The sequence below is a fragment of the Corynebacterium sp. ACRPQ genome (assembly GCF_022347225.1).
Lineage (GTDB): Bacteria > Actinomycetota > Actinomycetes > Mycobacteriales > Mycobacteriaceae > Corynebacterium > Corynebacterium tuberculostearicum_D.
This window is the reverse complement of the sequence record NZ_JAKRNF010000015.1, coordinates 1-55,851: the sequence shown is the minus strand read 5'-3', so window position 1 is coordinate 55,851 and position 55,851 is coordinate 1. Positions and strand designations below refer to the sequence as shown.

General features: G+C 59.4%; 52 protein-coding genes, 1 rRNA gene and 1 pseudogene (1 of these 54 only partly in view). 24 read left to right on the top strand and 30 right to left on the bottom strand.

Annotated features, from left to right (window positions below; all coding sequences use genetic code 11):
- The 4 genes from MHY24_RS09440 to MHY24_RS09425 all read right to left on the bottom strand — a co-directional run.
- Positions 1 to 429, bottom strand: partial view of a bile acid:sodium symporter family protein gene (locus tag MHY24_RS09440; protein WP_239230157.1) — the start only. 537 nt of this gene lie to the left of the window's left edge; only the first 429 of its 966 coding nucleotides appear in the window; its start codon is at positions 427 to 429; its stop codon lies beyond the left edge, outside the window.
- A 101-nt stretch (positions 430 to 530) separates the two neighbouring features.
- Positions 531 to 896, bottom strand: a complete 366-nt coding sequence (locus MHY24_RS09435; RefSeq protein ID WP_005326925.1) for a Rieske 2Fe-2S domain-containing protein — start codon at positions 894 to 896, stop codon at positions 531 to 533.
- An 85-nt stretch (positions 897 to 981) separates the two neighbouring features.
- Positions 982 to 1,203, bottom strand: a complete 222-nt coding sequence (locus MHY24_RS09430) for a hypothetical protein (RefSeq protein ID WP_239230155.1) — start codon at positions 1,201 to 1,203, stop codon at positions 982 to 984.
- A 337-nt stretch (positions 1,204 to 1,540) separates the two neighbouring features.
- On the bottom strand, positions 1,541 to 2,011 hold the full coding sequence (locus MHY24_RS09425) for an SdpI family protein (protein WP_239230153.1): 471 nt from the start codon (positions 2,009 to 2,011) through the stop codon (positions 1,541 to 1,543).
- Between the two features lie 192 nt (positions 2,012 to 2,203).
- Here MHY24_RS09425 and MHY24_RS09420 point away from each other — a divergent pair, with 192 nt between their 5' ends.
- Complete coding sequence (locus MHY24_RS09420) at positions 2,204 to 3,415, top strand: dicarboxylate/amino acid:cation symporter (RefSeq protein WP_005325887.1); 1,212 nt, start codon at positions 2,204 to 2,206, stop codon at positions 3,413 to 3,415.
- Positions 3,416 to 3,480: 65 nt separating this feature from the next.
- Here MHY24_RS09420 and trpA read toward each other — a convergent pair whose 3' ends face one another.
- Genes trpA through MHY24_RS09390 form a run of 6 tightly spaced genes read right to left on the bottom strand, consistent with a single transcriptional unit; the run spans position 3,481 to position 10,168 of the window.
- A complete protein-coding gene (gene trpA / locus MHY24_RS09415) occupies positions 3,481 to 4,347 on the bottom strand; it encodes a tryptophan synthase subunit alpha (RefSeq protein ID WP_239230151.1) in 867 nt (288 codons plus the stop codon).
- The gene (trpB, locus tag MHY24_RS09410) at positions 4,347 to 5,552 is read right to left on the bottom strand and encodes a tryptophan synthase subunit beta (RefSeq protein ID WP_239230149.1); all 1,206 of its coding nucleotides are present in this window, start codon (positions 5,550 to 5,552) and stop codon (positions 4,347 to 4,349) included. The genes trpA and trpB overlap by 1 nt, the downstream gene beginning before the upstream one ends.
- Positions 5,549 to 6,970 carry a bifunctional indole-3-glycerol-phosphate synthase TrpC/phosphoribosylanthranilate isomerase TrpF gene (gene trpCF, locus MHY24_RS09405; protein ID WP_239230147.1) on the bottom strand — a complete coding sequence of 474 codons (1,422 nt, stop codon included), beginning with the start codon at positions 6,968 to 6,970 and terminating at the stop codon, positions 5,549 to 5,551. The genes trpB and trpCF overlap by 4 nt, the downstream gene beginning before the upstream one ends.
- Positions 6,970 to 8,004 carry an anthranilate phosphoribosyltransferase gene (gene trpD, locus MHY24_RS09400; protein ID WP_204610684.1) on the bottom strand — a complete coding sequence of 345 codons (1,035 nt, stop codon included), beginning with the start codon at positions 8,002 to 8,004 and terminating at the stop codon, positions 6,970 to 6,972. Before trpD ends, trpCF begins: the two co-directional genes overlap by 1 nt.
- A gap of 2 nt (positions 8,005 to 8,006) precedes the next feature.
- Entirely contained in the window at positions 8,007 to 8,654 is a 648-nt protein-coding gene (locus MHY24_RS09395; RefSeq protein ID WP_204610685.1) for an anthranilate synthase component II, read from the bottom strand.
- Positions 8,651 to 10,168, bottom strand: coding sequence for an anthranilate synthase component 1 (locus MHY24_RS09390; protein WP_239230145.1), 1,518 nt, complete (start codon positions 10,166 to 10,168; stop codon positions 8,651 to 8,653). The genes MHY24_RS09395 and MHY24_RS09390 overlap by 4 nt, the downstream gene beginning before the upstream one ends.
- A gap of 328 nt (positions 10,169 to 10,496) precedes the next feature.
- Here MHY24_RS09390 and MHY24_RS09385 point away from each other — a divergent pair, with 328 nt between their 5' ends.
- Together MHY24_RS09385 and MHY24_RS09380 are read left to right on the top strand one after the other, a co-directional pair.
- A complete protein-coding gene (locus MHY24_RS09385) occupies positions 10,497 to 11,972 on the top strand; it encodes an NAD-dependent succinate-semialdehyde dehydrogenase (RefSeq protein WP_204610688.1) in 1,476 nt (491 codons plus the stop codon).
- Between the two features lie 263 nt (positions 11,973 to 12,235).
- Complete coding sequence (locus MHY24_RS09380; protein WP_204610690.1) at positions 12,236 to 13,447, top strand: MFS transporter; 1,212 nt, start codon at positions 12,236 to 12,238, stop codon at positions 13,445 to 13,447.
- A 283-nt stretch (positions 13,448 to 13,730) separates the two neighbouring features.
- On the opposite strand, the gene MHY24_RS09375 is transcribed toward MHY24_RS09380, so the two are convergent.
- Positions 13,731 to 14,363, bottom strand: a complete 633-nt coding sequence (locus MHY24_RS09375; RefSeq protein ID WP_204610692.1) for an MOSC domain-containing protein — start codon at positions 14,361 to 14,363, stop codon at positions 13,731 to 13,733.
- A gap of 10 nt (positions 14,364 to 14,373) precedes the next feature.
- Complete coding sequence (locus tag MHY24_RS09370) at positions 14,374 to 16,947, bottom strand: hypothetical protein (protein ID WP_204610694.1); 2,574 nt, start codon at positions 16,945 to 16,947, stop codon at positions 14,374 to 14,376.
- Positions 16,948 to 17,120: 173 nt separating this feature from the next.
- On the opposite strand from MHY24_RS09370, the gene leuS reads away from it, so the two are divergent.
- Complete coding sequence (leuS, locus tag MHY24_RS09365) at positions 17,121 to 19,967, top strand: leucine--tRNA ligase (protein WP_204610696.1); 2,847 nt, start codon at positions 17,121 to 17,123, stop codon at positions 19,965 to 19,967.
- Here leuS and MHY24_RS09360 read toward each other — a convergent pair whose 3' ends face one another.
- Positions 19,968 to 20,609, bottom strand: a complete 642-nt coding sequence (locus MHY24_RS09360) for a hypothetical protein (protein WP_239193660.1) — start codon at positions 20,607 to 20,609, stop codon at positions 19,968 to 19,970.
- Positions 20,610 to 20,944: 335 nt separating this feature from the next.
- On the opposite strand from MHY24_RS09360, the gene MHY24_RS09355 reads away from it, so the two are divergent.
- Positions 20,945 to 21,403: a MarR family winged helix-turn-helix transcriptional regulator gene (locus tag MHY24_RS09355; protein ID WP_204610700.1), complete on the top strand. Its 459-nt coding sequence runs from the start codon at positions 20,945 to 20,947 to the stop codon at positions 21,401 to 21,403.
- Between the two features lie 78 nt (positions 21,404 to 21,481).
- Here the strand turns inward: MHY24_RS09355 and MHY24_RS09350 are convergent, their stop codons facing one another.
- Positions 21,482 to 22,456, bottom strand: coding sequence for an MDR family oxidoreductase (locus tag MHY24_RS09350; RefSeq protein WP_179387129.1), 975 nt, complete (start codon positions 22,454 to 22,456; stop codon positions 21,482 to 21,484).
- Positions 22,457 to 22,534: 78 nt separating this feature from the next.
- Here MHY24_RS09350 and MHY24_RS09345 point away from each other — a divergent pair, with 78 nt between their 5' ends.
- On the top strand, positions 22,535 to 23,125 hold the full coding sequence (locus MHY24_RS09345; RefSeq protein ID WP_239230143.1) for a VanZ family protein: 591 nt from the start codon (positions 22,535 to 22,537) through the stop codon (positions 23,123 to 23,125).
- Positions 23,126 to 23,274: 149 nt separating this feature from the next.
- On the opposite strand, the gene MHY24_RS09340 is transcribed toward MHY24_RS09345, so the two are convergent.
- From MHY24_RS09340 to MHY24_RS09325, 4 genes and pseudogenes are all read right to left on the bottom strand, one after another.
- Positions 23,275 to 24,027, bottom strand: coding sequence for a DUF364 domain-containing protein (locus MHY24_RS09340; RefSeq protein WP_204610704.1), 753 nt, complete (start codon positions 24,025 to 24,027; stop codon positions 23,275 to 23,277).
- Between the two features lie 82 nt (positions 24,028 to 24,109).
- The gene (locus MHY24_RS09335) at positions 24,110 to 25,084 is read right to left on the bottom strand and encodes an NAD(P)-binding domain-containing protein (RefSeq protein ID WP_239230141.1); all 975 of its coding nucleotides are present in this window, start codon (positions 25,082 to 25,084) and stop codon (positions 24,110 to 24,112) included.
- Positions 25,084 to 25,701, bottom strand: a complete 618-nt coding sequence (locus tag MHY24_RS09330; protein WP_239230139.1) for a response regulator transcription factor — start codon at positions 25,699 to 25,701, stop codon at positions 25,084 to 25,086. Before MHY24_RS09330 ends, MHY24_RS09335 begins: the two co-directional genes overlap by 1 nt.
- A pseudogene (locus MHY24_RS09325) lies at positions 25,694 to 26,794 on the bottom strand (sensor histidine kinase). Before MHY24_RS09325 ends, MHY24_RS09330 begins: the two are co-directional and overlap by 8 nt.
- 153 nt (positions 26,795 to 26,947) lie before the next feature.
- Here MHY24_RS09325 and MHY24_RS09320 point away from each other — a divergent pair.
- Positions 26,948 to 27,931: an ABC transporter permease gene (locus MHY24_RS09320; RefSeq protein WP_239230137.1), complete on the top strand. Its 984-nt coding sequence runs from the start codon at positions 26,948 to 26,950 to the stop codon at positions 27,929 to 27,931.
- Position 27,932: 1 nt separating this feature from the next.
- Positions 27,933 to 28,574 (top strand): ABC transporter ATP-binding protein, encoded by a 642-nt coding sequence (locus MHY24_RS09315; protein WP_239230135.1) that lies wholly within the window; start codon positions 27,933 to 27,935, stop codon positions 28,572 to 28,574.
- Here MHY24_RS09315 and MHY24_RS09310 read toward each other — a convergent pair.
- Complete coding sequence (locus tag MHY24_RS09310) at positions 28,571 to 30,148, bottom strand: bifunctional ADP-dependent NAD(P)H-hydrate dehydratase/NAD(P)H-hydrate epimerase (RefSeq protein ID WP_239230133.1); 1,578 nt, start codon at positions 30,146 to 30,148, stop codon at positions 28,571 to 28,573. The genes MHY24_RS09315 and MHY24_RS09310 overlap by 4 nt on opposite strands.
- An 18-nt stretch (positions 30,149 to 30,166) precedes the next feature.
- Positions 30,167 to 30,982, bottom strand: a complete 816-nt coding sequence (locus MHY24_RS09305; RefSeq protein ID WP_239230131.1) for an Fpg/Nei family DNA glycosylase — start codon at positions 30,980 to 30,982, stop codon at positions 30,167 to 30,169.
- 127 nt (positions 30,983 to 31,109) lie between these two features.
- Between MHY24_RS09305 and MHY24_RS09300 the strand changes: the two genes are divergently transcribed.
- Positions 31,110 to 32,606: a DUF1846 domain-containing protein gene (locus MHY24_RS09300; protein ID WP_005326977.1), complete on the top strand. Its 1,497-nt coding sequence runs from the start codon at positions 31,110 to 31,112 to the stop codon at positions 32,604 to 32,606.
- Between the two features lie 191 nt (positions 32,607 to 32,797).
- On the top strand, positions 32,798 to 33,733 hold the full coding sequence (locus MHY24_RS09295) for a rhodanese-related sulfurtransferase (RefSeq protein WP_239230129.1): 936 nt from the start codon (positions 32,798 to 32,800) through the stop codon (positions 33,731 to 33,733).
- Here the strand turns inward: MHY24_RS09295 and MHY24_RS09290 are convergent.
- The 6 genes from MHY24_RS09290 to MHY24_RS09265 form a co-directional block, all read right to left on the bottom strand.
- Entirely contained in the window at positions 33,730 to 34,476 is a 747-nt protein-coding gene (locus MHY24_RS09290) for an aminotransferase class IV (RefSeq protein WP_239230127.1), read from the bottom strand. The genes MHY24_RS09295 and MHY24_RS09290 overlap by 4 nt on opposite strands.
- The gene (locus MHY24_RS09285) at positions 34,473 to 36,332 is read right to left on the bottom strand and encodes a chorismate-binding protein (protein ID WP_239230116.1); all 1,860 of its coding nucleotides are present in this window, start codon (positions 36,330 to 36,332) and stop codon (positions 34,473 to 34,475) included. The genes MHY24_RS09290 and MHY24_RS09285 overlap by 4 nt, the downstream gene beginning before the upstream one ends.
- Before the next feature lie 17 nt (positions 36,333 to 36,349).
- Positions 36,350 to 36,832 carry a hypothetical protein gene (locus MHY24_RS09280; protein ID WP_239230106.1) on the bottom strand — a complete coding sequence of 161 codons (483 nt, stop codon included), beginning with the start codon at positions 36,830 to 36,832 and terminating at the stop codon, positions 36,350 to 36,352.
- 9 nt (positions 36,833 to 36,841) lie between these two features.
- Positions 36,842 to 37,813, bottom strand: coding sequence for a universal stress protein (locus tag MHY24_RS09275; protein ID WP_239230104.1), 972 nt, complete (start codon positions 37,811 to 37,813; stop codon positions 36,842 to 36,844).
- An 86-nt stretch (positions 37,814 to 37,899) separates the two neighbouring features.
- Positions 37,900 to 38,400 carry a MarR family winged helix-turn-helix transcriptional regulator gene (locus MHY24_RS09270; RefSeq protein ID WP_239230102.1) on the bottom strand — a complete coding sequence of 167 codons (501 nt, stop codon included), beginning with the start codon at positions 38,398 to 38,400 and terminating at the stop codon, positions 37,900 to 37,902.
- A 54-nt stretch (positions 38,401 to 38,454) separates the two neighbouring features.
- Positions 38,455 to 39,543 carry an inositol-3-phosphate synthase gene (locus tag MHY24_RS09265; RefSeq protein ID WP_239230100.1) on the bottom strand — a complete coding sequence of 363 codons (1,089 nt, stop codon included), beginning with the start codon at positions 39,541 to 39,543 and terminating at the stop codon, positions 38,455 to 38,457.
- A 117-nt stretch (positions 39,544 to 39,660) separates the two neighbouring features.
- Here MHY24_RS09265 and MHY24_RS09260 point away from each other — a divergent pair, with 117 nt between their 5' ends.
- The 8 genes from MHY24_RS09260 (at position 39,661) to dnaB (ending at position 47,359) form a co-directional block, all read left to right on the top strand.
- On the top strand, positions 39,661 to 40,038 hold the full coding sequence (locus MHY24_RS09260) for a DUF5318 family protein (protein ID WP_034667960.1): 378 nt from the start codon (positions 39,661 to 39,663) through the stop codon (positions 40,036 to 40,038).
- Between the two features lie 75 nt (positions 40,039 to 40,113).
- Entirely contained in the window at positions 40,114 to 42,363 is a 2,250-nt protein-coding gene (locus MHY24_RS09255; protein ID WP_239230089.1) for a transglycosylase domain-containing protein, read from the top strand.
- A 6-nt stretch (positions 42,364 to 42,369) separates the two neighbouring features.
- A complete protein-coding gene (locus tag MHY24_RS09250) occupies positions 42,370 to 43,767 on the top strand; it encodes a glycosyltransferase 87 family protein (RefSeq protein WP_239230087.1) in 1,398 nt (465 codons plus the stop codon).
- Complete coding sequence (locus tag MHY24_RS09245; RefSeq protein ID WP_198492222.1) at positions 43,764 to 43,952, top strand: hypothetical protein; 189 nt, start codon at positions 43,764 to 43,766, stop codon at positions 43,950 to 43,952. The genes MHY24_RS09250 and MHY24_RS09245 overlap by 4 nt, the downstream gene beginning before the upstream one ends.
- A gap of 122 nt (positions 43,953 to 44,074) precedes the next feature.
- Entirely contained in the window at positions 44,075 to 44,365 is a 291-nt protein-coding gene (gene rpsF, locus MHY24_RS09240) for a 30S ribosomal protein S6 (RefSeq protein WP_005326996.1), read from the top strand.
- Positions 44,366 to 44,414: 49 nt separating this feature from the next.
- Positions 44,415 to 44,960: a single-stranded DNA-binding protein gene (locus tag MHY24_RS09235; RefSeq protein ID WP_005325943.1), complete on the top strand. Its 546-nt coding sequence runs from the start codon at positions 44,415 to 44,417 to the stop codon at positions 44,958 to 44,960.
- A gap of 48 nt (positions 44,961 to 45,008) precedes the next feature.
- Complete coding sequence (gene rplI / locus MHY24_RS09230) at positions 45,009 to 45,461, top strand: 50S ribosomal protein L9 (protein WP_005325949.1); 453 nt, start codon at positions 45,009 to 45,011, stop codon at positions 45,459 to 45,461.
- Between the two features lie 467 nt (positions 45,462 to 45,928).
- Entirely contained in the window at positions 45,929 to 47,359 is a 1,431-nt protein-coding gene (gene dnaB, locus MHY24_RS09225) for a replicative DNA helicase (RefSeq protein WP_239230085.1), read from the top strand.
- A gap of 1 nt (position 47,360) precedes the next feature.
- Here the strand turns inward: dnaB and MHY24_RS09220 are convergent, their stop codons facing one another.
- The 3 genes from MHY24_RS09220 to MHY24_RS09210 all read right to left on the bottom strand — a co-directional run bounded on the left by MHY24_RS09220 (position 47,361) and on the right by MHY24_RS09210 (position 50,308).
- A complete protein-coding gene (locus MHY24_RS09220) occupies positions 47,361 to 47,825 on the bottom strand; it encodes a VanZ family protein (RefSeq protein WP_239230174.1) in 465 nt (154 codons plus the stop codon).
- Between the two features lie 120 nt (positions 47,826 to 47,945).
- Complete coding sequence (locus tag MHY24_RS09215) at positions 47,946 to 50,099, bottom strand: cation-translocating P-type ATPase (RefSeq protein WP_239230083.1); 2,154 nt, start codon at positions 50,097 to 50,099, stop codon at positions 47,946 to 47,948.
- A gap of 8 nt (positions 50,100 to 50,107) precedes the next feature.
- Positions 50,108 to 50,308 (bottom strand): heavy-metal-associated domain-containing protein, encoded by a 201-nt coding sequence (locus MHY24_RS09210; RefSeq protein ID WP_005325954.1) that lies wholly within the window; start codon positions 50,306 to 50,308, stop codon positions 50,108 to 50,110.
- Positions 50,309 to 50,425: 117 nt separating this feature from the next.
- On the opposite strand from MHY24_RS09210, the gene trxA reads away from it, so the two are divergent.
- Both trxA and MHY24_RS09200 read left to right on the top strand, forming a co-directional pair.
- Positions 50,426 to 50,794 carry a thioredoxin gene (gene trxA, locus MHY24_RS09205; protein WP_005325956.1) on the top strand — a complete coding sequence of 123 codons (369 nt, stop codon included), beginning with the start codon at positions 50,426 to 50,428 and terminating at the stop codon, positions 50,792 to 50,794.
- 83 nt (positions 50,795 to 50,877) lie between these two features.
- Positions 50,878 to 51,615, top strand: coding sequence for a PspA/IM30 family protein (locus tag MHY24_RS09200; protein ID WP_005325958.1), 738 nt, complete (start codon positions 50,878 to 50,880; stop codon positions 51,613 to 51,615).
- On the opposite strand, the gene MHY24_RS09195 is transcribed toward MHY24_RS09200, so the two are convergent.
- The gene (locus MHY24_RS09195) at positions 51,612 to 52,709 is read right to left on the bottom strand and encodes an NYN domain-containing protein (RefSeq protein WP_204610736.1); all 1,098 of its coding nucleotides are present in this window, start codon (positions 52,707 to 52,709) and stop codon (positions 51,612 to 51,614) included. The two genes, MHY24_RS09200 and MHY24_RS09195, sit on opposite strands and share 4 nt — an antisense overlap.
- 203 nt (positions 52,710 to 52,912) lie before the next feature.
- Between MHY24_RS09195 and MHY24_RS09190 the strand changes: the two genes are divergently transcribed.
- From MHY24_RS09190 to MHY24_RS09175, 4 genes are all read left to right on the top strand, one after another.
- Positions 52,913 to 53,287: a GntR family transcriptional regulator gene (locus tag MHY24_RS09190; RefSeq protein ID WP_005327000.1), complete on the top strand. Its 375-nt coding sequence runs from the start codon at positions 52,913 to 52,915 to the stop codon at positions 53,285 to 53,287.
- Positions 53,284 to 54,087 carry an AAA family ATPase gene (locus MHY24_RS09185; RefSeq protein ID WP_239230081.1) on the top strand — a complete coding sequence of 268 codons (804 nt, stop codon included), beginning with the start codon at positions 53,284 to 53,286 and terminating at the stop codon, positions 54,085 to 54,087. The genes MHY24_RS09190 and MHY24_RS09185 overlap by 4 nt, the downstream gene beginning before the upstream one ends.
- A complete protein-coding gene (locus MHY24_RS09180; RefSeq protein WP_239230072.1) occupies positions 54,084 to 55,055 on the top strand; it encodes a beta-carotene 15,15'-monooxygenase in 972 nt (323 codons plus the stop codon). The genes MHY24_RS09185 and MHY24_RS09180 overlap by 4 nt, the downstream gene beginning before the upstream one ends.
- Before the next feature lie 585 nt (positions 55,056 to 55,640).
- A 16S ribosomal RNA gene (locus MHY24_RS09175) occupies positions 55,641 to 55,851 on the top strand; the annotation flags it as partial.

Sequence of the window (55,851 nt, the reverse complement as noted above, 5' to 3'; positions counted from 1 at the left end):
GATGATTACTCCCACCAAGTTTGAGGCGGAAGCCGATACGATTGCGCCCGCCACGTTTCCCTTCGCGATTGAGGTGAAGGCAACCGAAGATTGCACCGTGGATGGGACTAGCGTGAGGAATAAGATTCCCAGGTACATGTCGTGCGATATGACTGCGGTGAGTGGTCGCAGTGCTATACCTATTAGCGGGTAAACCACAAAGGTGAAAGCGAGAATTGTGAGGTGAAGCCGCCAATGCTTGAGCCCGTTGAGGGCTTCTTGAGTGGAAAGTCTCGCGCCATACAAGAAGAAGAGTAGCGCGATGGCCACGTTTGTTAATTGGCCGAAAATGTCGGCAAAGCTCCCGCGGGCTGGCGCGATTATCGCAATGATGACCGCCAGGATAATGAGGACAATTAGCGGGTCGGGCTTCTTCAAACGCTGCAGCATGCTAAGAGTTTAAACCCGATTCGTCTTCACATGCTGCAGATACTCGGGCCAAGAAAACACAACCCGCGTAGTTTCACGTGAAACCACACGGGAAATGCACTTTAGGCTGTGGTGACGTTAGACCCGTCTTGTTTAACTTCGTATTCTTCCAATGGATCGCGCCCCGGGCCGGAGATTACGCTTCCATCGCTGAGATTGTAGGAGGTGTTGTGTGCCGTGCAGGTGGCCGTCATGCCATCAATCTCGGTGATTGGATTGTGCTGGTGGGGGCAGGTTTGGGAGTAGGCCTTAAACTCGCCTTCCTTGGGTTGGGTGAAGATCACGCCATCAACAATCTTCGCGGAGCCAATTGGTATCTCGGTAGCCGCAATTTCTGCGGACGGAGAGGAGCCACAGGCTGCGGCGTAGGCGCCTGCAAATGTGGTGGCGGTTCCAAGTAAGAACATTCGACGGGAGCACTTGATCATGCTTCTACTCTAGCCTGTCGGTCTTGTGTATTGTGCCGTTCCCGTTTGTCCGGTTGGAATTAAAGTTTCACGTGAAACTCTGAAGTTAGTCAGCTAGGAGCCCCTCCCACGTCTCCGGAGAGCCATCGGAGGTAGCGACAAGTTCATAGGTACCGGAGTTAATCCCTAAATCATCTACGATGCTCTGAGCAGATTGCTGTTCTTGCGCTTCTGCTAGGGGCGTCGTTGCCTTGTGGTCTTGCTCGGCGTACGTGCCGATAACAAAAGTTGAAGCGGTGATGGCCGCCAGGGCGGTACTTTTCTTCATGGACTATATTCTGCCCTTTAGGGTACTGATTACGTCCTTAGCCGCCGGGGTTCCATGGCAGTTTTACGCAACCTCTACCCTCCCTCGCAGGAACCAGAATGGGACGATGGACCTACTGTAGGTGCGGTCAAGTATGGGTTAGGCCAGAAGATATCCAGAGTTATAATATCGGCTGTTACTAAAATCGAGTAAGCAACTGCTCCGGAAAGTAACGTCACTGTGACTAGAATGAAGCGTGTGACGATAATTCAATACGAAAGGCATAGCTACAAAAATTCCCCTTCTGGATGAAATGTGATTCTTTTCCAGAAGGGGAAGATTACGCAACAGTGCTTGGTCACCTATCGGATTCGCGAGCGGCGTGACGGAGCGTGTCGACATCAACCTGAGGGGCGGGTGCTGCGGCGGCCTCTTCCCCACCGCAACCGTCGGAACCACAATTACAGGAGTCTCCGCAACCCTCCTCGTCTGCGTGTGCTTGTTCGTAGAGGAACGCGGCACGTGAGCCGAGGTTGGAACCGATGGAGAGGGCTAGTACAGCGGCCACAAAAGTAAGAACCGGGATGAGCCACATCCAGCCCTCAGCGCGGAGCGCGACGATGCCGCCGAAGACTAAGCAGACGCCGCTAAGGATCCAGAATGGTCCGGCGACGCGATGGGCATTGTCCCATGCTTCGCGGGATTTGCGAATTTCCTGTAGGCGCAAGCCGATATAGCTATTTCCAGGCAGGCGCTTGGTCGAGGCCAAGGCTCCCACGACGATGAGAAAGACGGCGAGGATTAAAAAGATGATTCCCACAGCGATCATGTACTTAGTTTAACCTTGTAGCGCCAAGATAAAAATCGTGGCTGGGGTGAGTGTTCTGGCTATGCCTCCGGTCGGGTAGTATGCCTTTAAGGTCGATCGATAGATATTGAATTGACTATTGCCTCTGTACCGCACTGTTTCACCCTGGGATTGTTTACCAAGGGGCGAAACACCCGATTTGATTGTAAGTACATGAATCTCAAGAAACTCTCGGAATCTCTGTTGTTCCGCATCATCGTCGCCATCATCCTTGGCGTGGTGGTGAGCCAATTCGCGCCCGAATGGTTTGGCCGCGTGTTCGCCACCTTCAATGGACTTTTTAGTAACTTCCTCAATTTCTTTATTCCAGTCCTCATCTTCGCGCTTATCGCCCCGTCGATTGCTGGTCTGGGACGGGGAGCCGGAAAATGGCTGGGTGTTACTGCAGGTATTGCCTACGGCTCAACGATTGTTGCGGGTCTTCTTGCCTACGTACTTGCGCACTGGCTCTACCCCACCATGCTCAGTGGTCAGGATCTGATTACAAATGTCTCCGATATTGATGAGGGGGCACTCACTCCGTACTTCGAGGTGGAAATGGCGCCGCCTTTTGAGGTTATGACGGCTCTCTTGTTGTCATTCTGCATCGGTGTAGCGATGACTACAGTGAAGTCCGATACCTTGTATGCGGTCACAAAGGAATTGGAGAGCGTAGTAGTCAAGGTTATTTGGGGCTTTGTAGTTCCAATTCTGCCCTTCTATATCTTCGGCATGTTCTTGGGCTTGGGCATGAATGGCAATTTGGGCTCAGTGCTTTCGGCCTTCGCGAAGGTCCTGATCCTGGCGGTTGTTATGACTCTGGTCTATCTGGTGCTCCAGTACATTATCGCTGGTGCCATCACCGGTAAGAATCCTTTCAAAGCACTGCGCAATATGGTGCCGGCATATTTCACCGCACTGGGAACCTCCTCTTCTGCCGCCACCATCCCGGTGTCTATGGAGTCCACCTTGAAGAACGGCATTTCGAAGCCGGTGGCAAGCTTCGTTATCCCGTTGTGTGCGACCATTCACCTCTCTGGTTCCATGATTAAGCTGACGCTCTATGCCTTTGCGATTGTGTACATGGCGAACCTGGATATTAGTACGAGCACCGGCCTTGGTTTCATCTTCCTATTGGGAATCATGATGATTGCGGCACCAGGTGTGCCCGGCGGCGCGGTTATGGTCGCAGCTGGACTACTGGCGGACATGATGGGCTTTGACGATGGCATGGTGGCGCTGATGATTGCGGCCTACATCGCCATTGACTCGGTCGGCACGGCTGCCAACGTTACTGGCGACGGCGCCATTGCGATGATCGTGGACAAGTTCGCGGGCTCCAAGAAGGACCACACCGAAGAGGAATCTGCAGAAGCAACCGCGTAGAGGCTTTTTATAGGGAACCCTCCTCAGCTGCCGAGAGCTGAGGAGGGTTCTTCGCGTCTTCAGGACTACTTCTTAGTTGCCGCCTTCATGCGAGTTACATACTCGGCGAGTTCTTTGTGCAAGGCTTTCGCATCGGAAATGCGGCCTGGAGTTCCTTCCACTGGCCTGCCTTCCGCGTCTGTTTCACGTGAAACGTGGCGGTCAATAATCTTGGTGATTGCGGAGCCTGTAATGGCCCCCGCCGCCCCAGCGGTCACGGCATCGCGCACGTGTTGCGGCTCGGAAATGCCGAATCCTAGCAGTAGTGGAGGTCCGTCGAATCTTTGGATGTTGGCGACGACTTCTTCGAGACCAATAGTCTCGGATTCCTTCTCGGCACCGGTGACTCCGTCTCGTGATACTGCGTAGATATAGCCGCGTGAGCTTTGAGCGACGCCGTCGAGGGTGCGCGCAGTCGCGCGGGCCGGGGCGATAAATATTGGATCAATACCGGCTTTTTCTGCTGCGGCGATGAAGGGACCGCCTTCGCGCACGGGGACGTCGGGAAGCAAGATGCTGTCCGCGCCCGCTTCTGCAAACTCGGCGTAGAAGCGGTCGAAACCCCTAGTGAACGCCACATTGCCGTAGATGAGCATGCCGATGGGAAGCTCGGGAAATTCCGCGCGGATTGTTCGCACCTGGTCTAAGGCGGAATCGACGGTGGCGCCGCCGTCGAGCGCGCGAAGGTGGGAGGCCTGAATGGTGGGTCCGTCGGCCACTGGGTCAGAAAATGGAACACCTAGCTCCAATGCATCGGCTCCGGCCGCGACGACGGTTCGCACGATGGCCAGCGTGTGCTCCGGCGTGGGATCGCCCAACATGAGGAATGGGACGAAAGCGCCCTCTCCCCTGTTGTGTAGTGAGTGGAATAGGTCTTCGTATCGGGTGCTCATTAGTTCTTCTCCTGGAGCTTAAATTCTGGATGGTTCTCAAGGGTGTGGCGAACGTAGTCGATGTCCTTATCGCCGCGGCCGGAAAGGGAGACCAAGATGGTGATGTCCTCGTCCTTACGCTTCAAGGCGTAGGCCAACGCGTGAGAGGATTCGAGGGCCGGTATGATGCCTTCCTTAGTGGAAAGAAGCTGGAATGCTTCGAGTGCTTCGGCGTCAGTAATGCCGACATAGTGCGCGCGGCCACTGGCGTGTAAGTGCGCGTGCTGTGGTCCTACACCTGGGTAGTCGAGCCCGGCGGAAATCGAATAAGATTCTTCCACTTGGCCGTCCGCGTTGCGCATGAGGTAGCTGCGCGCGCCGTGGAGGATGCCAACCGTACCGTTGTTGATGGTGGCTCCGTGCTTGCCGGAGTCTAGGCCTTCGCCCCCAGGTTCGGCGCCGACGAGTTCGACTTCCTCTTCTTCAATAAAATCTGCGAACATACCGATTGCATTAGAACCGCCGCCGACGCAAGCCACTACTACATCCGGTAGCCCACCGGTGCGCTCAAGCATCTGGGTCTTAGCCTCTTCAGAGATGACCTTGTGGAACTCTCGGACGATGGTTGGGAATGGATGGGGTCCGGCCGCGGTACCGAGGAGATAGTGGGATTCATGGAAGGTGGCGGTCCAATCACGGAGGGCTTCATTCACCGCGTCCTTAAGAGTTCCGGATCCGGTGTCGACGGCGACGACCTTCGCGCCCATCAACTCCATACGGAATACGTTTGGCTGTTGTCGGGCCACATCTTTCGCACCCATGTAGACCACACACTCAAGATCCAGCAATGCGCAAGCGAGTGCAGTAGCGGTGCCGTGCTGGCCCGCTCCGGTCTCCGCAATAATGCGTGTCTTCCCCATCCGCTTTGCCAGCAGTGCCTGACCAAGAACCTGGTTCGTCTTGTGTGCTCCACCGTGTACGAGGTCTTCCCGCTTGAGGAAGATGCGCGCTTTACCCCCGAGGTTCCTCGCCTCTGTAATTGGTGTGGGACGGCCGAGATAGTCACGCAATAGCGCGCTTAGCTCTTCGCGAAATGCGGGGTCGTTTTGTGCGTCGACAAAGGCCTTCTCAAGTTGGTCGAGCGCCGGGATGAGGGATTCGGGGACGAACTGTCCGCCGAATTCGCCAAAATATGCCGGAAGGAGCGTTTCACGTGAAACTGTCATCGTTCTCTTCTTTCTATGGGTGTGTAGTTTCGGATGGTGCTAAAGGCTTGGGCGATTAACGAGGCGTCCTTGCGCCCAGGCGCATATTCCAGACCGGAATTGAGGTCGAGTCCCTTCGTGCCGATCGACAACGCCTCTTCGAGGTTGTCTAGCCGGAGCCCGCCGGCGAGGAGAGCCTTGTCCTTCACTTCAGGGGGAATCGTTCGCCATTCAAAAGTGGTTCCTGTCCCGCCACTGCCGGAGTCGAGGACAAGAGCGTCTGCCTCTGGCGCTAGGTCCAGTGTCAAGGCAGCGAAGTCAGGGTTATTCATGTCGATGGCCCGCCAAAGGTGAAGACCGTCAGCGACGCCGCGTACATCTCGAACGAATTCCAGCTCTGCTTCCCTACTGCCTTGGAATGGGGCGTGGAGCTGGAGAACTTTGAGGCCGGGAATCCCGGCTAGGCTCCGTAGCGTTTCCACATCCGTAGACCGCGTCACGGCCACGTACTCCAACTCTGGTTCCGCGGAAATGATGCTTTGTGCGGTTTCACGTGAAACACTGCGGGGCGAACCTGGTGCGAAGATGAGTCCCCCGTAGCGGGCGCCAGCAGCGCGGGCTGCTTGTGCGGAAGAGGCGGTAGTAAGGCCGCATAATTTATTGGCGCCATAGACGAGGTCGCGCGCCGCCCGATCGATGTCCTCCTGGGAGGTGAGCTGGGAGCCTACAAGGAAAGCATGTGCGTGGGTTCCTAACCGGCGGACGGTGGCATTATCGCGGATTCCAGATTCGGAAACGATCACCTTTCCGTCTGGAACATGGCGGGCTAGGCGTTCGGTGCGCCCTAGATCGATGCTGAGATCGTGGAGGTTGCGGTTGTTGATGCCGATGATATCCACGCCGAAATTCACCGCGCGATCCACTTCATCCTCTGTGATCGCTTCGGTCAAGACGTCTAGGCCGAGTTCGTCTGCCAGTGCCTTGAGCTCACCGTAGGTGTCATCGTCCACGATAGACATCATGAGCAAGATGGCATCGGCGCCGTAATAACGCGCGGCATAGACCTGGATGGGATCGACAATGAAGTCTTTACACAGCACCGGCACATGGGTGGATAGCGCGACGGTCTGCAAGTGGTCGTAGTCGCCGCCAAACCGATCGGGCTCGCATAACACTGAGATGGCGGAGGTGTAACGGGAGTAGATCCGGGCGATATCACCGGGCCGATAGTCTTCACGGATCATGCCGAGGGACGGCGAGGCGGACTTGCACTCCATGATGAAGCGGTTGGTGCCACGGAGGGCGTCGGCAAGCGAACGCTCCGAGCGTGGCACGCGAGCCAAGTCCACGTGGGACAGGCGCTCCCGGAGTGCGGGCAGGTGAGTGCGGCGCTGGGCGACGATCTCCTCGAGCACCGTAGGCAAAGTATTCTCCGACATTAGCTCTCCTCCCCTACGGCATAGTTGGTGTTCTCGTGGAGCGCGAGCCAATCTTCAACAGTGCCGCTGCTAATCAGTTCCTTTGCGTGAGTGACTCCCGCCGCGATAGTCTCCGTGGTCCCTTTGAGGTAAAACATGGCGCCAGCGGTGGCGGCAATGGCGTCACAATGGGCGGGTTCGCCACGGCCGGCAAAAACCGCACGGAGGGCTTGGGCATTGGCGGCGCCGTCGCCGCCGACTAGGTCCGCTAGTTCGTGGCGCTTGATGCCGAGGTCTTCTGGGGTGAGCTCGTAAGAGGCAATCTCTCCGTCGTTGAGCTCCCAGGCCTGCGTCGTGCCGTGGGTAGCAATCTCATCGGTGCCAGCACCGTGGACTACCAAGGCGCGCTTTCGGCCGAGTTCTCGGAAGACTTCCGCGATAACTTGGCCTTGGGCCGGGTTGGCGATGCCCATGATTTGCAGTGACGGGCGTCCTGGGGACAGGAGCGGCCCTAGCGTATTGAAGATGGTGGGGATACCTAGCGCCTTCCGCACCGGTTGTACGTGGGCGACTGCTGGGTTGTAGGCCGGGGCGAATAGGAACGTGAAGTTGGAAGCTTTAAATTGGCGTACTGCTCGGGCGGCGTCTAGGTCCAGTGGGATATTTAGGGCTTCGAGTACATCGGCGGATCCGGACTTGGAAGAGATCGAGCGGTTGCCATGCTTGATCATCTTCACTCCCCCTGCGGCGGCAACGAGGGAGGCGCCGGTAGTGATATTGATGGTATTCGCGCCATCGCCACCGGTTCCGGCCGAATCCATGAGTCCTTCTCCGGTGATGGGGAATGGATAGCCCACTTTCAAAAATGCTTTGGCCGCGCCGGCAATGTCTGCGAAGGTCTCGCCGCGGGTGCGGATATGGGTAAGTAGCGCCGCAATATGAATATCGTCGTAGTCGCCGACGGCCAAGGGGGTAAATACCTCCATGGCTTCTTCGATGGTGGGCTGAGGGTTATTCAGGAAGGCTTGCAAGGTACGCAGGGGGTGGTGATTCATTTTTAGTGCTCCGTATCCATAGTGGTGTGCGTATATAATTGATGAATGCAACGCTCGAGCATGAGGGGGCCGCGGGGCGTGAGGATAGACTCGGGGTGGAACTGGAAGCCGAGGGCGCTACCGTCATCCGTCTCGGCCGCCATGGCTACCTCTCCGATGTCCGTTGCCGTGTGCGCGAGACAACGCATTCCCCGCGGGAGGTCCGTACAGCCAAGGGAGTGATAGCGTGCCACTGGAACCTGCGTACCGAGGTGACCCGGTTGGTCCGGCTCGGTATCAGTGGCAAGGCCCTGAAAGACGGGGTGCATTACCCCGGCCTCGGTAAGAGTCATCGGGACGGATTTCCCGTGTACGGGCCCGCACGGTTCGACTGCGCCGCCGTGGTGCTCGAGTAGCGCTTGGAAGCCGAGGCACACGCCGAGGATCGGGATGGTGCCTAGGGCGGCGTCGATAAGCTCCATCATGCAGCCGGCGTCCCGTGGATGACCGGGGCCCGGGGAAAGCACAATAATGTCGGGCTGCGCGCGCATCACGTCTTGGACCGCAACGGTATTGCGAAACACGGTGGTATCGAACCCAGCGAGGGCATCGACGAGGTTGTAGACAAAAGAATCGTGGTTATCCAAAAGGACAATATGCGGCGAGGTCATCGCTGTACCTCCAATTCGGCTCCGAGTGCCATAGCGATGGCATGGAGGACGGCGTAGGCCTTATGCACCGTTTCATCGGCCTCGGCTTGCGGCACGGAATCCTTGACCACGCCGGCGCCGGCTTGTACCACTGCGGTGCCGTCCTGGACGTAGGCCGAGCGGATGACGATGCAGTTATCCATGGCTCCATCGCCGCGCAGGTATCCCACCGCCCCGCCATAGGAGCCGCGGCGCTTTCCCTCCGTGCGGCGCACCAGTTCGGTGGCGCGCAGTTTGGGTGCTCCCGTAAGCGTTCCCATATTCATGCACGCACGGTAGGCATCGAGCGCATCGAAGTCTGGGTGGAGCGTCGCCGTGACGCGGGAGACCAAGTGCATCACTCGCGAGTAGCGGTCAACGTGCAGGAGTTCTGCTACCTGCCGGCTACGGGGCACGGCCACGCGAACGAGGTCATTGCGTGCAAGATCAACCAGCATCGTGTGTTCCACAATCTCCTTCTGGTCTGTACGCATGTCCAGCTCGTTGCGGATATCTAGTTCATGGTTGATGCTGCCATCCGGGTTGAGCCCGCGCGGCCGGGTTCCGGCAATGGGATAGAGCTGGACCTGCCTATCTTTTGGCGTGAATTTGAGGTTTGATTCCGGCGAGGCGCCGAAGAGCTCATAGGCGGCACCGCGGAGGTAGAACATATAAGGCGAGGGGTTGGTCTCGCGCAGTGCTCGGTAGGCAGCCAGGGCGTTGGGGCATTCCACGGTGAAGGCGCGCGCGGGCACTACTTGGTAGATATCACCGGCGTGAATATTGCCTTTAAGCTTGTCGACGCCCGCCCGAAACCCTGCATCATCCACATCGGCCACCGCCCGGATCCTTTCCCTTTGCGGCGCCGCGGGACGAGCGGCGGCCGGCAGTGAGGCAAGAGAATCCAACTCTTCCCGCAGACGCTTGTCGTCGATGTCCCAGCCTTCTAGGTGCGCAGTCCCTTGCAGGTGGTCCACTGCGAGGACGGTTTGGGCTACCAAGAATTCATAGTCCGGGTAGGTGTTGGCCCCGGGCTCAACCTCGGGCAGTTCCTCGAAAGTAGCGAGGTAGTCATAAGCGAATCCACCCCCAAGGAACGGCAATAAAGGAGAGGAATAATTGGCTTCTAATTGCAGGAACCGCAAAATATCGGCGGTAGATTCGGCAAGAAGCCGCTCCCGCTCGTCGGGGTGTGTGGACAGCGAGAACTCGAAAGCCGCGGTGGTAGTTTCACGTGAAACTAAGCGATGGTGGAACCGCTCCTCCAGGGAACGAAGGAGCGACTCCCCTGCCTCCGTGAGGGCGCGTACCTCTACCGTCTGGCCGTGGCACGTTACTTTCAGGGCCGCCTTGAGCACGGCGAGGCAGTTGAGATTCTTCTTGGTCTCAATGTCTGCGCTCTCGAGCAATAGGGAGTCGTGCGGTTGTGCGAGGCCGTCAAAAATCGCGGCCGCGTCGCTGTCGTAGGGTATATCGCGAGTGGCGGTGTATGGCATTGCAGTGCCCTTTCGCTGGGTGAGGGAAACGGGAAACGGATAGGAAGCTTCCGCGAGCAGAGGCACTAAAACGCCAAAAGGCCCGCAGAATGCGAGCCTAAAAATGGGAGGTGAAATAGGGCCCGCGGGTTACGCGCGCCACCACCAAGCAGTAGTCATCTTCTTCATAGTGGTCATACTAACCTACATTTCTATAGCCTGTCAGGTAATCGATAAAAATATTCATTCTATCCCCCTATGCGCTTGTGCTTGGCGCCGAACCAAGAAAACCAGCTAACGAATCGCGGTACTGTGGAGTGCATTCACGCAATGGAGAAAGGTGATGAATATGAGCATCGATCAGAAGGAACTACTAGCGAAGGTCCCCACTCAGCTTTTGATTGGCGGACAGTGGCGCGACGCGTCCTCCGGCGAGACCTTTGACGTAGAAAATCCGGCGACGGGCGCGACCATCGCCACGCTGTCTTCCGCTAATTCTGATGATGCGGTGGCTGCCCTCGATGCTGCCTGTGCGGTACAAGATGAGTGGGCGCGCACCACCCCGCGCGAGCGCGCCGATATTCTCCGCCGCGCCTTTGAATTGGTACACGAGCGCGCCGATGAGTTCGCCACCCTGATGACCCTTGAAATGGGAAAGCCTTTTGCTGAGTCCCAAGGTGAGGTCACCTATGGCGCGGAATATTTGCGGTGGTTTAGTGAGGAAGCCACGCGCGATTATGGCCGCTACTCCCCTGTCCCGGAAGGCACCTTGCGCATGGTTACTCGCCGCAAGCCTGTGGGTCCGTGCCTATTGATTACGCCGTGGAACTTCCCGCTCGCCATGGCCACCCGAAAGGTTGCCCCGGCCGTTGCAGCGGGCTGCACCATGGTCCTGAAGCCGGCCAAGCTGACGCCGCTCACCGCGCAGTACTTCGCGCAGACCATGCTCGATGCCGGCCTGCCACAGGGTGTGCTCAATGTTGTCTCCGGAAGCTCCGCCTCGGCTATTTCGGAGCCCTTGCTTGCCGACGCCCGCTTGCGCAAGCTCTCCTTCACCGGTTCTACCCCAGTGGGCAAAACCCTCCTCAAGGGTGCCGCGGATAATGTCTTGCGCACCTCTATGGAGCTAGGCGGTAATGCACCGTTCATTGTTTTCGAGGATGCGGATATTGACCAAGCCGTAGCGGGAGCCATGGGTGCGAAGATGCGCAATATTGGCGAGGCCTGCACCGCGGCCAACCGCTTCGTGGTGCACGAGTCCGTGGCGGAGGAGTTTACGCAGAAGCTGGCAACAGAGTTTGAGAAGCTCGTCGTTGGCGATGGCATGGACGAAGGCGTGACGTGTGGTCCGCTGATTGAGGCTAAGGCATTCGATAATGTCGCAGCCCTGGTTGAGGATGCGGTGGACAAGGGTGCGACCGTTGTCACCGGTGGCACTCGCGGCGAGGGCGCGGGCCACTTCTATGCGCCCACAATCCTGAGCAATGTTTCACGTGAAACTCGCGTGGCCCAAGAAGAAATTTTTGGACCGGTCGCGCCCATCCTTACCTTTAAGGATGAATCGGAAGCGCTAGAGATTGCGAACGATACGGAGTACGGACTTGCCTCCTATGTATATACGGAAAATTCCGATCGCCTCTGGCGCGTTGCCGACGGCCTCGAGTTTGGCTTGATGGGATTCAATGCCGGTGTCATCTCCAATGCCGCTGCCCCATTCGGCGGAGTCAAGCACTCTGGTTTAGGACGCGAAGGCGGCGCCGAGGGTATTGAGGAATATACCTCGGTGCAGTACTTGGGTATCCGTGATCCTTATGCCGGTGCCTAGAGATTTGAGCGCTTAACAAGGCGGGAGAAACCAGCCGGGTCCCCTTTTCGCGACCCGGCTCAAGTTACGGCGATTGCCGGTAGCCACCTGCACGAGGGCGGCGTCGATAAGAGCCTGGAAAGCTTTTCAATTAACCTTTGCAGCCTGCGGGGCGTATAGTGCCTCTCCGTATAATTCAATTTCTATTTCCTTCGTCTGCGATGCGCGGCCTTATGGCCAGCGCGTGGAGAGGGAATTTTCTTTTTGTTATTTGGAGTGAGTATATGACGCCTCCCGAATCTGCAGCGGCTAAGCCGCAGCTGATTACGCCTACGTTTGTCCTCGCGTGGGTGGCTAATTTTTGTCAGTTCTTGGTCTTTTACCTGTTCGTAACCACCATGGCCCTCTACGCGGTAGAGAGCTTCGGGGCATCGGATACCGTGGGCGGTTTCGCCTCCAGTGCCTTTGTTTTGGGCGCGACGTGCATGCGCGTGTTCTCTGGCTGGATCGTGGACCGCGTGGGCCACAAGAAGGCGGCCTTGGCTTCCCTAGCCTTCGTCACAGTAGTAGCTGTGGCGTACTTTTTTGCGCATAATGTTGCGGTCTTGATTATCGTGCGAATGGTGCACGGCGCGGCCTATGCCTTGACCTCCACCGCACTTATGGCCGTGGCGCAGTCCGTTATCCCACACGAACGCCGTGCGGAAGGCACCGGATACTTCGCCCTGGGCACTACCCTAGCAACCGCGTTTGGTCCAGCTATCGGCCTGTTATTGGCTAATAACATCGGCTACACCACGCTTTTTGCTGTCGCCCTTGGTGCAAATATTGTTTCCCTGATCCTGGCCTTGGTGCTGCGTTATCCGGCCGAGGTTTCCTCCGAAAAGCCGGCCTTTAGTCTGCGCAATGCCGTGCACCCCAACGTGGTTCCTATCGGTCTATTCATGCTCCTAGTCGGCATCGCCTACTCCGGCGTGGTGACCTACCTCAACGCCTACGCCCGCAAGGAAGACCTGGCCACCGGCGCAGGGCTCTTCTTTATCGGCTATGCGGTCACGATGCTCATCATGCGCTTCTTCTTGGGCCGTATCCAGGACCATAAGGGTGATAATGCCGTAATGTACCTCGGCTTGGCTGCCTTTGTCGTGGCCCTGCTGATCATGGGCTTCCCCACCAATGACGTCATGCTGGTGGTCGCGGGCGCCTGCACCGGCTTGGGTTTCGGCACCCTCAGCCCCGCCTGCCAAGCCATCTCCGTGCGCTCGGTGTCTGCCGCGCAGTTGGGAGCCGGTATCTCCACCATGTTCCTGCTCATGGACCTCGGCATTGGCCTGGCCCCGTTTGGCTTGGGCCCCATCGTTGCGGCAACTGGCTTTGACACGATGTATCTCATTCTCGCGGGTCTCGTGGTCATCGCCGCTATCTACTACTTCTTCGTGCACGGCCGCTTCCCTAAGGCGAAGGGGCACCATCTGAGCTTTGAAGAGGGAAAGTAACACCCTCCTTCGCACTCAGCATGTAAAGCACGCCAGCGCTTAGCGCTGGCGTGCTTTTGTTTTGCGCGCACTCCGGGCAAGAAGAGTGTGCTGGCCTCGCCGGTAAGCTAAAGATCCAGACACAGTCTGCGGTTCCGGAAGTAGAGTATGCGTCGAGACCCGCTGAGCATGGATGTGCTGATTAACGGTCCCGTTGCCTACTGCATGTTTGGGCGCATCGAGTACCGGCGGAACAACGGGACATTGCTGAGCTCGACATGGCGGACTATAAGTGCCTGTGTAACTAGGTTCGAAGCGAGTTCTGTTGGTGAGCGGGCAGGCAGCCAGCGTCGATAACGCGCCGGGCAAGGGCGCGGTCGCCCATCTTGGCGGCAAAGGCGATGCGCATGGTGATGTCGTGGCTGGGTGGGTTATCTAGCTCAATGACGTCGCCGGGACGAATGCGGCCGGGGGAAATGATGCGCAGGTAGGTGCCGCAGTCGCCACGCGCGGTCCAGCGCTTGAGCCAGCCGCGCTCCCCTAGCCAGCCGGCGAAGGTGGCACACGGTTGGCGGGGCACGGATACTTCAAGCACGGCGGTGCCGATGCGCACGCGCTGATTGATGAGCAGAGCAGAAAGATCGATGCCCTGCGTCGTGAGGTTTTCGCCAAAGCCGCCGGAGGCCAGAGGGCGGGAAAGCTTGGATTGCCAGTAATCCAGTTCCTCACGAGAGTAGGCGTAGACGGCCTTATCGTTGCCGCCGTGATGTTTGGTGTCACCAATTATATCGCCGCGCACGCCAGAACCATCGCCATAATGGGGTCCGGGTGCTGCCAGATCGATGAAATCCTGCGGCTTTTTGTCGATGCCTGAGAACTCATGCCGCCCGCTCGGGTCCGGCCGGCGGACGGCGACATTGGTGGAGACGACCTGCATGCCTGTCACCCTAGCTGAGTGTGAGCGCCTCCGCGGTGAGAATATCGCGGTAGAAAAGCTGTGGGGCGAGGGAGACGGCCTCGGCGAGCTGCGGGAGGGCGTCGTCAAGCGTGGCGGCGAAAGCAGGGTCCGCCAGCTTGCCATTGGCCACACCGCGCGCCGTGATGGCAAAGACATAGGAAATAAACGGCATCCAGGCGGAATCGCCGAGCTCCGAATTGCCATCGCCGAAGGCGTCCAGCGCGAGCAGGGTATGCAGGACGGACTTATCGACGCCCAACTGCTGCAGCGTTACCCGCAGCTGCATTGCGGTGCTACGCAGGTTGGAAATGGTGCCCAGGCGGGTGAGCGCAAGGTCATTGGCAAAGCACTCGCGCAGTGCGGCGATGCGGTGGGCATCATCGCAGAGCTGGTCGCTGTCCGTTGCCGGCGTAGGCGCTTCGCCCGTGGCGCTCATCAGCAGCATGGGGCGGGTGACATCGTCGACGCCGGTGGATGGCACGCGCGCGAGGGAGGCGGAGCCGTGGGCTTCGACGTAGTCATGGGCGGCGTCGGCAAGCGCGGCCAAGAGCGAGGAAGGCTCGCCGGCCGGCTCCTCGCGGCGGAAGGTGCGGGAGACCAAGCCGGTGCGAACAAAGGCGCGCATGCGCTGCCCCGGCTCAAAGTCCGCGGCCATAAGGGCATCCATGCTGGCGCGCGGATCGGCCTCAATCTCTTTGATGATTCCCTCGAAGGTTTCCTTGGCCTTGGGTGCGAGGCGGCGCATGGCCGCGTAGGTAGGCCACAGGCCCTCGGTGTTTTCGGTTTCACCGTCGTGGAAGATGATGAGTGCGCTCGCCGGCGGGTACTGCGGCGCGGCCAAGTCGCTGGCCGGCTCATCCTCGCGGAAGTCCACGATGAGGTGGCCGGCGTCCAGCAGCTCCTCGGGCAGCTCAAAGCCTTCCTCAGTGGGCTCCAGCGGTTGCGGCTCGCCCGCAGGATTGCCCAGCGGCCACGCCCAAGCCAGCAGCTCTACCTCCTCCTCATGCGCCTGCTCGGGGATGAGGATGCCGTCCTCAATGGTTGCGCGGGCGACCAACGGTGCCTTGCGCACGGTGGCGATGGCGGCATAAATGAGGTCGCTGGCCGCGGTGGCCTCATATTCCATGACGCGACGCTCAAAGCTGCGCTTCTGGTGCGCTGCGCGCTCCTTTTCCGGCAGTCCTTCGAGGTATTCCTCATAGGACAACGTGGACCACAGGAGGTAGAGCTCCAGCGAGGTCTTCTTCGTCAGCGCCGACTTCAGCGCGCGGTTAGGCACGGACAGGCTGGTGGCGGCCTCCGTAGAGCCATTGGCGGTGACAAGGTCCCTAATCTTCTGGTTTTTATCAATAACCACGAACTTTGCCAGCGGCAGTGGCTCCGGTGAGTGGATGGTAAAAAGTGCATCCGCATCGAGCTGGTCCGCCAGGATGACCTGCTTATCCAGGTAATCCACGGGCTCGGCCGCGGTGCGCTTCACGCGAGTACGAATCGTCGCCGGCTCCACCTGGAAGGTCAGCTCATAGCCGGCCTCACTGCCGACGGTCTCCTCGCGCACGCTCTCGTCCTCGCCAAAGATGCGCTGGCCCTTTTCCATCTGGATAGCCTTGCCCGGCGCAGAAGCCAGGGCATAGCTAAACGGCGAAAGATTGCCCAGGGCATCGATAAAGCGGAAATTGGTGCCGCGCGGGCCCTCGTTCTTGGCACGCATGTGCAGCGACTCCGCAAAATTGAGGTACTGGATATCCACCAGTTCCTCGTCTTTATACAGGGTGAAGCGGTAGCGGCCTACCCAGGGATCCTCGAAGGCGTCTGCGGGAAGCACCTCGTGAATACCCTCCGGTAGTTCATCCTCCAGCACGGCCTCCTCTTCCCCACCGATGGGGACATAGGTCAGCTCCATGCTGAGTTCCGTATTGGCGATGACCCGCGGGGACTGGGTATAGACCAGTTCGCCATCGAGGCCATGGGCATTGGGTAGCGTCTTCACGGCCATGTCCCAGGCAAAGTCAGGGCTGCCGGACACCTTGATGGTCGCGGGTTCCTGGCGCGGAACCTCCACGGTGAAAGACTGGCTGACCTCTACCGGGGCGATGGTCCAGCCCTCCCATGCGCCGTGGGGACGGGCCTCGCCGACCTTGGCCTTGGCTAGCTCCGTGCCGGCGGGGGCGATGAAGGTATAAGAGCCCTTGGCCACCGCGGTGGTGGTATCGATTGGGCGATGGGTGGAATCGAGCAGCAATCCGCCATTGGCCACGCCGGCGAATTCCACGGTGTGCTCCTCAAAGGAGACGCTGAGGTGGCTAAAGGCACGCGGCATGCTGATCCACAAGCCGGGCTCTTCGCCCTCCACGTAGTAGAACTTGCGGGTGTCCTCGCTGCCGTCGAGCAGCTGTGCGGTCACGGTCCACTGGGGATCTTCTGGCTCATAACCTGCGGTTACGGCCGGTAGGTACAGATCCAATGTGTCGGTAGCTGGGGAGAGGCGCAGGTGCGGGATTCCCTGGAATACCGCTGCGTCTGCAAAAGATGATAGCTGGCTGCGAAACTTCTCCTGGCTCATTTACCCCAGCCTAGATCATTTTCATGCAGATCTGCATTTTGGCTGCGAGCGGCGGAAATGACGCGAAAACCGGGGGCGATTACGGCGGGGATTTTGGGTGTGCGTGCCCTGCGGAACGCGGAAAGCGTAGTGAACTACCCCGCGCCGGGATGCGGCTATTACACTGTGTGATTATGACTACCCAGAGCGATTCCACTTCGTACCGCTATACCCCGGAGCTGGCGAACCAGATCGAGAAGACTTGGCAGCAGTACTGGAAAGACAATGGCACCTTTAATGCCCCGAACCCGGTAGGCGAGCTCGCCACCGATGCGGGCGAGTTGCCTAAGGAAAAGCTCAATGTGCAGGATATGTTCCCCTACCCTTCTGGTGCAGGCCTGCACGTGGGACACCCACTGGGATATATTGCCACCGATACTTATGCCCGCTATAACCGCATGCTGGGCAAGAACGTGCTGCACACCTTGGGCTACGACGCCTTCGGCCTGCCGGCCGAGCAGTACGCCATTCAGACCGGTACCCACCCGCGCACCACCACCGAGGCAAATATCGAAAACATGCGCCGCCAGCTGGGCATGTTGGGCCTGGGCCACGATCCGCGCCGCTCTGTGGAATCAACCGATCCGGAATTCTTCAAGTGGACGCAGTGGATCTTCCTGCAGATTTATAACTCTTGGTTCGATGAGGAGCAGCAGAAGGCGCGCCCGATTGCAGAGCTCATCAAGGAACTAGAGGCCAATAAGCGCACCACTAAGGACGGCCGCTACTACGAGGACCTCACCGAAGAGGAAAAGGCCGCGGCCATCGATGAATTCCGCTTGGTCTACCTGTCTAATTCCACGGTGAATTGGTGCCCGGGCCTGGGTACCGTGCTGGCAAACGAGGAGGTCACCGCTGAGGGTAAGTCCGAGCGCGGCAATTTCCCGGTCTTCCGCAAGAACCTCTCGCAGTGGATGATGCGCATTACTGCCTACTCCGATCGCTTGCTGGATGACCTGGAGCTTTTGGATTGGCCGGACAAGGTCAAGTCCATGCAGCGCAATTGGATTGGCCGTTCCCGCGGCGCAGAGGTCTCCTTCCCTGCCGAGGGCTACGAGATCGAGGTCTTTACCACCCGCCCGGATACCCTCTTCGGCGCCGAGTACGTGGTGCTGGCCCCGGAGCATGAGCTTGTCGACGCCCTCCTCTCCCCCATCCCTTATGACGATGACGTGGATGAGCGTTGGACCTATGGCCACGATGATCCGAAGGAGGCCGTGGAGTCCTACCGTACCGATATTGCCGCCAAGTCCGACCTGGAGCGCCAGGAGAACAAGGAAAAGACTGGCGTCTTCCTGGGTACTTATGCCACCAACCCGGTCTCTGGCAAGAAGGTCCCGATCTTCATCGCCGACTATGTGTTGACCGGCTACGGCACCGGCGCCATCATGGCAGTTCCCGCGCACGACACCCGTGACTACGAGTTCGCCCAGGCCTTCGGCCTACCCATTACGGAGGTTGTCTCTGGCGGAAACGTGGAGGAAGAAGCCTGGACCGAGGACGGCGCGTTGGTTAATTCCTCCAACGACAAGGGCCTGGATCTCAACGGCCTGAACAAGCCCGAGGCCATTGCCACGGCCATCGAATGGCTGGAAAAGGACGGCTCCGGCCGGGAAAAGGTGCAGTACAAGCTGCGCGATTGGCTCTTCGCCCGCCAGCGTTACTGGGGCGAGCCCTTCCCCATCGTCTATGACAAGGACGGCTTTGCCCACGCCCTGCCGGAATCCATGCTGCCGGTAGAGCTGCCAGAGGTGGAAGATTATAAGCCCGTTTCCTTTGATCCAGAGGACAAGGACTCCGAGCCACAACCACCACTGGCAAAGGTGCGCGATTGGGTCGAGGTAGAACTCGATTTGGGCGACGGCCCACAGACCTATTTCCGCGATACCAACGTTATGCCGCAGTGGGCGGGTTCTTCCTGGTACCAGCTGCGCTATATCGATCCCCGCAATGATGAGGCATTCTGCGATATCGAGAACGAGCGCTACTGGACCGGCCCGCGTCCGGAGCAGCATGGCCCGCAGGACCCGGGAGGCGTGGACCTCTACGTCGGCGGCGTCGAGCACGCCGTGCTGCACCTGCTCTACTCCCGCTTCTGGCATAAGGTGCTCTTTGACCTGGGTTTTGTTAGCTCCCAAGAGCCCTACCGCCGCCTGTACAACCAGGGCTATATCCAGGCCTATGCCTACACGGATTCCCGCGGCGTGTACGTTCCGGCCGCTGAAGTAGAGGAAAAGGACGGCAAGTTCTACTACAACGGAGAAGAGGTCAATCAGGAGTACGGCAAGATGGGCAAGTCCCTCAAGAACGCCGTTGCTCCGGACGATATTTGCCGCGGCTTCGGTGCCGATACCCTGCGCGTTTATGAGATGTCCATGGGTCCGCTGGATACGTCTCGCCCGTGGGCTACCAAGGATGTCGTAGGCTCCCAGCGATTCTTGCAGCGCCTGTGGCGCCTAGCCGTCAACGAGGACACCGGCGAGCTGGCGACTACCGACGCCGCCTTGAGCGAGGATGACCTCAAGCAGCTCCACCGCACCATCGCGGGCGTGCGCGATGATTACGAGAACCTGCGGCTTAATACCGTGGTGGCGAAGCTCATCGAGTACGTCAACTACCTGACCAAGACCTACCGCACCGAGGCCCCACGCGCCGCCGTAGAGCCGATAGCACAGTTGGTCTCCCCCATTGCCCCGCATATTGCGGAGGAATTGTGGCAGCGCTTCGGCCATGACGAGACCATCACCTACCAGCCCTTCCCCACTTTTGAGGAAAAGTACCTGGTAGACGATGAGATCGAGGTGCCGGTTCAAATCAATGGCAAGGTCAAGGCTCGCATCAACGTTGCCGCTGATGCGGACCAGGACGCGGTCTTTGAGGTTGCCCTCGCCGACGCAAAGATTACTGATTTGACCAGCGGAAAGAACGTAGTGAAGAAGATTTACGTTCCGGGCCGCATGGTCAACCTCGTGGTCAAGTAGTTACTCGTCCCAATATTCCGTGGCGCATAGCGCAATGCCGTGCGCCCGGATCCCCTGGCCTACCTCCAGCTTCTCGTTCACAATGAGCGGGAGGCCGTCGAGGTCGCATACCCAAAACTCCCCCATGCCCAGCTCATTGCTGTGCTTGGCGACGCCCCCGATAGTCCCCGCCACCTCTACCTGCGGGTTAAGCATGCTGGGCTTGAAGTTCCGGTAGAAGCGCTCGGTAGCAGGCGAAGTCAAGGAAAACTCTTCCGGCTCCCCTACCTCGTATTTCAATGCCACAACCGCCGGCCGCACCTGTCCCTGGAGCTTCTCTCCGCCGACCGGGTTGCCTGCTGGCAGGGCAAAAGGCGCATCCGCCAGCGCCGCGAACCGTAAATCCCCCGTTTCCACAATGCCGATATAGGGCGTTGCGCGATATATCGTGCCCGGTGCCTCTTCCCCACCCCGGTACGAAGGCACCGCGGCCCACTCCCCTTCGTATTCCATAGCTGTGACCGCCATGCCGGACGGGTCGGCGTGGAATAGCACTCGATCAAATCCGGGCGCCTCCCACATGTCGTGGTCGGTAGGTAGCTCCGCAACGAGCTCTTCCATATCCGCGAAGTCGAAACCGCACGTGCTAAATAGCTTATCCATGTTTGCCATTCTAAACGCTGCTGTCTTCTCTGCTGGAGCGGTGATTGCGTTCGCAGCCGCATCTTTTCCGCGAGTAGTTGCTTCACTATTTAATTTTCCGTTCAAGAACATATCTACTCAAACAATGGTGGGTTTCAGCAGATAGGTATTCAAAAGCAAAACATAAGTGCTTTCGAGACCAAAGGCATTGGTTTGGGAAATTGTGGAATTCCTATACACACATCACCGTGCAGTAGTGGGAGTTGGTATATCAACTCCCAACAATCCAATGAGTTGCTAGATCAACTTTGCAGTATAGACTGTTGATAGGAGGAGACCGCCAAAGGAGGAATGCGATGCGTGTTGAGCAGAGTGCGGCGTGGGGTGACTTTGTTGCCATGCAGGAAGCGCTCCACGCGCGGCTTTCTGGGGAGTTGCAGAGTGGCTCTAGTTTGAGCGAGGCAGACTACGCGGTCTTGGCCGTGCTGTATCGTCGCCGCCAGATTCCAACACGCCCGCATGAACTGGCGGCAGAGCTTCGGTGGGAGAAGTCGCGGCTGCATCGGCAGTTAGTGCGCATGGAGTCCCGAAAATTGGTTTCCAGGCGCGAGGCGCCGGAGTTGGGAACCCGCGCGGTTGAAGTCACTGTGACGGAAAAGGGAAGTAGTGCTTTCAACGCGGCGATCGCGCGACATACCGCCGCAGTTGAGGAGATCGTGGTGGGTACCCTTAGTGACGAAGACCTACAAACCTTGGGCAGGATTTCCCGCACGTTGCTACGCGGGGTAGTTAAAGAGGGCACGTCGGAAAGCTAGAGCTTCGCGTAGTAACCGGGCATACAAAAAGGCACCCGCCGAGATGGCGGGTGCCGTACAAGACTATGTAGGGGTGGCCTAGGAAATCTTGAGGACGGTGCGTCCGTGGTGGGTTCCCTCGAGGAGGGACTTGGATTCCTCGACAACGTCCGACAGTGGAATCGTATTGGTCAGGGACTTGAGGATGGACAAGTCCAGCTTGCGCGCGAGCAGCTGCCATGCGTTCTGGCGGTAGTGCAGCGGGGCGTCGACAGAGTTAACGCCGGCCAGGTGTACGTTGCGCAGAATGAACGGCAAGACGGTGGTGGGAAGGTCTGGGCCGGCGGCCATACCGGTGGAAGCGACGGTGCCGCCCCACACGGTACGGGCCAAAACATTGGCCAGGACGTGGGAGCCGGAGGTGTCGACGGCACCGGCATAGCTAGCCTTTTGTAGTGGCTTTCCGGCCTCGGCGAACTCGGCGCGGTCCACAATGGTGTGGGCGCCTAGCTCGTGGAGGTACTGGGAGTAGTCATCCGGGCGGCCGGTCATCGCGTGAACCTCGTAGCCGGCATTGGAAAGGAGGTTCACGGCGATGGAGCCCACGCCACCGGTGGCGCCGGTGACCAGGACCGGACCGTCGGGCAGCCCGCGCAGAGAATTAACGCACAGTGCGGCAGTGTAGCCTGCGGTGCCAACGGCGGCCGCCTGCTCTGCGGTGAAGTCCGCGGGCAGGGCGACGGTTGCTTGGGAGTTGACGCGCTGCTTCGGGGTGTAGCCGCCGTGGCGGAATTCACCGAGGCCATCGCCGAAGGATGCTACCAAGGTGCCAACTGGGAGGCGCTCGACGCTAGATTCAGAAACCGTGCCGACCACGTCGATGCCCGGAACCAGCGGGCTGGTGCGCATGACGCCGCGGTCACCTGCGATAGCCATGGCGTCCTTGTAGTTCAGGGAAGAATAAGAAACATCAACGGTAAGGTCGCCCTCGCCGAGGAACTCTCCCTCTTCGAAGGAGGTCGTAACGGACTTATCTTCGTTGCGAGTTACTAGTAGCGTGCTCATGCTCACCATCGTACGTTAAATGTGATGCAGGGATTTAACAGCGAATCTCACGGGGATTTTTCAGACTCGCTTGTTAGCTTGAGCAACATGACGATGACCACGACATCCACCCGCATCTCGCGCCAGGTTGGGGCGCCGGGCGTGCCCGCTCGGCCCACCCTGTGGCGCAATGCCGGTATCGCCTGCGTGGTCGTTTTGATGGCAATCGCCGTAGCTACGGTGGGTAAGCCATTTATTGATATCCCCGGCGTGATCGATGCCAGTGCGCATGCTCGCCGCAGCCTCGATCTGCAGATGTTCAACGGCTTTAATAACCCTCATCCGTGGTGGGGTCCGTGGACCAATACCTTTGGCAATATCGCGCTGTTTATGCCGCTTGGGGCGTGCCTGGTGGTGCTGGGACAGAATTCGCGGCGCGTTCGCTTCGGCCGCGGTGGAACCATCCTTCTGGCAATGGCGCTCAGCCTGGGTATCGAAATTACCCAATACGTATTCTCGTTGGGATTTAGCGATGTCGATGACCTCGTTTTCAACACCCTCGGTGCGTCTGTGGGCGCATTCCTAGTAAGCCGCAGCAGCGCAAAGGCGCAGCTGCGGACTGTACGCGTCATTGGGTGGCTTGCGGCATTGAGCTTGGGTGCATTACTGCTTGCCGTTATGGCCGGGGTAGTTCTCTAGAAACTAGGCCTCGAGCGGTGGGCCTTAGGCTGGTTGGTGTCGCAACTTAGGCGCAACGTGATCCTCGTGCCTTATGTGCGGGAGAAAACCATCGACGAGCTAGCAGAAATCTATGCAGTAGCATGCGAGGCGCTTTTGGAGGCGCGGCCTTAGGCGGATAATTCCACTCGGTGGCCCCAGTCAAACATGGTGGTGCCGGCATCGGTGCCACTTAAGCCCTCGAACATAGCGAGGGGAGAGGTGGGAACCATTCCGGTGACCTGCGATACGCCGTAGTCTTCCAGCAGTACCGGGGCTAAGGGAGTTGATGGGCCTAGGACGACATTGAAGGACTCGCGAGAGAGCTCGAGCAGGCGGGGAGCGGTCTTGTTGACAAAGGCGGAGCCGGTAATGAAGACATAATCGCACTCGGGCAGGATGTATTCGGCGGCGGAATCGGGATAGTCGCCATCATTGAGCGAGCGCTCCAACATATAAAAATCTGCAGCCTGGTTGAGTGCCTTGGGCGCAAAAGGGAAGTGGCCAATGACCGCGACCTTCTTCCCGGCGACGGCGTTGCGGAAGGGATCGAAGATGTGGGGCCAGGGGGCGTCGGCAAGCGCAAAGCCATTCTCGTCGGCCACGGAAGGCGTGGCGTAGTAGGAATTTAGCGCGGCCATGCCGAAGGAAGCCTCCGAGAAATTCCAACTCTTGGCCAGCTGGGCGATGGCGCGTAAAGGAACACCGGAGTACTCGGCGCGCATCTGGGCCGGGCGAGAAGTTGCTGACATGGTCATGGCCATGCCGCAGCTAGGGCTTTCGGTGTATACCCGGGTCCACCGCGGGCCTTGGGCGGCGCGGGAGACCACTATGTCACGGGGAATGGCATCGATGAGGTCATCGTAGAGATCCCAGGCAGACATGTATAAACCAGCTTTCCCACATTGTGTCGCACTCTCTGTGTGAAGGCAGTGTAGTCGAATTAGCTGGGACTAACCTATCGCTTTAGTCACATATATTCGCTACATCGTGCGCGGTTTGCCTGGCAAACGGGCTTACCCCGGTAATGGTTGCGGAGCCAGGGCCGGTCCACGTGCCATAACCCACGAGGAAAAGGCCATCGACGGTGGGGGAGGTGCCATCAAGAAGCCCGCGGATGGGCCGGAGGGCAGGCCGGAAACCGGTGCACCAGATGAGGTGGTCTGCGGTGACTTCTTCAAGCGAAGAAAACATGGGGGTGGCCTGCAAAAGCCCTGAATCCCGTGCGCGTAGGACCGGCGGAACCATCACAATATCGCCTAGGTTGGAATCCGCGCCGGGGTCTGGCTCGCCGCGCAGCATGGCGTTGAGGCGGGCGCGATTGCGCTGAAAGAGTACGCGGCCGTCAACATCATCGGGCATCCACCGCGGGGAGTTGCGGGTATACCAGGTGGTATCCACGCCGGCAAGCAGGAGCTCGGCCGCGATCTGGGCACCGGAATTGGCCGCGCCCACGACCGCCACGGTGGACCCGGCAAAGTCCTCTGGGCCTGGGTAGAAGGCTGAATGCCATTGCTGTCCGCCAAAATCGCCGGGGTAGTAGGGGATAAAGGGCGCGGACCACGTGCCCGTGGCCGCCACGACCGTGCGCGCGGTCAGCTGCTCTGTACCGGCAAAGACGTGGAAGCACGCGCCGTCATGGTCGACCTTATCCACTTTGACTGGCCGGCGAATGGGCAGTTCATAGCGCTGCTCGTAGCGCGCAAAATAGTCGATGACGTGGCTGGCCGGCGGAAAGCCCTCGTGGTGGGGCATGGGCCATCCCGGCAGGTTAGAGGAGGCGGAATTGCTAAAGAGCGTAAGCGAAGGCCAGGTGTGGCGCCAGGCCGCGCCGGGGCCGGGTTCAGCGTCCAGAATGACAAAATCCAGCCCCTTCTTGCGCAGGTAGTAGCCCACCGCAAGACCCGCCTGACCGGCGCCAATGACTATGCAGTCCAGCATTAAATGAGCTTCCTCTCCCGCGCCACGGTCACCGCGGCGGTGCGAGTTTCCACGCCCAGCTTCTGAAAAATGTGAATGAGGTGGGTCTTGACCGTGGCTTCAGAGATGAAGAGCTGCTTGGCTAGTTCTTTATTGGAGGAACCGGTGGACAGCGCCCGGAGGATTTCTAGCTCGCGGGTGGACAGCGATTCTTGCGGCCGGCCCACACGTTGGGCGAGGAGGTCCACTACCTCCGGTGCCAAGGTGCGGCGGTGCGCGGCGGTATTGAGTACGGCCTCGTGCAGCGCCTGCTCGGGGGAATCTTTAAGCAGATAGCCCATCGCGCCGGCCTCCACCGCGGCAAGGATATCGGCCTGCGTGTCATAGGTGGTCAAGATGAGCACGGGTGGGCCGCCGGCCTCCACTACCCGCTTGGTGGCTGCGATGCCATCCATGCCGGGCATCTGGATATCGCAGACCACGGCGTCTACCTGCGGGGCATCGTCCGTAAAGAGCTTATCCACATCCGCACCGGTGGAGCCTTCCATGACTACCTCGACATCGGAGAAGGTACTGAGGATGGCGCGCAGGCCGGCCCGGACCACTGGGTGATCATCAATCAGCATGACATTAACCATTGCTTTTCTCCTTCAGCGGGATACGGACCGCCAAGGCGGTGCCCTCGCCGGATTCCAGGTTCATCGTGCCGCCCACAGCTTCCACGCGGCCGCGCAGGCCGGTAAGCCCGAAACCATGATCCCTGCCGCTAGGGCGAGGGGAGGCGGATAGTCCGCATCCATTATCAACGACGTCCAAGGTCACCGCATCCTCGAAAAGGCCGAGCGTGACCACGGCGCGCGAGGCGTGGGCATGTTTGATGACGTTATTCAGGCCCTCTTGCGCGGCGCGCACAATGACCTCTTTTATGTGTTCGGGCACCTTGCCGCTGCCGGAAACCACCAGCTCAAAGGTTGTGTCCTCGCCTAAGGCTTTCACGCGGCTGCGCATCTGGGACAACAGGGAAGTCAGCTGGGTTTCCAGCCGCTCATCGGGGCCGGCAAGCTCGCGGACGAAGCGGCGTGCCTCAGCCAGGTTTTCGCTCGCGACGTCCTCGATGACCGCCAGCTGCTCCTCCTTAGTCGCTGGATCATCGGTGCCGCGGGCCGCGCGGGAGAGCAGCAAGATAGAGCTGAGGCCTTGCGCTACGGTGTCATGGATCTCGCGGGAGAGGCGCTCGCGCTCCTCTAGCCAGCCGGCTTGGTGCTCGCTGGCGGCCAGCTCGGCTTGGGTTTCGCGCAGCTGCTTGGCGATGTCCCTGTGGTGCGCCGCCTCTGCCTGCAGCCGCCGCTGGATGAAAAAGACCGTAGCCGCGAAGGCGGTACCGATAAGTGGTCCTACGGCCGCAGCGATGGACCAGCCCTCGGGGTGCAGCCAGGCGGGAATAAAGGCGGCCGCTGCCCACAGCACGGCGATGGAGACCAACCCGGGCACGGTGGGCAGGGCACGCAGAAAGACAAAAATGAGCGGGAACTCCAGCCACATGAAATCCTGCGCATGCACCATCAGGCCCAGCCACAGCAGGCATAGCCCACTCAGCCATTACCATGTGGGCAGCCAACGCTGTGCGGCGTACACCACGGCGAGGGCGATGGCTAAGCCGATTACCCGGGCGTCGAGCCGGCCATCCACATAGGCGCGCGCCACGCCGAAGACCAGCAGAAACGCGAACATGGCGTGCAGGCCATAGACCCATAATTTTTGTCCCTTAAACACAACCACCCAGGATATCCACGTACGGGTGGACCGTGAATCAACCACTTGGTTGACTCGAGGTTCAGCGAGCTGGCCGATTACTTCTGACCTGCATAAAGCGAATATAGAACTATGTTCCTAGCAATCAGAGAAATCACCACAGCGCGCGGCCGTTTCGCGCTCATCGGCGGCACGGTTGCGCTCATTACCCTTCTACTCGTGATGCTCTCCGGCCTGACGGAGGGTCTGTCCAAGCAAAATACTTCCGCGTTGGAATCCCTGGAAAAGGGATACCCGTATATCTCCTTCTCCACCGAGGAACCCTCCTTCAGCGAATCCGAGATGCACGCCGGCGATATCGCCAGCGACGGCATTCCGCTCGGTGTAGCGCAGACCAAGCTGGAGGGGCACGGCGGCGTTGCCGTCCTCAGCCTGCCGGCCGGCACCCAGGTTCCGGGTAGCGATAAGACCATCCCGGAGCAGGGCGTGCTCCTGCCAGAGTCCATCGACGCGGCCGATACCGTCACCCTAGGTGGCGCCGACCTTTCGGTGGAGGGCACCGTCCCAGAGACCATGTACTCCCACTCCGAGGTGGCGTGGGTCTCCACCGAGTCCTGGCAGCAGATTAGCCATGCGCCAGAAGGCGTGATCGGCACCGCAGCGCTGTATAAGTACGAGGTTCCAGGCTCCGTGAAGGTCTCCAAGTCCTTCTCTGGCCTGGCGGCCTATCAGTCTGAGCGCGGCTCGCTGCTTACCATGCAGGGCTTCTTGTACGGCATCTCCGCGCTGGTCACCGTCGCTTTCCTGACCGTATGGACCATCCAGCGCACCCGCGACCTGTCCATCCTGCGCGCGCTCGGCGCCACCGTGCGTTACCTCTTGCGCGATGCCCTGGCACAAGCCGCCATCATCTTGGCCGCCGGCACTATTGCGGGCGCCGTCGTTGGTTGGGTGCTCGGCGCGCTTGCTTCCGGCACCGTGCCCTTTGATGTTTCCCTGCGCACCATCGCCGTTCCCGCGGTTGGCATCTGGGCCCTCGGCATGGCCGGCGCCCTTATTGCTACCCGCCGCGTAGCTAAAGCCAACCCACTCGATGCCCTTGGAGGAAATGCTTAACATGTCCACCATTCTTGATATCCGCAACGCCACCGTGACCTACCAGGACGGTGAGACCACGACTACTGCGCTTGCCGACGCCTCCCTCATCGCCAAATCCAATACGCTTACCGCCATCGTGGGTGAGTCAGGGTCCGGCAAGTCCACGCTGCTGTCCGTAGCCGCAGGCCTCATCACCCCAGACTCCGGTTCCGTACACGTGGACGGTACCCGCTCCATCATCTTCCAGCAGGCCAACCTGCTGTCCTCGCTCAATGTGCGCGACCAATTGGTGATTATGGACCATATCGCTGGCCGCAAGCTGCGCCCACAGCGCGCCGATGAGCTATTGGAGTTTGTCGGCCTAGCGGGGATGGGAAACCGCCGCATGGGTCAGTTGTCCGGTGGCCAGCGCCAGCGCGTCAATATCGCCCGTGCGCTCATGGAGCAGCCGGACCTGCTCTTGGCCGATGAGCCCACCTCTGCGCTTGATTCCCACCTTTCGCAGGAGATCATCCGCCTCTTGCGCGATGTCACCCAGGAGATGAACACCGCCACCGTGCTGGTGACCCACGACCGCTCCCTGCTGAACTTCGCTGACCGCGTGGTGGAGGTCAAGGATGGCCACGTCTCCGAGCAGGAGAAGGTCTCTGCGCTCAGCTAGCGCTGCATGAGGAGTAGCCGGGCAATTGCCTGCGGCACGGCCGCGGCAATCTGGGAGGCGGAGCAAAGGCCAAAGCCGTCTGGGGTGTGGGCGGCAATGGCCGCCGCGTGTTGGTGGATGGCCGCGGCGTGCAGGACTTCCATAATGATCGCCTCCGCATCCGCCTCGGCGGCATCCAGTTGCGCGAGCGTGGCGCCGAGGATGCCAGAGAGTACGTCACCAGAACCGGCGGTGGCCGCGTAGGAGTGCCCAGCGTTCATGCCATAAATTTTCTGGCCTGGGGCCGTGACCATGGTGATCCGGCCCTTGTGCAGGATGAAGCAGTCGAGCGCATCGGAAAGCTCCCGCAGGCGCACCCCGAGCCCCTCCGAAAGATCAAGCTTGCGGTCAAGAGTTTCCGCGTAGAGCCGCTCAAACTCCCCGGCATGCGGGGTCAGGACGGCGCAGGGATGATCGCGCACGAGTTCGCGTAGATCGCCGTCGGTCGAGAGCACGGTCAGCGCATCGGCGTCGATAATGGTGGGCAGCCCGCGTTCTAGCACGGCGCGCAATTCGGCGGCCGCCTCCGGTCCGGTGCCCCGCCCTGGGCCTACGACCCAGGCTTGGGCGTGGACTTTTTCTTGGGCGCTGGCATGAGGCACTACCTCCGGCAGGCTCGCGACCACGGAGTCATTGCCCACGACGCGAACCATGGACGGCGTGGCGCGCACCGCGCCCGTGGCGGCGAGGATACCCGCGCCGGGATAGGCGCTGCTGCCAGCACAGACCGCGGTCACCCCGCCGGTGTACTTGGTGCTTGTCGCCCCCGGAGTCGGATCCAGGATTGGTCCAGTGCAGCCCACCGGCTTCGGGGCGGTGACCAGGCCTTGTTCTCCCGAAAGCACCGGCTCAGTCGGCCACTGGTAGGGCAGGGGAATAGTGGGTTCATTGGCGATATAGCCCACCGGCTCCGCGGTAGCGGAAAGCTCTTCTGCAAAGGAGCGCGGGGCGCCGGGCAGGCGCAGATCGCAGAGCACCACCGCACCGCATTCCGGGGCAAAAATATGTCCGGCACGAGCCCAGCCAAAGCTAATGGTCACGTCTGCCTCTACGGCTTCGGCTGCGGCCACGCCGGTATCGGCGTTAATGCCTGAAGGAATGTCCACTGCTACTACCGGCACCCCACGCTCCTTGGCCTCGGTATAGGCCCTCAATGGGGCACCGGAAAGGCCGCGAGTGGAGGCGAGGCCGGCGACGGCGTCGATAAGCAGATCGGCGTCTCCTAGGCCGCGGGCTATGGTTCCGCCGGCCGCGGTAAATGCCTCTAGCGCGGGTTCGTGGGCGCTATCCGCCGCAAGGATGGCCTCCACTGAGTAGCCCTCTTCTGCCAGGAAAGCGCCAGCATAAAGGCCATCGCCACCGTTGCCGCCTGGCCCGGCAAGGATAGTTACGTGCCGTCCAGAGTCGAGCATGCTTGTGGCCGTGGCTGCTACGCCTCGTGCGGCCAAGCGCATGAGCTCATCGTCAAAGTTCTGCTGGGATAGAAGGGAACGCTCTGCCGCGCGGACGGCGGCAACGCTATAGGCATGTCGCATGCCCGCCAGGATAGGCCTTTAAGGGGCCGGTTGGCAGGTCGGGCACCAAAATAGGTTGCGTCCCTCCATGACCTTTTCTGCCACCGGGGTGCCGCAGATATAGCAAGGTAGGCCGGCGCGGCGATAGACGTAGACCTCGCCGCCGTGGTCATCCTTGCGCGGTTCGCGGCCCATGGCCTCGGGGGAGTGCTCGGGCCGTACGGTATCGATGCGGCCGTGCTCCACCCCGTACTCCATCAGATCCACCAAGTCCGCCCACGTGGCGTCAAAGGTTTCACGGGAAACATCTCGGCCTGGTAGGAAAGGGGAGAGGCCGTGGCGAAACAGAGTTTCCGCCCGGTAAATATTGCCCACGCCGGCATAAAGGTGCTGATCCATCATGAGTGAGCCGATGCTGCGGCGCGATTTATGCACTTTGGCCCAGAGCGCCTCCACGTCGGCGTCCGTGCGCAGCGGGTCTTGGCCTACCTTGGCTAGCTGTGCGCGGTACTCCTCTTCAGTGAGCAGGCGGCAAAACTGCGGTCCGCGCAGATTAGCGGCCTCGGTGCCATTATCAATGCGCACCCGGATTTGTCCGCCTACTTCCTCGCGGGGCTCGAAGCGCAGCTTGCCAATCAGGCCTAAGTGAATATAGAGGATATGGCGCGGATCCTCGGCGCTAAAGTGCACGAAAAGGTGCTTGCCGTAGGTCTCTGCCAGCTCGATGCGCTCGCCATCGAGAAGCTCCGCCTCCGCCGCGAAGCGCCCCTGCGGGCTGGTCACGCGCAGCGGCATGCCGCGATAATCGGCGTTGAATTTACTAGCTAGGCGGTGGATGACGTGACCTTCAGGCATGGAATCCAGTCTAATCGGGAAGAATTTTCGGCCAAACCGGGCGCTAACCAGCTCACTTATTTGCGGGGTGACAATAGCGTAAACTCGAAATGCGGAATGATTTAACTCAGGGGAAGGCTTTCAAATCATGACGCAAAAAATCGGCTTTGACCGCGAGAAATATATTGAGCTGCAGTCGAAGCACATCCACGCCCGCCGCGAGGAAATCGGCGGCAAGCTCTACCTAGAGATGGGCGGCAAGCTTTTTGACGATATGCACGCCTCCCGCGTGCTGCCCGGCTTCACCCCGGACAATAAAATCGCGATGCTGGAGCGCATCAAAGAGGACGTAGAGATCCTCATCTGCATCAATGCGAAAGATATCTCCCGCCAGAAGGTACGCGCGGACCTGGGCATTCTTTATGAAGATGACCTGCTGCGTCTGGTGGACGTATTCCGCAGCCGCGGATTCTTGGTAGAAAACATCGTCATGACCCAGCTGGAGGAAGGCAATTCCCAAGCGGAGGCCTTCATCGAAAAGGTCGAGCGCCTCGGGCTCAAGGTGGCGCGCCACCGCGTTATTCCTGGCTACCCCACTAATACGGACCTCATCGTGTCCGAAGAGGGTTTTGGCCGCAATGAGTTTGCGGAAACCTCCCGTGACCTTGTCGTGGTCACCGCGCCGGGCCCTGGCTCCGGCAAGCTGGCCACCGCGCTCTCGCAGGTCTACCACGAGCACCAGCGCGGCAATAATGCCGGCTACGCCAAGTTTGAAACCTTCCCTATCTGGAATCTCCCCCTTGAACACCCCGTGAACCTGGCCTATGAGGCAGCCACGGTGGACCTCAACGATTCCAATATTATTGACCACTTCCACCTGTCCGCCCACGGCGAATCCACCGTGAACTACAACCGCGATGTGGAAGCGTTCCCGCTGCTGCGCACACTTTTGGAAAAGCTCACCGGCACCACCCCGTACCAGTCTCCGACGGATATGGGCGTGAACATGGCGGGCTTCTGCATTACTGACGACGCCGTGTGCCGCGCCGCCGCCCAGCAAGAAATCATCCGCCGTTACTTCAAGGCGCAGGTGGAAGAGGCTCGTGCGGGCCTAGGCACCGAGCAATCCGAGCGCGCCGCGGTCATCATGGCCAAGGCCGGCATCAAGGTAGAAGACCGCCCCGTGGTGGCACCTGCTCGCCAGCGCGCGGAAGAAACCGGCGAGCCCGCCTCCGCTATGCAGCTGCACGACGGCACCATGATCACCGGCCGCACCGCGCCCCTGCTGGGCTGCTCGGCGGCGATGCTGCTCAATGCACTGAAGCACTTGGCGGGCATCGACGACGATATTCACCTGCTGTCGCCCGAGTCCATCGAGCCGATTCAAACGCTCAAGACCAAGCACCTGGGTTCCAAGAACCCACGCCTGCATACCGACGAGGTGCTGATCGCTTTGTCCGTGTCTGCGGCGAAGGATGACAATGCCCGCAAGGCGCTGGAGCAGATCAAGGAACTTGCTGGTTGCGACGTCCACACCACCACCATCCTGGGTTCTGTGGACGAGGGAATCTTCCGCAACCTCGGTGTGCTCGTGACCTCTGATCCCGTCTTTGCCCGCAAGAAGGCGCTGTACCAGAAGCGCTAGAATTCTCACTGCAATCGTTCGTTCTTTCACTTTCACACTGATCCTCCTCACTTACAAAAGTGAGCTCCTCACTGTTAATAGTGAGGGATTGCAGTGTAGAAGTATGGCAATCGACTAGTCACTACAGGCCGTAACCGCAAGGTCAGACCTAAAGATTGGGGACTGCACAGCTGCAGGCCTAAGATTGGGGCGTGACTATTGGCAAAGTTCTCCTGTATTACTGCTTTACCCCCATCGAAGATCCCACCGCGATCATGCTGTGGCAGCGCACCCTGTGCGAGTCCCTGGGGCTCAAGGGGCGCATCCTCATTTCCGAGCACGGCATCAACGGCACCGTTGGCGGCGATATGGAAGCCTGCAAGCGCTACGTCCGCCAGACCAAGGAATACCCCGGCTTTAAGCGCATGCAGTTCAAGTGGTCCGAGGGCGGTGCGGATGACTTCCCGCGCCTTTCGGTCAAGGTGCGCGATGAAATCGTGGCCTTTGGCGCGCCGGGCGAGCTGAAGGTGGATGAAAACGGCGTCGTCGGCGGCGGCGTGCACCTCAAGCCCGAAGAGGTAAATAAGCTGGTAGAAGAGCGTGGCGAGGAGGTCGTCTTCTTTGACGGCCGCAATGCCATGGAAGCAGAGATTGGCAAGTTTAAAAATGCCGTCGTGCCCGATGTGAAAACCACGCATGACTTCATCGAGGAAATCGAATCCGGCAAGTATGACTGGATGAAGGATAAGCCGGTGGTGTCTTATTGCACCGGTGGCATTCGCTGCGAGATCCTGTCCTCGTTGATGAAGAACCGTGGCTTCAAAGAGGTCTATCAGATCGATGGCGGCATCGTGCGCTACGGCGAAAAGTACGGCAATGATGGCCTGTGGGAAGGCTCCATGTATGTCTTTGACAAGCGCATGCACCACGAGTTTGGCCAAGGACTCCAAGACCCCGGCTTCATCCAGCTGGGCCACTGCGTTCACTGCGGCAAGGGCACGAATACCTTCCACAATTGCATCAATGAAGATACCTGCCGCCAGCAGGTACTCATCTGTGATGATTGCATCCAGCATGTAGAAACTCAGCACTGCGGTCGGCCGGATTGCGCCGAAGTGGCAGCGCAGCTAGTCAAGCAGGAGAGCTAGTCGCCCGCCGTTTCCGTGCGGAAGCAACCCCACCACCAGTGCTGCCACGCGGTGGTATGCGGGCTGCTCGGCGGATAGATGACGCCGGTGGGGGCGTGTAGTTCGCTGACCGGGCTAATGCCGTGGAGCGAATTGAGGAACCACAGGGGGCGTTCGGCGGCGAGCTCGGGGGTGAGCGGGCGCGTTTCGGTGTGAATTCCAAGGTCCGAGGCGCGCTGGATGACCTGGCGCAGCGTGATGCTGGGTAGCGCCTGACCGGTGGGGAGGATGAGTGTCTCCCCATCCCAGGCGACGAGCGCGCCGGTGGTGGTCTCCACCATGGCACCGGAGGCATCCACGATGGCGGTGTCATCGGTGCCGTCTGCCTGATGCTTGTTGCGGTAGCGTGCCAGCGCTGGAAAATCGGGGCCCTTGACTAAAGGCTGCGTGCGCGGGTCGAGGGCTTGCACATAGGTCAGCCGGGTGGTTCGGCGCGCAGGGGGCGCGGGGCGAATGTCGAGGCGAAGGTGTCCGCCGGCAAGCGAGATGCGCGGGAAGAGATCACCGGGGCCGAAAAGTTGCAGCATCGCGGGGACGAAGCCGGCGGGAAGTGGGCCGGCCACCGACTCGAAGCGCTGGAGGTGCAGGGGGAGGGCGTTGGAGTGGGCGTCGGCAAGCGTCCGCCAAGAATCCGCAACGTCAAAGGGTCCGGGGTAGGGCTGGCTTGGAATGAAGCTGTCCTGGTGCCAGAGGTAGGTGCTCATTGCCACGCCCCCAACACGGATTGGGCCTTGAGGTTGCGCTCTTCTAGCTCGGCGGGCGGATCCGAATCCAGGACGATGGCCCCGCCGGCGCCGATGGTGACCTCACCGGCCGCCCGCACGGCCGTGCGGATGACCACGCTGAGATCGGATTGACCGTCAAACCCCAGGTAGCCCACCACGCCGGAGTACACGCCGCGCGGTCCCGTTTCGAGCTGGTCAATGATCTCGCAGGTGCGCAGCTTCGGCGCGCCCGTCATAGAGCCGGGAGGAAAGGTGGCGCGGAGGGCATCGACCACGGTGGCACTGGTGCGCAACTGCCCGGTAATGGTGGAGACCAGCTGATGGACGGTGGCGTAGCTTTCTACCTGCATCAACTTCGGCACGCGCACGCTGCCGGGCTCGCATACCCGGGAAAGATCATTGCGCAGTAGGTCAACGATCATGAGATTTTCGGCCCGTGTTTTCGGGTCCGTGGTCAGCAGCGCGGGATCCTGGTCGGCCGAGATGGTGCCCTTAATCGGCTTGGCCTCGACCTCACGGCCGCGCACGGTGAGGAAGCGCTCGGGCGAGGCGCTGCAGACCTCGACGCCGTCGAAGACGAGGTGCGCGGCGTAGGGAGCGGGATTGTGCGAGCGCAGTCGGGGATAGAGCTCACCTTCGGCCGCGGCCGTGTAGGTATCGGTCAGGCAGACCTCGTAGCTCTCGCCGGCGTGCAGGAATTCTTGGGCGCGCTTAATCTGCTCCAGGTAGCCAGGGCTGCGCCAGGAGCCCCCGCTTAGCGACGCCCCACCGTCCTCCTCCGTGGGCCGTGGTTCCTCTGCATCCAAGGCGGTCTCCAGGCGGTCCAAGAGATCCTCGGCGCCCTCACCGGCAAGGCAGCACAGGTGCGCGGTTTGTGCGTGATGGTCATAGACGATAAAGGACTGCGGCCGCACAAAGTAGGCATCGGGGTAAGGGGAGCGGTGGCGTAGCTCAATGGGCAGGGTGAGCTGGGCACATTCATAGCCCAAGTACCCGATGACCCCGCCGGTAAACGGGAGGGCCGGTGCGTCGATGATGCGGGTGGCGAGCTCGCGGTCGAGGAGGGTGAGGATATCGGGGGCGTCGCCAAGCTTATAGCGGAAAGAGCGACTCAATGCGCCGGCGGTATCGCCGAGGATGGAATAGCGCCCGCGGGGATCCGCGGAGTCGAGGAAGAAGGCATCGTTTCCCCCGGCTCGCAGGGCGGCAAAGACCCGTGGGCAGTCCACCGCGCCGGGGACTTCGCGGTGGAGCAGGCGGAACCCGCCCAGAAAGTTGCGCATAATGTCCCGGCCGTACTGGGTCAGCGCCGACTCCGGGTGAAATTGCACGCCCCAGTGCGGCAAGCCGTCGACCTTAAGCGCTTGGATGACGCCATCCTCGCTGCGGGCATGCACGGTAATGCCGGGGGCCTTATCTATATGCAGGGAGTGGTAGCGCACCACTTCAAAGTCTTGCGGGATTCCGGCAAAGATTCCTTCGCCCGAGTGACTGATGGTAGAGACAAAACCGTGGCGCGGCTGCGGGGCGCGGGATACTTGGGCACCGGCCAGCAGGCCTAGTCCCTGGTGGCCAAGGCATACACCCAGTACCGGAATCTCGGCCGCGGCTGCGGCGGCGATAAGGCCCCGGGCAGCACCGAAATCCTCCTCACGCTCCGGTGTGCCCGGGCCAGGAGAAATCACCACATGTGAAAATTCGCCGGCACGGACGCGCTCGGCCAGCCCGTCCGCTTCACCGGCGGCGACGACGAGTGGTTCGCGTCCGGCTACCTCCGCGATGAGGTGGGCAAGGTTGAAGGTATAAGAATCGTAATTATCAAGCAGGAGGATCATAGGGAGGCGGAAAGTATCTATGCGGTGGCCGAGTCCATGAGGAACAGCTGGATATCGGTAATGGTCCACAGCATGAAATTGCAGGCCATGACCCAGAAAATGGCCATCCAACTGCGCCACCGCAGATAGCGGCGCAGCTTGCGCACCATGATGATGGCGCAGCCGATCATGCCGAAGAAGGGAATGATCGGGGTGGTCAGGCTAAAGAAGGTGCGCTGCCCGTCGGTGCAGAGCCACGTGGCGGTGCCATCCTCACACAAGGGGCCGCCGGAGAGCCGAGTAACGAGTGCGACCGCGAAACCATAAAGCGCGGAGAGCGCAAGAACGCCGATCATGTACCAGACGGCCTGGCGGGTGGAGCGGCGGTTAGCAGCGGCAATCTGTAAAGGATCCGGCTCATCGGCCAGCTCATCAAAGCTCCGCGGTTCCGGGCGGCGCAGATTGGTATAGTCCGCATCGGAAGTTAGATCGTTTTCGGGATGCTCTGGTCGCAGGCTCATGCCCCAATCCTAACCGCAGGATGGGTGGACCAAGATAGGCACCCGAATATGCGGCAGCAGCTCCGTGGCGGTAGATCCCAAGAACACGCGGGCGATGGGGCCCTGCGGGGTGGAGGCCATGAGCATCAGATCGCCCTTCTTCCACTTGAGCGAATCCACCGCCCCGCCCCAGCCTGCACCGGAACCGATTTCTGAGGTGACATCCAGATCGGGGAATTTTTCTTGGATGCTATCGCGGGCGCGGTCCAGCATGGCGAGGGAATCCTCGAGCCACTCGGCTGCCAGCTTGAGCGCCATATCGTGCTTGTCTTTCGACGGCGTATTGAGCAGTCCCTTTGCTGAGAAGACAAGCAGGCGCAGCGGCAGATTCCAGCGGTTGGCGAGCTCCGCTGCGGCGAGCATCTCATGATCTTCGCGCGGGCTGCGTTCGGTGATGGCAAAGTTGAAGCGGGTGACGCCGTGCTTGGACAGCTTTACCTTGCGTGGCACCAAACCCAACGGCTGAGGAGAATAATGCAGCAAGGTATCGGCCGTAGAACCAGCAAAGAAACGGCCCTTCGGCGCAGCCTGGTTGGGGCCTAAGATGATGAGGTCTGCCTGGAATTTCTTGGCCATCTCCGTCAGTAGGTGGGGGCGCGAAGGCCCGTCGACCAAGAGGGAAGGCTTGTCATCCCAGCAGTTGCGGGGTACGCCGGCTTCATCGAGGGCGGCATGGGTAGCGGCCGCGCAGGCCTCCTTTTGTGCTTTAAACCATTTCTTATATTTTCCGCCCAGCTTGGTGAGGGAAGTAGTAGTCCACGGCTGAAACACGGTCGAGATGACGCGCACCTGGGTAGCGGCGGTACGGGAAAGCCACGCGGCACAATCTAGAGCCTCGGTGCCGGAGGAAGAAGGGCTCCAAGAAATAAGAATGCGAAGGGGTTTATCGGCCGAGCCCTTGCTCAAGGCCGGCAGATGCCCATCGGAAGAATCAGTTGCCATACGGAGTGAACTAGTGAGAGATTACGGTTTTCGTTTTCTCAATTATCACGTTAAGCCCACGAAAAATGAAATCACCGCGGGCAAAACTAGTGCTGTTCGCCGTTCATTGTGGGGCGATAGACATCAGCCAGCTTGGAGATGACGGTGGCAACGTCGTTCGCGGTCTCCAAATCCTTCGGCTCGAGCCACCGCATGATCTCTGCTAGGGCGGAGGCACGCTGCTGCGAGACGATGGCTAGTTCGGATTCGCCTAGTTGCGTCAGCGCTACCAAGACGCCGCGGCGGTCCTCTTCATCGCGGTGGCGTTCCACGTAGCCGCGGCGCTCTAGCTGATAGAGCGCGTTGGAGGCGGTGGGCATGCGGATAAGTTCTGCCTGCGCGATGGTGGAAACGCGGGACGGTCCGCGCATCCGCAGCTGGTTCATGATGGATACCTGCGAGGTGGTCAATGAAGAGCCTTCCGCCGTGCGCTGGAAAATAAGAATGAGCTTATTGAGCGCCGGCTGGATGGCACGCGCGACCTCGACCGCATCCTCGTATGTAGATGGGGACTGAGCGGGGCCTTTCTCATCATGTTGCTGCGTCATAGAAAACGATTGTATAGCCCGTTTTCCCTGCGCGGTAGTTCGGAAGTTAAAAAATTAGTTTCCGGCAATAAAGTCTTCTAGCTCGGCGCGCGCCACGTCATCGGCCTTTTGCACCGGCGGGGATTTCATCAAGTAGGACGAGGCAGCCAGTACTGGGCCCGCCACCCCGCGATCGAGAGCAATCTTGGCGGCGCGCACGGCATCAATGATGATGCCGGCGGAGTTTGGCGAGTCCCAGACCTCCAGCTTGTACTCCAAGTTCAGCGGTACTTCGCCGAAGGCGGAACCCTCTAAGCGGACATAGGCCCACTTACGGTCATCAAGCCATTCCACGTAATCGGAAGGTCCGATGTGGACGTTGCGGTCCTCCCGCTTGCCGGCGATGGGCGAGTTGTGCAGGTTAGAGGTTACGGCCTGCGTCTTGGAGATCTTTTTGGATTCGAGGCGCTCGCGCTCGAGCATATTCTTAAAATCCATATTGCCGCCTACGTTGAGCTGCATGGTGCGCTCCAAACGCACGCCGCGATCTTCAAAAAGCTTCGCCATGACGCGGTGAGTAATGGTCGCGCCCACCTGGGACTTAATATCATCGCCCACGATGGGCAGCCCGGCGTCTTCGAACTTCTTCGCCCATACCGGATCAGAGGCAATAAAGACCGGCAAGGCATTGACAAAGGCGCAGCCGGCATCGATGGCCGCCTGGGCGTAGAACTTATCCGCTTCTTCAGAGCCCACCGGTAGGTAGGAGACTACGACGTCGGCGCCGGACTGGCGGAGTGTGGCGGGGACGTCGGCAAGCGGGGCTTCCGATTCCGCGATGGATTCTTGGTAGTACCGGCCGAGGCCGTCCAGGGTAGGACCGCGCTGCACGGTAACGCCCAGCTCAGGGACGTCGGTAATGGAAATGGTGCAATTGCGGGAGCTGCGCGTAGCCTCCGCCAGGTCCTTGCCCACCTTGTCCGCATCCACGTCGAAGGCGGCAACGAATTCCACATCGCCTACGTGGTACGGGCCAAACTGGGCGTGCATCAAACCGGGAATATCTGCATCGGCCGCGGCGTTGCGATAAAACTCCACGCCTTCAATGAGGGACGTGGCGCAGTTGCCGACGCCCACGATGGCGACCTTTACTTTTTCGGACACGGTCTACTCCTTTAACTCCATGAGTTGTAGCTGTCAGTGACTGCGCAAGGGTAAGCCGAAAATTATGCCCTACGGTGGCATAACACCATGTGGATCGATCAAGAAGAGGTAATTAGGATGATCCGGGTGAATTCCGTTGCCTATAAGCATGTGCTCTCCCATGAGTGGGAGCGCGCCCACCATCTGCGCGAATTTCGCGCCGGGCAGCTCACGCGGGAGGACGTGTGCGATGCTGACTTTTTGCTGCGCGCCGCAGCTGAGCACCACGGGCGCACCATGGATAAGGAATGCCCCGTGTGCGGCGAGCCTTTGCGGCTTACGCGCTGGGTCTATGGCGAGAACCTCGGCCGCCGCGCCGGGAGTGCCCGCAGTGAGAAAGAAATAGCGGAGTTTGTAGCTGAGGGCTTGGAGTTTACGGTGCACGAGGTGGAGGTATGCCGCCAGTGCCGGTGGAACCACTTGTTGCGTTCTGCTACTGCATTTAACGCGTGTTAGTTCCCCGCGCACCGCCTTAGGCAGTAAGCTGCAATTATTTAGTTTGTGATCAGGGATGAATGAGGACACGAATCAGTGACCGAAAAGGAATCTACCGGCAAGTCCACTAAGGTGGCTCGCCCCAGCAAAAAGCAGGCGACAAAGAAGCGCCGCATCTGGCCGTGGGTCGTTTTGGCGTTCCTACTGGTCTTTGTGGCACTGCCTGCAGGACTTTTTGCCTACGCATACTCGCAATACTCCGTTCCGGAACCAAAGGACTTGGCCAATAACCAGGTATCCACCATTTACGCTGGCGATAACCAGACCCAGCTCGCCCGTTTGGTACCGCCGGAAGGCAACCGCACCCACGTGCAGTTGGACGAAATTCCAGAATACGTCCAGGACTCCGTGCTTGCCGCCGAGGATCGCGACTTCTGGGATAACTCCGGCTTCTCCTTCACCGGCCTCGGCCGCGCCGTGGTGGGTAAGGTAACCGGCAACGAAGACGCCGGTGGCGGCTCCACTATCACCCAGCAGTATGTGAAGAACACTCTGGTGGGCAACGAGTACTCCTACGTGCGCAAGATTCGCGAACTCATTTACTCGGTGAAAATGACCAATGAGTGGGACAAGAAGGATATCCTCAATGCCTATCTCAACACCGTGTATTTTGGACGCAATGCCTACGGAATCCAGGCAGCGTCTAATGCTTACTTTGATAAGGACGCCAAGGAACTCACCCCAGAGGAAGGCGCTATGCTCGCCGGACTCATTCAGTCCCCGTCCGGACTTGACCCGCGTGTAAACCAGGAGGCTTCCGAGGACCGCTGGAATTATGTCCTTGACGGCCTAGTAGGCATGGGCGATCTCACTCAGGAACAGCGCGATGGCATGGTCTTCCCGGAGACCCGCGATCCGGCCGAGTACTCCGCCTACACCGAAGCCCCAGGCGCTAATGGTCATATCAAGGACCAGGTCATTCGCGAGCTGGAAGAGGTAGGCATCACGGAAAACGAGGTGTCCACCGGTGGCCTGCGCATCACCACCACCATTGATATGAATGTGCAGAACAACACCATTCAGGCGGTAGATGATCAGATGGCTCCGTTGCAAAAGGATGCGCGGGCGGCCTCTGTAACCATCGACCCGAAGACCGGTGCGGTTCGCGGCTACTTTGGTGGCCACGATTCCAATGGTTGGGATTATGCAAACGCTCCACTGCAGACGGGCTCAACATTCAAGATCATGGCGCTAGCCGCCGCCCTGCAGCAGGGAATTGGTTTGGACACCAATTACTCTTCTGCCCCTTATCAGCTGCCAGGATCTGACTTGGTAAACAACGTGGGCAGCGGTTGCGGCGTGTGTAGCTTGCGCGAAGCTACCAAGCAGTCCTTGAATACTTCTTTCCTCCGCCTGCAGGCGGATCTCAAGCACGGTACGCAAGATACTGCGGACATGGCACACGCCCTTGGTGTGGCCAAGTCCCTGCCGGGCATTGAAAAGACGCTGACGGAAAACGGCAAGCAGCCATTCGAAGGCATTGTTCTGGGCCAGTACCAGTCCCGCCCGCTCGATATGGCCACCGCAATGTCCACCCTGGCTAACCAGGGCGTGTGGCATAACCCGCACTTTGTGCAGCGCGTAGAAAACGCTGCCGGCGAAGTGCTGTACGAGCACCCCGAAGACGAGGGCGAGCGCCGCGTATCGTCCAACGTGGCTAATAACGTCATCGAAGCCATGGAGCCGGTGGCCGCATGGTCTAATGGCGCTCTTGCCGGTGGCCGTGTTTCCGCCTCAAAGACCGGCACCACTCAGATGGGCGATACCGGAAATAACAAGGATGCCTGGATGGTCGGTGCCACCCCGCAGCTGGCTACCGCCGTGTGGGTAGGTACCGCGGACAACACCTCCGCCATCTTCGATCAGTACGGCGGCATCATGTACGGCGCCGGCGCGCCAACCAAGATTTGGAAGGCCGTGCTGGACAACTCCCTGGCCAACTCCGAATTCCAAAACTTCCCGGCTGCCTATCCGCTGGGATTCGGCAACATGGGCGCCGGAACGGCTGCTCCGGCCTATGACCCGAGCTGGGATAGCGGCGCTGGCGATACCCAGGACTACGAGGCCCCTGCCGAGCAAGCAGCTCCGGAAGAGGAAACCAAGCCGGCTCAGCCGGAGAACAAGCCGGAGAGCCCGAAGCCTGCCCCGAAACCGCAACGCGGCAATGGCAATAGCGGCAATGGTGGCAATAGCGGTAATAGCAACCAGGCACCGGCCCAGCCAGAGGCGCCGTCGTTGGATGACCTCATCGGCCCCGATAGCGACTTGGCAGACCTCCTAGGGTAGGCGGCAGTGACAGCGAATCCGCACCAGCGCATTCCCGCCTCCTCAGAACCCTTGGCCCGCGGGGTAATTGAATTCCTCGGCGGGCCAAGGGGCCGTTTTGCCGGTGTACGCCGCACCCAGTGGTGGACCCCGCTGCGCGCCATAATCGCCGTCGGCTGGGTTTTCCTGGCGTGCGGATTCCTCTCGAAGGCTAATTGCGCCGGCGGCACCCGCGGTGATGACGGGGTCATTAACCTAAATTGGGCGGGCAACCGCCAGTACACCTCATTTTGCTATAACGACATCATCCCGCTTTACGGCGGCCGCGGCCTCGATGAAGGCGGCTTCCCCTATGCCTATTCCTGGCAAGAGGGTGACCTGACCCGCTATATGGAGTACCCAGTCCTCGCAGGCCTATTCCAGGGGTTGATGGGATGGATCGCCCGCAATACGTACTCTCTGGTTGAGTGGGCCGGCATCCCGGAGGCCGGATGGTACTTCGGCCTGACCGCCTTGGTTATGGCGTGCATCTGGGTAGGCGTGCTCTACATGGTCTACCTGCTGGTGGGCAATCGCACTTGGGACACCATCCTCGTCGCCGCCAGCCCTCTTATCATTATTCACGCCTTCAGCAACTGGGATATCCCCTCCATTGCCTTTGCCGTAGGTGCGCTCCTGGCCGCCGCGCGCAAGCGCCCTGCCGTAGCGGGTGTCCTCATCGGCCTTGGCACTTCCTTTAAGCTGTGGCCGCTCTTTCTCTTGGGCGCATTCCTGGTCTTGGCGGTGCGCAATCGTCGCTGGCCGCAATTTTTCTACGCCTTGCTCGGCGCGGCCGTGACCTGGATCGTGGTCAACGCGCCGGTGGCCCTGAAGTATCCGGAGGCATGGCGCGAATTTTTCCGCCTCAACCAAGAGCGCGGTGCGGAGTGGACCACCATCTACTCGGTGCTCAGCCGCAATACTGGGATTAGCTTTAGCCCTGAGTTCCTCAATACCTTCAGCCTGGTGGCGTTTTTGGCTCTCTGTGCGGCGATTGCGGTGCTGGGCCTGCGCAGCTCAAGGACCCCGCGCATGGCCGAGCTGGTTTACCTCATCGTGGCAGCCTTCTTACTGTTCAACAAGGTGTGGTCGCCCCAGTATTCGTTGTGGCTATTGGTGCCCGCGGCGCTAGCCCTGCCACGCTGGCGCTTGGTCTTTAGCTGGGCGCTTGTCGATGCCCTTGTATGGCCCCTACTCATGTGGCACATGCTGGGAACAGACAATAAGGGTATTCCGCACGAGCTGCTTGACGTTGCGATTATCTCCCGCGACGCCCTCATTATCGCCATGGCTGTCCTCGTTATTCGCCAGATGTGCGGAAAAACCACGGATAAGGTGCGCGATGCGCACGCCGGCCGCGACCCCTTGGCAGGAGCATTCGCATGATCGTTACCTATATCGGAATGGCATCGATCTTCTTGGGATTCCTCTGCGTGATGGCAGCCTTCTGGCTCTTCCACAATCGGGAGGATCGTCGCGGGCCCATCGTGCTGGGGCTTTTGGCCATTCTTTTCCTCACCATCATTCCGGCGACGGCAGCTGTGTTTTTCGCCGCAACGACCACTGGTTAGATTTCTTTTCGCCGGTCATTTGCGGTACTGTAGTGGGGTTGCTTGACGCAACGTACCCTCCTGCTGCATCCGCAAAGGTGATGCAGCCGAAAACTACTAGACCATAGGAGGTGATGAGGTCCGTGCGTCACTACGAAGTCATGATCATTCTGGATCCTAATCAGGATGAGCGCACCGTAACCCCGTCCCTGGATAAGTTCCTCGAAATCGTCCGCCAGGAAGGCGGCAAGGTTGAGAACCTTGATGTATGGGGCAAGCGCCGTCTTGCATACCCCATCAACAAGAAGGAAGAGGGCATTTATGCCGTCGTCAACCTGGAGTGCGAGCACACTTCGGTTGCCGAGCTCGACCGCCGTCTGAACCTGAACGACACCATCCTGCGTACCAAGGTTCTGCGCACCGACAGCAAGTAACGGATACTGGGATCAAGCACAATCCACGTAACCGATAAGGAGTAAAGACATGGCACAGGGAGATACCAATATCACGGTGGTAGGCAACATCGTTGCTGACCCCGAGCTGCGCTTCACCCCGGCGGGTGCGGCAGTAGCTAACTTCCGCGTCGCCTCCACCCCTCGTCGCTATAACTCGCAGACGAATCAGTGGGAAGACGGCGAAGCTATGTTCCTGACCTGCAACGTATGGCGTCAGGCAGCGGAAAACGTTGCCGAGACTATGTCGAAGGGCATGCGCGTCATCGTTACCGGCCGCTTGAAGCAGCGTTCCTTCCAGACCCGTGAGGGCGATAACCGCACCGTATTCGAGATTGACGTCGACGAAGTCGGTCCGTCTCTGCGCTACGCCACCGCTCAAGTAAACCGCAATCCGCGTGAGGGCGGCAATAACTTTGGCGGCGGCCAGCAGCGCTCGAATAACAATAATCAGGGCGGTTTTGGAGGCGGCCAGCAACAGCAGCCGCAGCAGAACCAGGCTCCTTCTGAGGATCCGTGGAACTCCGCACCACCTGCAGGTGGTTTCGGAGGCGCTGATTCTGAACCTCCGTTCTAAGTCTGTCACCCGCAACTATTCAACTAACTCAATTGAAAGGCAGGGATCATGAAGCTGATCCTCACCGCTGCCGTTGAGAACCTCGGCGCCGCTGGCGAAATTGTTGAGGTTAAGGACGGCTACGGACGTAACTACCTGCTTCCTCGCGGCCTGGCCATCGTGGCTACCCGCGGCGCAGAGAAGCAGATTGAGGGCATCAAGCGCGCCCAGGAAGCTCGCGAGATTCGCGACCTGGATCACGCACGTGAGGTCCGCAACCAGCTCGAGCAGCTGACGGATGTCAAGGTAGAGGTTAAGACCTCCGAATCCGGTAAGCTCTTCGGTTCCGTTCAAGCAGAAGACATTGTCAACGCCGTCTCCAAGGCCGGTGGCCCTAAGCTGGATAAGCGCATCGTTGTGCTTCCTAAGGGCCTGGTCAAGAAGACCGGCAACTACCAGGTCGAGCTGAAGCTGCACGCTGATGTTATCGGCAAGGTGAACTTCTCGGTCGTTGCTGCCTAACTAGGCGCACGACGGTCCATATAGACCCAAAGACAACAGCAACGCTTTAGGCCTCAAGTTCCTGCTATGTGAGGTGGCAGGAACTTGGGGCCTTTAGCGCGTTTTAACCGGCCTGTGGATAACTGTGGAATTCTGTGGATAACTCTTTGGCAATTTAACTCTCTGTTTACGCGGAGGCCTCTTTATTAACTCGCAGGTCAGGCCGCTTATCCACCAAGGATGTGCCTATTTTCACATCTGGAAAAACATGCTCTGAGCTGGGTCTTTGATTTATGCAGGTCATGGGGTTTTGAAGTTATCCACAGGCCTATGCAGGGCAAATATGGGAAAAAGCTCCCGCGACCTGCAATTTTCACATTGCCCTGTGGATAACTGTGGAAGTTATGCCCAGGGGGTGGTGTCCGGGCACTAGACTAAACTGAGATTCCGATACGCTCGGTTGCTCGAATAGCTACAAGGGGGAGACCATGACCAACGCCAGTTTTGATGATGAACACCTGCCACCGGAGCCGCCGCCGGAGGAGGAACCGGCTCCGCGCCGTCGCTATCAGCAGGAGAAGCCAAAGCGCTATGGCGAATTCCGCCAGCCTCCTGCAGACCGCGAAGCGGAGCAGGGCGTCCTGGGCGCAATGTTGCTGAGCCCCCATACGGTGATGGAGGTCATCGAGGAGCTAGAGCCGGAGGATTTCTACTATCCGGCGCATACGTTGATTTACCGTGCCATGCTGGATCTATATTCCGAGGGCAAGGACGTCGACGCCGTCATTTTGGCCTCCCAGCTCGACCGCTTTAATAACCTCGAGCGCGTCGGCGGCGCTCCTTATCTCCACACGCTGCTAGCTACAGTGCCCACGGCTGCCAACGCTCGCTACTACGCCGAAATCGTCGCGGAAAAGGCAGTGCTGCGCAAGCTTGTTGATGCCGGCACGCGCGTAGTGCAGCTCGGATTTTCCGGCACCGAAGATGCAGAAATCGAGTCCGTCCTGGACCGTGCGCAGCAGGAAGTCTTCGCCGTCGCCCAGCGCAAGACGGCAGAAGATTACCGTGTCCTGGGAGATCTCATTGACCCCACCATTGATGAGCTCGCTGCCCTGCAGCAGGCAGGCGGCGTGGAGCTAGGTGTGCCTACTGGCTTCATCGACCTCGATAAGCTAACCAATGGCCTTCACGCGGGCCAGATGGTCATCGTTGCTGCTCGCCCTGGTGTGGGTAAATCGACCCTAGCCATGGACTTTATGCGTTCCTGCTCTTTGCAGCACGGCAAGTCCTCTGTGATTTTCTCGCTCGAGATGTCAGCTTCTGAGATTGTCATGCGCCTGCTCTCGGCGGAGTCAGAGGTGAAGCTGGCCGATATGCGCGGTGGCCGAGTTTCCACCGAAGACTGGGCAAAAATCGATGAGACCCTCAACCGAGTGCAAGATGCCCCGCTTTTTATCGATGACTCACCGAACCTCACGATGATGGAAATTCGGTCCAAGGCCCGCCGCCTCAAGCAGCAGCACGGCTTGGACCTCATCGTCTTGGACTACCTGCAGCTGATGTCTTCGGGTAAAAAGGTCGAGTCTCGCCAGCAAGAGGTCTCTGAGTTCTCCCGCCAGCTGAAGCTCTTGGCCAAGGAGCTGGAGGTTCCCCTCATCGCGATCTCGCAGCTGAACCGTGGACCTGAGGCGCGTACGGATAAAAAGCCGCAGCTTGCGGATCTCCGTGAGTCTGGCTCGCTGGAGCAGGACGCCGATATGGTCATGCTGCTCTACCGCCCCGATTCCCAGGACCGTGATAATGAGCGCGCCGGCGAGGCGGATATTATCCTAGCCAAGCACCGTGGCGGCCCGATCGATACCGTGCAGGTGGCGCACCAGCTGCACTACTCCAAGTTTGTCAATATGGCGCACGGATAAATTACAGGTCCACCACCGCGTTGGGGTCTCCCAATCGTGGGCCAAGGATGACCAGTACCAAGAAAACCGCAGCTGCGGCAAGCGCCAGCCATCGCCATACGGGGAAAAGGCGTTCGCCGCACAGACGGGCGAACGCTGCGCCGATGAGAGCGCCCAGGGTATTGAAGAGAAGATCATCAATATCGGTGCGCCCTAGGGCGAAAACGTACTGGCACACCTCTAGTACAAGGCTGAGACCTAATCCCCACGCAGCTGTCTTCTTAACGGAGCGGCATAGACTAAATACCAGCAAGCCAAAAGGGATGAAGAATGCGGTATTGCCCGCGTACTCAAATAGCGGGCCAAACCAGCTGCCGCCGGAAAATTCATCGAAAGGAACCCAGCGCAGATCCCGGGCACGCTGATTTTCTGGCTTCCATAAATAGCCAATCTGGTAGAAGGGCTTGAGCGTGGTTAACGCGACCATAACCGCGGTCCACGCGGCGAGGGATACCCTGCTGAGCACGCGCTAGTCCTTTCTCTCGTGGCGAGGGAGTGTACGCCCCCGCCAATGCTAGCCTGCACAGGGGTGCCCCGGCGGCCTTATTTAGCGCCGAGCGGAAAACCCGCGCAGCCGCAGCGAGTTAGTAACCACGAAAACAGAGCTTAGCGCCATGGCCAGGCCGGCCAGCAGGGGGTTGAGCCAGCCCAGCGCGGCCACGGGAATGAGTACGACGTTATAGGCAAAGGCCCAGAAGAGGTTGCCCTTAATAATTGCTAGTGTGCGGCGCGAGAGCCGAATAGCATCAGCGGCACACCGCAGATCGCCATTCATGAGGGTGATATCGGAGGCTTCAATAGCAACATCGGTACCCGCGCCCATGGCCAGGCCGAGGTCGGCTTGGGCCAGTGCGGCGGCGTCATTAATGCCATCGCCCACCATCGCCACGGTGTGCCCCGCGGCCTGCAGCTCCTTGATGTGGTTCACCTTGTCCTCGGGCAGGACCTCAGCGCTGACGTGATCGATACCTACCTCGGCAGCCACGGCGCGGGCGGCCCCGGCATTATCGCCGGTCAGCAGGTAAGGGGTAAGCCCTAGCTCCTTCATCTGTGCCACAGCGGCGGCCGAGCTCGGCTTGAGGGTATCGCGTACCTCAATGATGCCTGCAGGCTGTCCGTTGACAGTGACGACCACCGGCGTGGCACCAGAATCTTGTGCCTCGCGGAACGGTGCTTCTAAGTCACCCAAGGGGCCTTGCGGCTTGCCGACGCCCACCCGGACCCCCTCCACAGTTCCTTCCACGCCGCCTGAAACTACTGCAAAATCGGTAGCTGGTTCCACCGTGCTTTCCCGGGCGATAGCGCGAGCGATGGGGTGCTCGGAATTGTGTTCCACGGCCGCGGCCAAGTCGAGGACGTCGCCGTGTACGGCGGCAACGGACATCTCTCCGGCCGTGACCGTTCCGGTCTTATCCATGACGATGGTATCGATTTGCCGCGTAGATTCCAGGATTTCCGGGCCTTTAATGACAAGCCCCAGCTGCGCGCCGCGGCCGGTGCCGACGAGGATTGCGGTGGGCGTCGCCAAGCCCATGGCGCAAGGGCAGGCCACAATGAGGACGGAGACCGCGGCGATAAACGCTGGGGCCACCCCGCCGAAGAGGAGATGGGCAAGGAGTGTCAGCACTGCTATGGCAATGACCGCGGGGACGAAGACTTGCGCAATGCGGTCCACGAGGCGCTGCACTGGCGCCTTGGACGTTTGTGCATCCGTGACCAGCTGGGCCATTTGGGCCAGTACCGTATCCTCGCCCACCTTGGTCGCTCGGACCTCGAGCTTGCCGGAGGCATTAATGGTTGCGCCGGTCACCGCATCGCCGGGGCCGACCTCAACGGGCACGGGCTCGCCGGTAATCATGGAGGCGTCGACTGCTGAGTTGCCGGAAACGACGATGCCGTCGGTGGCGATCTTCTCGCCTGGGCGTACTACGAAGACATCGCCCACCTGCAATTGGGCAATTGGAATGCGCTGTTCGCCTCCCTCGCGCAGCACCGATGCTTCCTTAGCGCCTAAGGAGAGCAGCTCCCGCAGGGCCTCAGAGGACTGGCCTTTGGCCCGCGCCTCGAACCACCGACCGAGCAGGAGGAAGGTAATGACCATGCCCACGGACTCGAAATAGATGTGATCCATCTGCGCCGCATTCGCGTCCAGTGTCATGTGCATTTTCATGCCCGGTTCGCCCGCGTTGCCGAAAAACAGTGCCCATAGCGACCAAAAGTAGGCCGCTGAGGTTCCCATGGTGATAAGCGTGTCCATGGTGAAAGAACCGTGCTTGAGGTTTGTCCACGTAGCGGTGTGGAAAGGCGCGCCACCAAAGATATAAACGATGGTGGCCACGATGGCGCAGGCCCACTGCCAATTGGGAAATTGCAGTGCTGGCCACATCGAGACCACCATGAGCGGCAGCGATAGGGCACCCGAGATAATGGTGCGGCGCAGCAGGCCCCCGTCACGGCTTTTCTCGGCCTGGGGCTCCTCCGTCTTCGCCCCCGCCATATCGAAGGCGCCGTAACCTGCGCCCTCCACCACCGAAATGAGCTCCTGTGGACTTACAGTCTGGGAGTCGTACTCGATGGCCGCCGCCTCGGTAGCGAAATTGACGCTGGCGCTTACTCCCTCGAGCTTGTTTAGCTTGCGCTCGACGCGGGAGGAGCAGGAGGTGCACGTCATTCCTGTTACGCCAAGGTCCAAGTGGGACATGGTGGTTCCTACTTCAGCGTGTAGCCGGCCTCAGCCACGGCGGCTGCTACCTGTTCATCGGTGAAATCGGTGCCGGTAACCGTTACGGCGCCGGTGGTGTGGTCAGCAGTGACCTCGCTAACGCCAGAAATTTCGCCGACCTCTTCTTTTACCGACATTTCGCAATGTCCGCAGGTCATGCCCTCTACGGTGTAGTTCTTGGTGCTCATGATGATCCTTTCTTAGGGTTGGTTTCCGGGCCCATTTTATACCCCCTAGGGGTATATAGCAAGGATATTTCATGTACGTTGGGGAATAAAGCAATCCGCAAAGGAGTTAGAACAACCATGGCTACTATCGATGTCACCGAAGAAAACTTTGAAGAAACCGTTACCGGCGAGGGCATTACGCTCGTAGACGCGTGGGCCGATTGGTGCGGCCCCTGCAAGCGCTTTGCGCCGGTTTTTGAAAAGGCCTCCGAAGAGCACACGGATGCTACCTTTGCCAAGCTCGATACCGAGGCTAACCAGGGCCTCGCATCCGCGCTGGAGATTCAGTCTATTCCTACGCTGATGATCTTCCGCGATGGCATCTTGGTCTTCCGCGAGGCTGGCGCGCTGCCACCTGCAGCATTGGAAGACTTGCTGAAGCAGGTCAAGGAGCTCGATATGGCGGAGGTTCGCCGCCAGGTAGAAGAGCAGAACGCGCAGGGTTAATCCCCACTAGCTTCCTAGGCGCTTTCTGGTGAGTATCGCTAAACTCGCTAGAAAGCGTCTTTTTATGTCCAAAGGAGAAGATAATGGCTAACCCCTTCAGCAAGGGCTGGAAGTACATGATGAGTTCCTTCGATCAGAAGATTGATGAGAACGCTGATCCGAAGGTGCAGATCCAGCAGGCCGTTCAGGCCGCCAAGGAGCAGCACCAGCAGATTTCTGATCACGCTGCAGAAATCATCGGCCATAAGTCCCAGCTGGAGATGCAGATGAACCGCCTGGTTAAGTCTCAGCAGGACTACCAGTCTCAAACCCAGCGTGCATTGGAGCTGGCGGATTCTGCAGAGGACCCGCAAAAGGCTTCCGAATATAACCAGGCTGCGGAAGTGGTTGCCTCCCAGCTGGTAGCGGTGGAGCAGGAGCTGGAGGACGTTAAGCAGCAGTACGCCGCCGCAGAACAGGCTGCCGCGCAGGCCAAGAGCCAGCAGCAGCAGTCTGAGGCGCGCTTGAAGGAACAACTAGCGCAAGTTAGCCAGCTGGAGGCCCAGGCGGACCAGGCGGCTATGCAAGAAAAGAACGCCCAGGCTATTGATTCCATGAATCAGCTCAACCCGGACGATTCCGTGCCTACTCTTGATTCTGTCCGCGCCAAGATTGAAAAGCGCTACGCCGATGCCCTTGGCGCCCAAGAATTGCAGCACGCCACCGGCGGCGATCGCATTAATGAGATCCAGGCCGCCGGCAATGACATGAAGGCGACTGCGCGCCTTGATGCCATCCGGGCGGATCTTAAAAAGAAGAAAGAGCTCGAATCCGGCGATTAATTCTGCCGGCGAACATTAATCAGAACTCCACGAATCCCTGAGTGGAATCCATCGCGCAGGTTCACGCGCTGGGTTTCGGTCAGGGTGTATTCGTGCAGGGTCTCGCAGGCAAACTGCAAAAGTGGGCGGTCGATCTCTGGGGGAAGCCCGCCGCCAGAAAGCAGATGTGCTTGATCGCGCTGCTCGGTGCTAGCAGCGTTATCGAACCACCACGAGGCGTATTGCTGGCCCACGTCGAATGGGGATTGGAAGCCGGCCGAGCTCCATACTTCTTCCGGCAGCGGTACATACTTAGAGCGCAGCTTGCGCCGCGGTGCCATCATGGACGGCTTGGGCGCCGGCTTCTCCGCCGGAGAGTCCTCCTCGGCGGGGGAATCCTCTGCGGCATCCGCCTTGGGAGGAGCCGGCTTGGGCGTCGGGGCCGGGGTGGGCTTTTCTGTGGCGCCGAAGGCTGCCTCCACCTCTGAGGGCTCGCCGCATTCATCCGGTTCGGGCATTTCCTCGCCATCTTTATGCGCATTTTCGCGCACCACTGGAGGAAGCGGGCCTTCTAGGACCTGCAATTCCATAGCGTCTGCGAAGTCCTCGCGAGGATCCAAGATGGTGGTGGAATCGCACGCATGGCGCAGTGCGGAGGACATGGAGTCCCAGCCAAACCCATAAAGATGTACGCGGATCCCGTTATCCACGGCCGCTTGTGCGCCGGGAATCATGTCCGCATCGCCGCTGACGAGGACGAAGTCGGTGAATTGTCCCTTCATGGCGGCGATGACCATGTCCGCTACGAGGCGGGTATCTACGGCCTTTTGGGTGCGGCGCTCGCCCCATTCAATGAGCTGACCGGTGCGCAGTTGGACCCCTTCGCAGGTGCGCAGTGCGCGCTGGTAGCGGTGCGGGCCGGTATCGGGAATGCCGTCATACCAGTATTGGCGCTGGATGGGGGTCCCAAGTTGGTTCTCAATCATCCCGCCCATGGTGCTGACCACCTCGGGCAGATCGATTTCTAGTTGTGCGCGGGCACCCGTTTCCCACGAGTTATAAAAGCTAGCGAGCAAGTATGAGGTATCGACAAAGACGAGTGTGCGTTCAAGCATGGCTCCTAAGTTCCGTTCTAATTGTTCTAAATAAAATTCTTTGTGGTTTCCAGTGTGCCCCATTAGTCACAAAACGTCGATAACCTTGAGCAAAATCCCAGCGCAGTGGCAGCAAAAAAGTTTTCTCTTTGGAAGTATTGCAGGGGTGGGGTGTTGCCGATATGGTTGGTTACACAAGTAACTAACCAACGAACCGAGGGGCGATGGATAATTCCACGCAACCACTCTTCCGTCAGATTGCTTCCTTGGTGGAGGACGCCATCGTGGATGGCACCTTGGGCGAAGGGGATAGGGCCCCATCCACTAACGAGCTTGCTGATTTTCACAACATCAACCCGGCCACTGCCCGCAAGGGCATCAGCCTCCTGGTGGATATCGGGGTGCTGGATAAGCGCCGTGGCATCGGCATGTTCGTGGCGGAAGGGGCCCTGAAAACGATCCGCGAGCGCCGCCGCGCGGACTTTGCGGCGGAATACATGGCACCGCTTGTCGACGAAGCTGTTCGCCTGGGCTACAACCGCGCCCAGCTCCATGACCTATTTGATCGCGTTGCAGAAAGCCGAGGAATGTACTCATGATTACAACACGAGAATTCACTTTTGCTGATGGCCTCACACACGGCTTAGTCGGCCCCAACGGCATAGGCAAAACCACGCTCCTGCGCAAGATTGCCGGCCAAATCCAATCAGGCGGTATCACGGTCTTTGGAGAGAAGCCCTTTGATAAGCAATCGGTTCTCAACCGGGTTATTTTGATGGGGATTGATAACCCGCTGCCGGATTCCTGGGGCATCGGAAAGCTGGGTGTCATAGGAAAGGCACGCTGGCCGCGCTGGAACGATGACCGGTTTAATGAGCTGCTGGTTCGCTTCGACGTGCCGGCCAAGGCTTATTCTTCCCTGTCCCGCGGGCAAAAGTCTACGGTGGGATTTATCTTCGCCGTTGCTTCTGGCTGCGAGGTCATGCTTCTCGACGAGCCCTATCTGGGCCTCGATACTCAGCGCCGGGAGCTTTTCTATCAGGTGCTGCGCGAGGAGCACGGCCGCACAATTGTCATCTCTACCCATCACCTCAATGAGGTAGCAGGTCTCCTCGACACCGTCTCGCTGATGGGGGATAACCCCATTTCCGGTCCCATCGATGACTTCATCGAGGGAATTCTTGAGCTCAACGGCCCATCGGAGGCTCTCAACGCAGCGGTCACAGAGCTCGACCTCCGCGTACTTAGTAGGGAAACCACAGGCTTGGGGGACCGCGTGCTTATCGACGCCCGCTCTACCGCCACCGACCCCATCTTCCGCACGGCCCAGGACTACGGTCTGCGCGTCACTGAGGTCTCCTTGGAGCGCGCGGTCCTGGCACTGGAGGAGAAAGCATGAAACTCCTGTGGTACCTAGGCGATTGGTGGCTCTGGACCTTTTTCCTTTTCGCTTTGCTCGTCATGCCCGTCATGGCGCAGGGAACGTGGAACGTGCTCCCGGTGATCTTTTCCTTGTCGCAAATACTTTCCCTGACACCAGACTTTAAGAAGTATCAGCTGGTGGGGCTAGGCTCGAAAATCTGGAATGAACATCGCCGCTGTCTCGTTGCCCTGTGCGCACTAGCGGCAGCTATCGGTGCCCTCACCGTGCAGTTGTGGTGGGCATTGCCCATTTATGCCGTCGCAGCGGCGTGGGCCATGTACCGCAGGGCTACTCCTAAACGGGTCGGGTACACCACGACCGGTTCCCAACCCTCAAACGGATTTGGATGGTTCCCTCGCACCTTGGCCGGGCAAGCGATCTACCGTCCACAGGTCAAGGCATGGGGTGCAGCGTGTCTGGCGCAAGCAATCGGGTTTGTCCTTAGCCGGTATAAGGAGGACATCCCGTTGCTTGGTTTCCTTGGCATCTTCATATGGACACTTTCAATTGCGATGCTCTTCGCAGCTTTCCACAGCTTGCGAGTATCTCTGCGCGAATACACGGTGCTTGGTGGAAGTCGTGCTGTTTGGTCCCGGCATACTGCCGTGCTCGGCCTGATACCTGTCCTAGTCGCGACCACCTCCAGCGCAGTACTGGCAAACGACGGTGAACTTGTAGCGGACATCGTGCTGCTTAGTGCCACCTGCGCCCCTATAGTGGTCAGTCTGGAATTTCTGGGAAAGAAGAACTGGCACTTATTCGCTCTCTACCTGGTCCTCATTGCTGGGATGGCACTTCTGCGCACTGTGGTGCCGGTCTCCGCGGTTGCCCAGCTCTTCTTGGCGGTGGCTTTCTATACAGTCTGGGCTTTGATGCTGCCCGCGTACATTCGCCGAGCGAACGCTCATAGGGGCGGATTGAGTGCATGGATGGGCATATCTTAAGCCGCTCAAGAAGAGCGTTTGCCTGGGGATTTGTGTTTGTTTAAGTCGCTGTGTAACTTAGTACGAGTCAGCGCGACCGACAGCGCCCCACAGGAACAGAAAAGCTCCTGGCTGAAGCGGCGATAGGAAAACAGGCCCTGACAAAACAAAATTCTTTTTGCTCACAATGAGCTACACGCCAAAGTGTGTGTGGTTGTTGTGTGGTGATGATGTTTGAGAACTCAATAGTGTGCCAATGTACTTTTTATTTTTTGTGTGCATGGTTGTGTGTTGATTGGTTTGTCTGCCAGCAGGCTTAGTGGTTTGTTGGTTGGTGTGTGCCGGTTGGGTATGTGGAACACGTACCTTTTTGAATGCTGTTTGGTGTTTCGGCTGCATTGAGATGGATTGGTTGGCATGTGATTGTGTTCAACTTTTTTGGTTTCCTTATTTTTGACCCCGTCGGGTTGAGGGAACTTATTTTTTCTTTGTAGTAATTTTTTGGACGCCAGTATGGGCTGCACTTTTTGTGTGGTTTGTGGTGGTTTGTTTGTTTGTTGGGTTTCGGGCTTTTCACGGCCTGTTTCGGATGTTGTTCTGAAATTTTTTGTGGAGAGTTTGATCCTGGCTCAGGACGAACGCTGGCGGCGTGCTTAACACATGCAAGTCGAACGGAAAGGCCCTGCTTGCAGGGTACTCGAGTGGCGAACGGGTGAGTAACACGTGGGTGATCTGCCCTGCACTTCGGGATAAGCCTGGGAAACTGGGTCTAATACCGGATAGGAGCCATTTTTAGTGTGATGGTTGGAAAGTTTTT

What these genes read in the sequence shown, in the direction of transcription:
- MHY24_RS09435 (WP_005326925.1), bottom strand. Translation starts at nt 896, where the DNA reads ATGATCAAGTGCTCCCGTCGAATGTTCTTACTTGGAACCGCCACCACA.
- MHY24_RS09430 (WP_239230155.1), bottom strand. Translation starts at nt 1,203, where the DNA reads ATGAAGAAAAGTACCGCCCTGGCGGCCATCACCGCTTCAACTTTTGTT.
- MHY24_RS09425 (WP_239230153.1), bottom strand. Translation starts at nt 2,011, where the DNA reads ATGATCGCTGTGGGAATCATCTTTTTAATCCTCGCCGTCTTTCTCATC.
- MHY24_RS09420 (WP_005325887.1), top strand. Translation starts at nt 2,204, where the DNA reads ATGAATCTCAAGAAACTCTCGGAATCTCTGTTGTTCCGCATCATCGTC.
- trpA (WP_239230151.1), bottom strand. Translation starts at nt 4,347, where the DNA reads ATGAGCACCCGATACGAAGACCTATTCCACTCACTACACAACAGGGGA.
- trpB (WP_239230149.1), bottom strand. Translation starts at nt 5,552, where the DNA reads ATGACAGTTTCACGTGAAACGCTCCTTCCGGCATATTTTGGCGAATTC.
- trpCF (WP_239230147.1), bottom strand. Translation starts at nt 6,970, where the DNA reads ATGTCGGAGAATACTTTGCCTACGGTGCTCGAGGAGATCGTCGCCCAG.
- trpD (WP_204610684.1), bottom strand. Translation starts at nt 8,004, where the DNA reads ATGAATCACCACCCCCTGCGTACCTTGCAAGCCTTCCTGAATAACCCT.
- MHY24_RS09395 (WP_204610685.1), bottom strand. Translation starts at nt 8,654, where the DNA reads ATGACCTCGCCGCATATTGTCCTTTTGGATAACCACGATTCTTTTGTC.
- MHY24_RS09390 (WP_239230145.1), bottom strand. Translation starts at nt 10,168, where the DNA reads ATGCCATACACCGCCACTCGCGATATACCCTACGACAGCGACGCGGCC.
- MHY24_RS09385 (WP_204610688.1), top strand. Translation starts at nt 10,497, where the DNA reads ATGAGCATCGATCAGAAGGAACTACTAGCGAAGGTCCCCACTCAGCTT.
- MHY24_RS09380 (WP_204610690.1), top strand. Translation starts at nt 12,236, where the DNA reads ATGACGCCTCCCGAATCTGCAGCGGCTAAGCCGCAGCTGATTACGCCT.
- MHY24_RS09375 (WP_204610692.1), bottom strand. Translation starts at nt 14,363, where the DNA reads ATGCAGGTCGTCTCCACCAATGTCGCCGTCCGCCGGCCGGACCCGAGC.
- MHY24_RS09370 (WP_204610694.1), bottom strand. Translation starts at nt 16,947, where the DNA reads ATGAGCCAGGAGAAGTTTCGCAGCCAGCTATCATCTTTTGCAGACGCA.
- leuS (WP_204610696.1), top strand. Translation starts at nt 17,121, where the DNA reads ATGACTACCCAGAGCGATTCCACTTCGTACCGCTATACCCCGGAGCTG.
- MHY24_RS09360 (WP_239193660.1), bottom strand. Translation starts at nt 20,609, where the DNA reads ATGGATAAGCTATTTAGCACGTGCGGTTTCGACTTCGCGGATATGGAA.
- MHY24_RS09355 (WP_204610700.1), top strand. Translation starts at nt 20,945, where the DNA reads ATGCGTGTTGAGCAGAGTGCGGCGTGGGGTGACTTTGTTGCCATGCAG.
- MHY24_RS09350 (WP_179387129.1), bottom strand. Translation starts at nt 22,456, where the DNA reads ATGGTGAGCATGAGCACGCTACTAGTAACTCGCAACGAAGATAAGTCC.
- MHY24_RS09345 (WP_239230143.1), top strand. Translation starts at nt 22,535, where the DNA reads ATGACGATGACCACGACATCCACCCGCATCTCGCGCCAGGTTGGGGCG.
- MHY24_RS09340 (WP_204610704.1), bottom strand. Translation starts at nt 24,027, where the DNA reads ATGTCTGCCTGGGATCTCTACGATGACCTCATCGATGCCATTCCCCGT.
- MHY24_RS09335 (WP_239230141.1), bottom strand. Translation starts at nt 25,084, where the DNA reads ATGCTGGACTGCATAGTCATTGGCGCCGGTCAGGCGGGTCTTGCGGTG.
- MHY24_RS09330 (WP_239230139.1), bottom strand. Translation starts at nt 25,701, where the DNA reads ATGGTTAATGTCATGCTGATTGATGATCACCCAGTGGTCCGGGCCGGC.
- MHY24_RS09320 (WP_239230137.1), top strand. Translation starts at nt 26,948, where the DNA reads ATGTTCCTAGCAATCAGAGAAATCACCACAGCGCGCGGCCGTTTCGCG.
- MHY24_RS09315 (WP_239230135.1), top strand. Translation starts at nt 27,933, where the DNA reads ATGTCCACCATTCTTGATATCCGCAACGCCACCGTGACCTACCAGGAC.
- MHY24_RS09310 (WP_239230133.1), bottom strand. Translation starts at nt 30,148, where the DNA reads ATGCGACATGCCTATAGCGTTGCCGCCGTCCGCGCGGCAGAGCGTTCC.
- MHY24_RS09305 (WP_239230131.1), bottom strand. Translation starts at nt 30,982, where the DNA reads ATGCCTGAAGGTCACGTCATCCACCGCCTAGCTAGTAAATTCAACGCC.
- MHY24_RS09300 (WP_005326977.1), top strand. Translation starts at nt 31,110, where the DNA reads ATGACGCAAAAAATCGGCTTTGACCGCGAGAAATATATTGAGCTGCAG.
- MHY24_RS09290 (WP_239230127.1), bottom strand. Translation starts at nt 34,476, where the DNA reads ATGAGCACCTACCTCTGGCACCAGGACAGCTTCATTCCAAGCCAGCCC.
- MHY24_RS09285 (WP_239230116.1), bottom strand. Translation starts at nt 36,332, where the DNA reads ATGATCCTCCTGCTTGATAATTACGATTCTTATACCTTCAACCTTGCC.
- MHY24_RS09280 (WP_239230106.1), bottom strand. Translation starts at nt 36,832, where the DNA reads ATGAGCCTGCGACCAGAGCATCCCGAAAACGATCTAACTTCCGATGCG.
- MHY24_RS09275 (WP_239230104.1), bottom strand. Translation starts at nt 37,813, where the DNA reads ATGGCAACTGATTCTTCCGATGGGCATCTGCCGGCCTTGAGCAAGGGC.
- MHY24_RS09270 (WP_239230102.1), bottom strand. Translation starts at nt 38,400, where the DNA reads ATGACGCAGCAACATGATGAGAAAGGCCCCGCTCAGTCCCCATCTACA.
- MHY24_RS09260 (WP_034667960.1), top strand. Translation starts at nt 39,661, where the DNA reads ATGATCCGGGTGAATTCCGTTGCCTATAAGCATGTGCTCTCCCATGAG.
- MHY24_RS09245 (WP_198492222.1), top strand. Translation starts at nt 43,764, where the DNA reads ATGATCGTTACCTATATCGGAATGGCATCGATCTTCTTGGGATTCCTC.
- MHY24_RS09235 (WP_005325943.1), top strand. Translation starts at nt 44,415, where the DNA reads ATGGCACAGGGAGATACCAATATCACGGTGGTAGGCAACATCGTTGCT.
- rplI (WP_005325949.1), top strand. Translation starts at nt 45,009, where the DNA reads ATGAAGCTGATCCTCACCGCTGCCGTTGAGAACCTCGGCGCCGCTGGC.
- dnaB (WP_239230085.1), top strand. Translation starts at nt 45,929, where the DNA reads ATGACCAACGCCAGTTTTGATGATGAACACCTGCCACCGGAGCCGCCG.
- MHY24_RS09220 (WP_239230174.1), bottom strand. Translation starts at nt 47,825, where the DNA reads ATGGTCGCGTTAACCACGCTCAAGCCCTTCTACCAGATTGGCTATTTA.
- MHY24_RS09215 (WP_239230083.1), bottom strand. Translation starts at nt 50,099, where the DNA reads ATGTCCCACTTGGACCTTGGCGTAACAGGAATGACGTGCACCTCCTGC.
- MHY24_RS09210 (WP_005325954.1), bottom strand. Translation starts at nt 50,308, where the DNA reads ATGAGCACCAAGAACTACACCGTAGAGGGCATGACCTGCGGACATTGC.
- trxA (WP_005325956.1), top strand. Translation starts at nt 50,426, where the DNA reads ATGGCTACTATCGATGTCACCGAAGAAAACTTTGAAGAAACCGTTACC.
- MHY24_RS09200 (WP_005325958.1), top strand. Translation starts at nt 50,878, where the DNA reads ATGGCTAACCCCTTCAGCAAGGGCTGGAAGTACATGATGAGTTCCTTC.
- MHY24_RS09195 (WP_204610736.1), bottom strand. Translation starts at nt 52,709, where the DNA reads ATGCTTGAACGCACACTCGTCTTTGTCGATACCTCATACTTGCTCGCT.
- MHY24_RS09190 (WP_005327000.1), top strand. Translation starts at nt 52,913, where the DNA reads ATGGATAATTCCACGCAACCACTCTTCCGTCAGATTGCTTCCTTGGTG.
- MHY24_RS09185 (WP_239230081.1), top strand. Translation starts at nt 53,284, where the DNA reads ATGATTACAACACGAGAATTCACTTTTGCTGATGGCCTCACACACGGC.
- MHY24_RS09180 (WP_239230072.1), top strand. Translation starts at nt 54,084, where the DNA reads ATGAAACTCCTGTGGTACCTAGGCGATTGGTGGCTCTGGACCTTTTTC.